This is a genomic window from Photorhabdus bodei, from assembly GCF_003287735.1.
Taxonomy (GTDB): domain Bacteria; phylum Pseudomonadota; class Gammaproteobacteria; order Enterobacterales; family Enterobacteriaceae; genus Photorhabdus; species Photorhabdus kayaii.
Window position 1 is genome coordinate 346,028 of record NZ_NSCM01000001.1, and the last position, 57,671, is coordinate 403,698.

Annotated in this window: 56 protein-coding genes, 1 pseudogene and 1 other annotated feature (2 of these 58 running past the window's edge); of the genes and pseudogenes, 21 read left to right on the top strand and 36 right to left on the bottom strand. The window is 41.8% G+C overall.

What is annotated here, in order from left to right:
- The 5 genes in view from CKY02_RS01525 to CKY02_RS01545 are tightly spaced (at most 30 nt apart) and all read left to right on the top strand, a layout consistent with a single transcriptional unit that may run on beyond the window.
- Positions 1–1,748: the 3' portion of a TonB-dependent hemoglobin/transferrin/lactoferrin family receptor gene (locus CKY02_RS01525; RefSeq protein ID WP_112893956.1), read on the top strand. It extends 274 nt beyond the left edge of the window; only the last 1,748 of its 2,022 coding nucleotides appear in the window; the start codon falls outside the window, past its left edge; the stop codon is at positions 1,746–1,748.
- A 30-nt stretch (positions 1,749–1,778) separates the two neighbouring features.
- Positions 1,779–2,852: a hemin-degrading factor gene (locus CKY02_RS01530; protein ID WP_112893957.1), complete on the top strand. Its 1,074-nt coding sequence runs from the start codon at positions 1,779–1,781 to the stop codon at positions 2,850–2,852.
- A complete protein-coding gene (locus CKY02_RS01535) occupies positions 2,849–3,667 on the top strand; it encodes a heme/hemin ABC transporter substrate-binding protein (RefSeq protein WP_112893958.1) in 819 nt (272 codons plus the stop codon). The genes CKY02_RS01530 and CKY02_RS01535 overlap by 4 nt, the downstream gene beginning before the upstream one ends.
- Entirely contained in the window at positions 3,664–4,671 is a 1,008-nt protein-coding gene (locus CKY02_RS01540; RefSeq protein ID WP_112893959.1) for a FecCD family ABC transporter permease, read from the top strand. Before CKY02_RS01535 ends, CKY02_RS01540 begins: the two co-directional genes overlap by 4 nt.
- On the top strand, positions 4,671–5,465 hold the full coding sequence (locus tag CKY02_RS01545; protein ID WP_112893960.1) for a heme ABC transporter ATP-binding protein: 795 nt from the start codon (positions 4,671–4,673) through the stop codon (positions 5,463–5,465). The genes CKY02_RS01540 and CKY02_RS01545 overlap by 1 nt, the downstream gene beginning before the upstream one ends.
- Positions 5,466–5,514: 49 nt before the next feature.
- On the opposite strand, the gene CKY02_RS01550 is transcribed toward CKY02_RS01545, so the two are convergent.
- Positions 5,515–6,129: a hypothetical protein gene (locus CKY02_RS01550; RefSeq protein WP_112893961.1), complete on the bottom strand. Its 615-nt coding sequence runs from the start codon at positions 6,127–6,129 to the stop codon at positions 5,515–5,517.
- Positions 6,130–6,392: 263 nt separating this feature from the next.
- On the opposite strand from CKY02_RS01550, the gene CKY02_RS01555 reads away from it, so the two are divergent.
- Positions 6,393–6,758 carry a helix-turn-helix domain-containing protein gene (locus CKY02_RS01555; RefSeq protein ID WP_112875747.1) on the top strand — a complete coding sequence of 122 codons (366 nt, stop codon included), beginning with the start codon at positions 6,393–6,395 and terminating at the stop codon, positions 6,756–6,758.
- 707 nt (positions 6,759–7,465) lie between these two features.
- On the opposite strand, the gene CKY02_RS25120 is transcribed toward CKY02_RS01555, so the two are convergent.
- The 3 genes from CKY02_RS25120 to CKY02_RS01570 form a co-directional block, all read right to left on the bottom strand.
- Positions 7,466–7,945, bottom strand: coding sequence for a hypothetical protein (locus CKY02_RS25120; protein WP_193493028.1), 480 nt, complete (start codon positions 7,943–7,945; stop codon positions 7,466–7,468).
- A gap of 917 nt (positions 7,946–8,862) precedes the next feature.
- Positions 8,863–9,318 (bottom strand): hypothetical protein, encoded by a 456-nt coding sequence (locus tag CKY02_RS01565; RefSeq protein ID WP_112893962.1) that lies wholly within the window; start codon positions 9,316–9,318, stop codon positions 8,863–8,865.
- A 172-nt stretch (positions 9,319–9,490) separates the two neighbouring features.
- Positions 9,491–10,378 (bottom strand): LysR family transcriptional regulator, encoded by an 888-nt coding sequence (locus tag CKY02_RS01570; protein WP_112893963.1) that lies wholly within the window; start codon positions 10,376–10,378, stop codon positions 9,491–9,493.
- 408 nt (positions 10,379–10,786) lie between these two features.
- Between CKY02_RS01570 and CKY02_RS01575 the strand changes: the two genes are divergently transcribed.
- The 3 genes from CKY02_RS01575 (at position 10,787) to CKY02_RS01585 (ending at position 16,705) form a co-directional block, all read left to right on the top strand.
- Positions 10,787–13,537: an amino acid adenylation domain-containing protein gene (locus tag CKY02_RS01575; protein ID WP_112893964.1), complete on the top strand. Its 2,751-nt coding sequence runs from the start codon at positions 10,787–10,789 to the stop codon at positions 13,535–13,537.
- 44 nt (positions 13,538–13,581) lie between these two features.
- On the top strand, positions 13,582–14,781 hold the full coding sequence (locus tag CKY02_RS01580) for an MFS transporter (RefSeq protein ID WP_112893965.1): 1,200 nt from the start codon (positions 13,582–13,584) through the stop codon (positions 14,779–14,781).
- A gap of 109 nt (positions 14,782–14,890) precedes the next feature.
- The gene (locus tag CKY02_RS01585) at positions 14,891–16,705 is read left to right on the top strand and encodes a formyltransferase family protein (protein ID WP_112893966.1); all 1,815 of its coding nucleotides are present in this window, start codon (positions 14,891–14,893) and stop codon (positions 16,703–16,705) included.
- An 84-nt stretch (positions 16,706–16,789) separates the two neighbouring features.
- On the opposite strand, the gene CKY02_RS01590 is transcribed toward CKY02_RS01585, so the two are convergent.
- The 4 genes from CKY02_RS01590 to CKY02_RS01605 are packed head-to-tail and all read right to left on the bottom strand — an operon-like array spanning position 16,790 to position 21,481.
- On the bottom strand, positions 16,790–18,076 hold the full coding sequence (locus CKY02_RS01590; RefSeq protein WP_112893967.1) for an HlyD family secretion protein: 1,287 nt from the start codon (positions 18,074–18,076) through the stop codon (positions 16,790–16,792).
- Positions 18,060–19,538, bottom strand: coding sequence for a TolC family protein (locus tag CKY02_RS01595; RefSeq protein WP_112893968.1), 1,479 nt, complete (start codon positions 19,536–19,538; stop codon positions 18,060–18,062). Before CKY02_RS01595 ends, CKY02_RS01590 begins: the two co-directional genes overlap by 17 nt.
- Entirely contained in the window at positions 19,531–20,745 is a 1,215-nt protein-coding gene (locus CKY02_RS01600) for an ABC transporter permease (RefSeq protein ID WP_167405252.1), read from the bottom strand. The genes CKY02_RS01595 and CKY02_RS01600 overlap by 8 nt, the downstream gene beginning before the upstream one ends.
- Positions 20,738–21,481 (bottom strand): ABC transporter ATP-binding protein, encoded by a 744-nt coding sequence (locus tag CKY02_RS01605; RefSeq protein WP_240001970.1) that lies wholly within the window; start codon positions 21,479–21,481, stop codon positions 20,738–20,740. The genes CKY02_RS01600 and CKY02_RS01605 overlap by 8 nt, the downstream gene beginning before the upstream one ends.
- A 315-nt stretch (positions 21,482–21,796) precedes the next feature.
- Here CKY02_RS01605 and CKY02_RS01610 point away from each other — a divergent pair, with 315 nt between their 5' ends.
- Positions 21,797–22,213: a flagellar protein FlhE gene (locus tag CKY02_RS01610; RefSeq protein ID WP_238399132.1), complete on the top strand. Its 417-nt coding sequence runs from the start codon at positions 21,797–21,799 to the stop codon at positions 22,211–22,213.
- 148 nt (positions 22,214–22,361) lie between these two features.
- A complete protein-coding gene (locus CKY02_RS26120) occupies positions 22,362–22,496 on the top strand; it encodes a hypothetical protein (protein ID WP_274382166.1) in 135 nt (44 codons plus the stop codon).
- Positions 22,497–22,661: 165 nt separating this feature from the next.
- On the opposite strand, the gene CKY02_RS25420 is transcribed toward CKY02_RS26120, so the two are convergent.
- The 22 genes from CKY02_RS25420 to CKY02_RS01720 all read right to left on the bottom strand — a co-directional run bounded on the left by CKY02_RS25420 (position 22,662) and on the right by CKY02_RS01720 (position 43,433).
- Positions 22,662–22,805, bottom strand: a complete 144-nt coding sequence (locus tag CKY02_RS25420) for a type II toxin-antitoxin system TacA family antitoxin (protein WP_338015662.1) — start codon at positions 22,803–22,805, stop codon at positions 22,662–22,664.
- Positions 22,806–23,028: 223 nt separating this feature from the next.
- A complete protein-coding gene (locus CKY02_RS01625) occupies positions 23,029–23,958 on the bottom strand; it encodes a hypothetical protein (RefSeq protein ID WP_112893970.1) in 930 nt (309 codons plus the stop codon).
- A 974-nt stretch (positions 23,959–24,932) separates the two neighbouring features.
- The gene (locus CKY02_RS01630) at positions 24,933–25,418 is read right to left on the bottom strand and encodes a C40 family peptidase (RefSeq protein WP_112893971.1); all 486 of its coding nucleotides are present in this window, start codon (positions 25,416–25,418) and stop codon (positions 24,933–24,935) included.
- A 105-nt stretch (positions 25,419–25,523) separates the two neighbouring features.
- Positions 25,524–25,904 (bottom strand): 4-amino-4-deoxy-L-arabinose-phosphoundecaprenol flippase subunit ArnF, encoded by a 381-nt coding sequence (arnF, locus tag CKY02_RS01635; protein ID WP_112893972.1) that lies wholly within the window; start codon positions 25,902–25,904, stop codon positions 25,524–25,526.
- Entirely contained in the window at positions 25,901–26,242 is a 342-nt protein-coding gene (gene arnE / locus CKY02_RS01640; protein WP_112875734.1) for a 4-amino-4-deoxy-L-arabinose-phosphoundecaprenol flippase subunit ArnE, read from the bottom strand. Before arnE ends, arnF begins: the two co-directional genes overlap by 4 nt.
- Positions 26,239–27,900 (bottom strand): lipid IV(A) 4-amino-4-deoxy-L-arabinosyltransferase, encoded by a 1,662-nt coding sequence (gene arnT / locus CKY02_RS01645; protein WP_112893973.1) that lies wholly within the window; start codon positions 27,898–27,900, stop codon positions 26,239–26,241. Before arnT ends, arnE begins: the two co-directional genes overlap by 4 nt.
- Before the next feature lie 7 nt (positions 27,901–27,907).
- Entirely contained in the window at positions 27,908–28,801 is an 894-nt protein-coding gene (gene arnD / locus CKY02_RS01650; RefSeq protein WP_112875732.1) for a 4-deoxy-4-formamido-L-arabinose-phosphoundecaprenol deformylase, read from the bottom strand.
- Positions 28,801–30,783, bottom strand: a complete 1,983-nt coding sequence (gene arnA, locus CKY02_RS01655; RefSeq protein ID WP_112893974.1) for a bifunctional UDP-4-amino-4-deoxy-L-arabinose formyltransferase/UDP-glucuronic acid oxidase ArnA — start codon at positions 30,781–30,783, stop codon at positions 28,801–28,803. Before arnA ends, arnD begins: the two co-directional genes overlap by 1 nt.
- On the bottom strand, positions 30,784–31,761 hold the full coding sequence (gene arnC / locus CKY02_RS01660; RefSeq protein WP_112893975.1) for an undecaprenyl-phosphate 4-deoxy-4-formamido-L-arabinose transferase: 978 nt from the start codon (positions 31,759–31,761) through the stop codon (positions 30,784–30,786). It abuts the gene before it with no gap.
- On the bottom strand, positions 31,762–32,907 hold the full coding sequence (gene arnB, locus CKY02_RS01665) for a UDP-4-amino-4-deoxy-L-arabinose aminotransferase (RefSeq protein ID WP_112893976.1): 1,146 nt from the start codon (positions 32,905–32,907) through the stop codon (positions 31,762–31,764).
- Positions 32,908–33,044: 137 nt separating this feature from the next.
- Positions 33,045–33,797, bottom strand: a complete 753-nt coding sequence (btuD, locus tag CKY02_RS01670) for a vitamin B12 ABC transporter ATP-binding protein BtuD (RefSeq protein ID WP_112894018.1) — start codon at positions 33,795–33,797, stop codon at positions 33,045–33,047.
- Positions 33,798–33,831: 34 nt separating this feature from the next.
- Positions 33,832–34,839 (bottom strand): vitamin B12 ABC transporter permease BtuC, encoded by a 1,008-nt coding sequence (btuC, locus tag CKY02_RS01675; protein WP_112893977.1) that lies wholly within the window; start codon positions 34,837–34,839, stop codon positions 33,832–33,834.
- 65 nt (positions 34,840–34,904) lie between these two features.
- Entirely contained in the window at positions 34,905–35,201 is a 297-nt protein-coding gene (gene ihfA / locus CKY02_RS01680) for an integration host factor subunit alpha (RefSeq protein ID WP_011146885.1), read from the bottom strand.
- A 4-nt stretch (positions 35,202–35,205) separates the two neighbouring features.
- On the bottom strand, positions 35,206–37,593 hold the full coding sequence (gene pheT, locus CKY02_RS01685) for a phenylalanine--tRNA ligase subunit beta (protein ID WP_112893978.1): 2,388 nt from the start codon (positions 37,591–37,593) through the stop codon (positions 35,206–35,208).
- Positions 37,594–37,608: 15 nt separating this feature from the next.
- The gene (gene pheS, locus CKY02_RS01690) at positions 37,609–38,592 is read right to left on the bottom strand and encodes a phenylalanine--tRNA ligase subunit alpha (protein WP_112893979.1); all 984 of its coding nucleotides are present in this window, start codon (positions 38,590–38,592) and stop codon (positions 37,609–37,611) included.
- A gap of 53 nt (positions 38,593–38,645) precedes the next feature.
- A complete protein-coding gene (locus CKY02_RS24220) occupies positions 38,646–38,801 on the bottom strand; it encodes a hypothetical protein (protein ID WP_162120272.1) in 156 nt (51 codons plus the stop codon).
- A 3-nt stretch (positions 38,802–38,804) separates the two neighbouring features.
- Positions 38,805–38,929: a sequence feature (Phe leader region), on the bottom strand.
- A 104-nt stretch (positions 38,930–39,033) separates the two neighbouring features.
- Positions 39,034–39,390, bottom strand: coding sequence for a 50S ribosomal protein L20 (rplT, locus tag CKY02_RS01695; RefSeq protein ID WP_112893980.1), 357 nt, complete (start codon positions 39,388–39,390; stop codon positions 39,034–39,036).
- A 41-nt stretch (positions 39,391–39,431) separates the two neighbouring features.
- Positions 39,432–39,629 (bottom strand): 50S ribosomal protein L35, encoded by a 198-nt coding sequence (gene rpmI, locus CKY02_RS01700; RefSeq protein WP_011146889.1) that lies wholly within the window; start codon positions 39,627–39,629, stop codon positions 39,432–39,434.
- 97 nt (positions 39,630–39,726) lie between these two features.
- Positions 39,727–40,266: a translation initiation factor IF-3 gene (infC, locus tag CKY02_RS01705; protein WP_112875725.1), complete on the bottom strand. Its 540-nt coding sequence runs from the start codon at positions 40,264–40,266 to the stop codon at positions 39,727–39,729.
- 3 nt (positions 40,267–40,269) lie between these two features.
- Positions 40,270–42,198 (bottom strand): threonine--tRNA ligase, encoded by a 1,929-nt coding sequence (thrS, locus tag CKY02_RS01710; RefSeq protein WP_112893981.1) that lies wholly within the window; start codon positions 42,196–42,198, stop codon positions 40,270–40,272.
- A 419-nt stretch (positions 42,199–42,617) separates the two neighbouring features.
- Positions 42,618–42,758 (bottom strand): AMP-binding protein, encoded by a 141-nt coding sequence (locus CKY02_RS26590; RefSeq protein ID WP_112893982.1) that lies wholly within the window; start codon positions 42,756–42,758, stop codon positions 42,618–42,620.
- A 21-nt stretch (positions 42,759–42,779) separates the two neighbouring features.
- Entirely contained in the window at positions 42,780–43,433 is a 654-nt protein-coding gene (locus tag CKY02_RS01720) for a transglycosylase SLT domain-containing protein (RefSeq protein ID WP_112893983.1), read from the bottom strand.
- A gap of 217 nt (positions 43,434–43,650) precedes the next feature.
- Here CKY02_RS01720 and CKY02_RS01725 point away from each other — a divergent pair, with 217 nt between their 5' ends.
- The 5 genes from CKY02_RS01725 to CKY02_RS01745 all read left to right on the top strand — a co-directional run bounded on the left by CKY02_RS01725 (position 43,651) and on the right by CKY02_RS01745 (position 48,211).
- Positions 43,651–44,571, top strand: coding sequence for a metal ABC transporter substrate-binding protein (locus CKY02_RS01725; protein WP_112893984.1), 921 nt, complete (start codon positions 43,651–43,653; stop codon positions 44,569–44,571).
- Complete coding sequence (locus CKY02_RS01730; RefSeq protein ID WP_112893985.1) at positions 44,568–45,464, top strand: manganese/iron ABC transporter ATP-binding protein; 897 nt, start codon at positions 44,568–44,570, stop codon at positions 45,462–45,464. Before CKY02_RS01725 ends, CKY02_RS01730 begins: the two co-directional genes overlap by 4 nt.
- Positions 45,461–46,339: a metal ABC transporter permease gene (locus CKY02_RS01735; protein WP_112875720.1), complete on the top strand. Its 879-nt coding sequence runs from the start codon at positions 45,461–45,463 to the stop codon at positions 46,337–46,339. The genes CKY02_RS01730 and CKY02_RS01735 overlap by 4 nt, the downstream gene beginning before the upstream one ends.
- Positions 46,336–47,223 carry a metal ABC transporter permease gene (locus CKY02_RS01740; protein WP_112893986.1) on the top strand — a complete coding sequence of 296 codons (888 nt, stop codon included), beginning with the start codon at positions 46,336–46,338 and terminating at the stop codon, positions 47,221–47,223. The genes CKY02_RS01735 and CKY02_RS01740 overlap by 4 nt, the downstream gene beginning before the upstream one ends.
- Before the next feature lie 118 nt (positions 47,224–47,341).
- Entirely contained in the window at positions 47,342–48,211 is an 870-nt protein-coding gene (locus CKY02_RS01745) for a fructosamine kinase family protein (RefSeq protein ID WP_112875718.1), read from the top strand.
- Positions 48,212–48,266: 55 nt separating this feature from the next.
- On the opposite strand, the gene CKY02_RS01750 is transcribed toward CKY02_RS01745, so the two are convergent.
- Positions 48,267–48,809, bottom strand: a complete 543-nt coding sequence (locus CKY02_RS01750; protein ID WP_112893987.1) for a YniB family protein — start codon at positions 48,807–48,809, stop codon at positions 48,267–48,269.
- Positions 48,810–49,017: 208 nt separating this feature from the next.
- Here CKY02_RS01750 and CKY02_RS25425 point away from each other — a divergent pair.
- The 3 genes and pseudogenes from CKY02_RS25425 to CKY02_RS01765 form a co-directional block, all read left to right on the top strand.
- A pseudogene (locus tag CKY02_RS25425) lies at positions 49,018–49,161 on the top strand (hexitol phosphatase HxpB); the annotation flags it as partial.
- 223 nt (positions 49,162–49,384) lie between these two features.
- The gene (locus CKY02_RS01760) at positions 49,385–49,933 is read left to right on the top strand and encodes a metal-dependent hydrolase (RefSeq protein WP_112875715.1); all 549 of its coding nucleotides are present in this window, start codon (positions 49,385–49,387) and stop codon (positions 49,931–49,933) included.
- A 187-nt stretch (positions 49,934–50,120) separates the two neighbouring features.
- A complete protein-coding gene (locus CKY02_RS01765) occupies positions 50,121–51,512 on the top strand; it encodes an L-cystine transporter (protein WP_162120274.1) in 1,392 nt (463 codons plus the stop codon).
- Between the two features lie 65 nt (positions 51,513–51,577).
- On the opposite strand, the gene htpX is transcribed toward CKY02_RS01765, so the two are convergent.
- The 4 genes from htpX to CKY02_RS01785 form a co-directional block, all read right to left on the bottom strand.
- A complete protein-coding gene (gene htpX / locus CKY02_RS01770; protein ID WP_112893989.1) occupies positions 51,578–52,465 on the bottom strand; it encodes a protease HtpX in 888 nt (295 codons plus the stop codon).
- Positions 52,466–52,807: 342 nt separating this feature from the next.
- A complete protein-coding gene (gene prc, locus CKY02_RS01775; protein ID WP_112893990.1) occupies positions 52,808–54,859 on the bottom strand; it encodes a carboxy terminal-processing peptidase in 2,052 nt (683 codons plus the stop codon).
- 19 nt (positions 54,860–54,878) lie between these two features.
- Positions 54,879–55,583 carry an RNA chaperone ProQ gene (proQ, locus tag CKY02_RS01780; RefSeq protein WP_112875711.1) on the bottom strand — a complete coding sequence of 235 codons (705 nt, stop codon included), beginning with the start codon at positions 55,581–55,583 and terminating at the stop codon, positions 54,879–54,881.
- A 95-nt stretch (positions 55,584–55,678) separates the two neighbouring features.
- The gene (locus tag CKY02_RS01785; RefSeq protein WP_112875710.1) at positions 55,679–56,176 is read right to left on the bottom strand and encodes a GAF domain-containing protein; all 498 of its coding nucleotides are present in this window, start codon (positions 56,174–56,176) and stop codon (positions 55,679–55,681) included.
- A gap of 609 nt (positions 56,177–56,785) precedes the next feature.
- On the opposite strand from CKY02_RS01785, the gene CKY02_RS24225 reads away from it, so the two are divergent.
- Together CKY02_RS24225 and CKY02_RS01790 are read left to right on the top strand one after the other, a co-directional pair.
- Entirely contained in the window at positions 56,786–56,923 is a 138-nt protein-coding gene (locus CKY02_RS24225) for a hypothetical protein (protein ID WP_167405253.1), read from the top strand.
- 45 nt (positions 56,924–56,968) lie between these two features.
- The gene (locus tag CKY02_RS01790; protein ID WP_112875709.1) at positions 56,969–57,211 is read left to right on the top strand and encodes a DUF1480 family protein; all 243 of its coding nucleotides are present in this window, start codon (positions 56,969–56,971) and stop codon (positions 57,209–57,211) included.
- 351 nt (positions 57,212–57,562) lie between these two features.
- On the opposite strand, the gene CKY02_RS01795 is transcribed toward CKY02_RS01790, so the two are convergent.
- Positions 57,563–57,671, bottom strand: partial view of a YebY family protein gene (locus CKY02_RS01795; protein WP_112893991.1) — the final stretch only. It continues 233 nt past the right edge of the window; the window shows 109 of its 342 coding nt (coding positions 234–342); the start codon falls outside the window, past its right edge; the stop codon is at positions 57,563–57,565.

Genomic DNA, 57,671 nt, shown 5'->3' on the forward strand with positions numbered 1-57,671 from the left:
GTACAAACCGTGCTAATGGGCAAGATGTTAGTCTGCGTGGTTATGGTCCAAAAGGTGTTTTGACGTTGATTGACGGTATTCGCCAAGGTACCGATACCGGTCATATCAATGGCACGTTTCTGGACCCAGCACTCATTAAACAAGTCGAAGTTGTACGCGGCCCTTCCGCCCTACTCTACGGCAGTGGTGCCTTAGGCGGTGTGATCGCTTATCAAACTGTCGATGCCGCGAATCTTCTGCAAGCTGGTCAAGATCACGGATTCCGCGTTTTTGCCCGCGGTGCAACAGGTGACCATAGTATGGGCTTTGGTGGTGCAACGTTCGAGAAATCGGAATCCTTGGATGGTGTATTTGCCTTCAGTACCCGTGATTCAGGTAACATCCGTCACGGTGGTGGTGTGGTTGCCGATAATGACGAATTTATCAGTAACCTGATGGCAAAAGGCAGTTGGAAAATTGATGACAACCAGTCCTTAAGCAGCCAATTACGCTATTACCGTAATGAGGCTAATCAGCCTAAAAATCCGCAATCTCTTACTAGTAAAAATAATAAACCTAAATCATGGACTGATCGCACGACAACTCAACGTGACGCCCAACTCAGCTACCAATTAAATCCAGCAGAGTATGATTGGTTAAATGCCAAAACTGACCTTTATTATTCCGATATCACTATTGATGCCCGTACTAAAGAGAAAGGTTTCGAAGGCCGTAAACAGAAAACCTATGGCGTAAAATTGGAAAACCGTTCCCGCCTGTGGACAGACAGCCCTCTGGCGCATCAATTTACTTACGGTGGTGAAACTTACAAACAGAAACAGACCCCAGGAGGTAACACGGATAGCTTCCCTGATGCTGATATACGCTTTTATTCCGGTTGGTTGCAAGATGAGATAACGCTGCGCGACCTGCCAGTCTCTATCGTCGCCGGTACTCGCTATGACAACTATAAAGGAACGAATTCTAAATATAAGGATGTCAGCGCTGATAAATGGTCTTCCAAAGGGGCTATTAGTATTACACCAACTGACTGGTCGATGCTGTTTACCTCTTATTCTCAAGCTTTCCGTGCACCGACGATGGGGGAAATGTACAGTGATTCTATGCACTATCCTGGAAACTTCTGGACCCCTAATCCAAATCTCCGTCCAGAAAGCAACGAAACGTGGGAGTCTGGTTTTGGATTACGTTTCAATGATCTACTAGCAGATAACGACGAGCTGGAATTTAAAGCGAGTTACTTTGATACTAAAGCCAAAGATTATATTAAGTCAGATGTAGTCAACCGAGGAAGAAACACAATATCTGTTAATATATCTAGCGCTAAGATCTGGGGATGGGATGCTTCCATAAACTATGAATCCAATCTGTTCTCTTGGGAATTGGCTTACAACCGCACAGAAGGTAAAGATGAAAAAAGCGGTGGATCTCTCGATAACCTCAGCCCAGAGACTATCACCAGCATACTGGAAATCCCTATTGCACAAACCGGTTTCTCTGTCGGCTGGGTAGGCCAATTCACTAAGCATACTGACTTCAAAGGTAAAGATGCTAGAGGTAGAGATCCTAAACAACAGGCAGGCTATGGCGTTAATGATTTCTATGTCAGCTATCAAGGTGAAGGAATGCTCAAAGGTGTGACTACTACAGCAGTTTTAGGCAATGCTTTTGATAAAGAATACTACTCACCACATGGAACACCTCAAGATGGCCGCAATGCCAAACTGTTAGTCAGTTACCAGTGGTAATTAAATAAATGTATTTCAAGGAGTTAAATTGTGAATTCTTCACTTTATGAACGTTATCTACAAGCCAAATCCGATAACAAAGCCAAATATGCCCGTGATCTGGCAGCCTATCTGAATGTCAGTGAAGGTGAATTATTACATAGCCGCGTTGGTATCGATGCCAAACGCCTTAATGTTGACGCCCCAACTTTACTGGAAGAGTTAGCTGTTGTTGGTGAAATTAAGGCGATCACCCGCAATGATTTCGCTGTTCATGAACACATTGGCCGGTATGAAAATACTCATTTCAGCAGCCACGCTGGGCTGGTCCTGAACCCTCGTGAACTCGACTTGCGGATATTCTTTGGACATTGGAGTAGTATATTTTATCTGGTTGAACCCGCAAAAAATGGTGTGCGCCACAGCATTCAATTTTTTGATCATCAGGGTGACGCATTGCATAAAGTTTATGCAACAGGTAATACTGATATGACAGCCTGGGAAGCATTGATAGAAAAATATCAGGTAGAAGACAACCCCGCACTGGTCATCAAACCTATAGAAGAAATCACCTATTCAACTCTAACAAATGAATTGAAAGCACAGCTTGATGAAGAATGGCGAGCAATGACTAACGTTCATCAATTCTTCACGTTACTTAAAAACCATAATCTGAGCCGGCAACAAGTTTTCAACGCAGTACAGGATGATCTGGCTTACAAGGTGGGAAATTCTGCACTGAATGAACTTATCAACGCCGCTTATAACGATCAGAATGAAATCATGATCTTCGTCAGTAATCATGGTTGCGTACAAATTTTCACCGGAAAGCTGGAACGTCTGATGCCACATCAGGAAGAAAACTCAGATCAGAAATGGATTAATATCTTTAACCGCAATTTCACACTACATTTAATAGAGAGTGCTATTGCTGAAAGCTGGGTAACCCGTAAACCAACAGAGGATGGTTTTGTCACCAGCCTTGAGCTATTTGATGCTAATGGCAATCAGATTGCTCAACTGTTTGGTCAGCGTACAGAAGGCACTCCTGAACAAACTCAGTGGCGTGAGCAAGTGGCTGCTCTGCCAAAACTGCAATCAATACAGGAAGAGCGTGTAGCATGAAACAATGGCTTCTGACATTTGTCCTTGCGGTATCGTTCAGTGCTTTTTCCACTGAACGGATCGTCACTATCGGTGGCGATGTATCTGAAATTGTTTTTGCACTTGGTGAAGGTGAAAAAGTTGTCGCCAGAGACAGCACCAGCCAGAAACCAACCGAATTGCTTGCCTTACCCGATGTCGGCTATATGAGAATGCTTAACCCTGAAGGTATTCTCTCTATGAATCCGACACTGGTGCTAACCAGTGAGTTGGCAAAACCTTCACTGGCACTTAAGCAGCTCCAGGATTCTGGTGTAAAAGTGATTCAGATAACCGGAAAAGCAGCGTTAGAAGCCGTTCCTGAAAAAATTAAGGCCGTCGCTAAGGCGGTCAATCAGACTGAACGCGGTGTACAACTGATTCAACAATATCAAAAAGCACTGGCAGAAATACCAACAACTACCTTGCCGACTCGTATTCTGTTTGTGATGAGTCACGGAGGTATCATGCCAATGGCTGCCGGCCAAAAAACCGCAGCGGACAAAATGATTCGCGCTGTTGGTGCCACTAATGCCATGCAAGGTTTCAACAATTACCGCCCACTTTCCCAGGAAGGTGTTATTGCCAGCGCACCAGATCTGTTATTAGTGACGGAAGATGGTATTAAATCAATGGGCGGTTTGGATAAAATCTGGCAATTACCCGGATTGAAACACACCCCTGCCGGTCAAAAACAACGGGTTTTAATTGTAGATGATATGGGGCTACTCGGTTTTGGCCTCGAAACCCCCTCAGTGATGAAACAACTCAGACAGGCGGCGGAGAAGACTCAATGAGCCGTATGAAGTCTCCGGGTTTAGGCTTGGCGTTTCTTTGTTTGTTACTGTCCGGGTTGGCTATTGGTTCTGCTAATATTGGCGCATTATCATTATCTTTCAAGACATTATGGGAATCTTCCATTAGTGAACCCCAGTGGCAAATCTGGCTGAATATCAGATTACCAAGAGTGCTATTAGCCATACTGGTTGGCTGTGCTTTAGCGACTTCCGGGGCTGTAATGCAAGGGTTATTTCGCAATCCACTCGCTGATCCTGGCCTACTAGGTATTAGCAGTGGAGCCGCGTTGATGGTTGCAATGGCAATTGTTCTGCCAGTTAGCCTGCCATCTGTCATCGCTGTGTACGGGCATATTATCGCCGCTTTTATTGGCAGCCTGTTAATTTCATTACTGATTTTTTCACTCAATAAATATAACTACGGAAATCTGGCCCGCTTATTACTCGCCGGGATTGCTATCAATGCCCTTTGTATGTCTGCTATTGGTGTCCTGAGCTATATCAGTGACGATCAACAGCTACGACAATTCTCTTTATGGATGATGGGTTCACTCAGCCAGATAGAGTGGCCGACGTTGGCAATTACGGCTTCTTTAATTATTCCCGCTATTATCCTAACATTCAGCCAGGCCCGTAAACTGAACCTGCTGCAATTAGGAGATGAAGAGGCCCACTATCTTGGTATAAATGTCCAACGCACTAAATTCCAGTTATTACTACTCAGCGCCCTGCTTATTGGTAGCGCCGTTGCATTAAGTGGTGTTATTGGATTTGTTGGGCTAGTTGTCCCACATTTGATCAGAATGCGATTTGGTAGTGATCATAATTGGCTACTTCCCGGTGCTGCTTTAGGCGGAGCTTCTCTTCTGCTTACCGCAGATACACTGGCAAGAACATTAGTCTCACCAGCAGAAATACCCGTTGGCCTAATTACTGGTTTAATCGGCGGCCCATATTTTCTATGGTTGATACTCAAACAACCAGGGCCAGGGAGCCGCACATAATGGATGCCATAAAAAATAATATTTCTCTGCAAGCACAGAATTTAAGCTATTCAATTGGCAACCAGAAAATTATTGATAATGTTTCGCTCTCGGTAAATAAAGGCGAGATTGTCGCCATCATTGGGCCAAATGGCGCGGGGAAATCCACATTATTGCGGCTATTAACGGGATATATAAAACCTGAGCGTGGGCAATGTTATTTACACGGAATCCCTATTGAGCAATGGCCGGCTGAACAATTAGCCCGCACTCGTGCCGTCATGCGTCAACATAGCTCACTCTCCTTCCCTTTCAGTGTGGAAGAAGTGGTCGCTATGGGGCGCTCTCCTCATGGTATTCATCATAAACAGACAGCAATTGATACCGTTATTGAACAAACGGATTGCCAGGAGTTACGTCACCGCGACTACCGGCAACTCTCTGGTGGTGAGCAGCAAAGAGTACAACTCGCTCGTGTCCTTGCCCAACTTTGGCATCCAACACCAATAGAATGCTGTTTGTTTCTTGACGAACCAACATCAGCCTTGGATCTCTACCATCAGCAACACACTTTGCGTCTGCTTTACCGACTGACACGGGAACAACCTATGGCTATGTGCTGTGTTCTACATGATTTAAATCTTGCCGCTCTCTATGCAGACAAAATCTTTCTATTACATAAAGGGAAGTTAGTCGCTGCGGGTACACCAGAAGAAGTATTGAATGATCATACTCTGAGAAAATGGTATCAAGCAGATCTTGGCATTACCCGCCATCCTGAGACTCAACAACCTCAGATTTATTTGAGGCAGTAACAGTAAATTCGACAGACAAATTATTTCAATCATTTGCCTGTCTTACTCTTTACTTCCGAAATTTTATTGCATCAGGCAAATACCAAAAAGTTGAAATCAAGCACAAACAATAACCCAGAAGTTCACACCCTTCCTCAACCATATTTTTTGCTGTTCGATCAAAATGTTCGAGCATTAAACCTTTCCATAATTCTCCCATACCAAACAAACGGGAAAAAACGAGTACACACAAAATACCTGCAACCATCATGCTGTAACTTTGATGACGCGTAAAATGAACAAGCCCAGCCAACGTATCCCTACCTTTATAAGCAGAGTAAAAAATACAAATTAGCGCTAACGGAATAGCAATCCACGCCCAGGCACCATGAAATATTTCATCAAATATAGCATCCAGCTCTCTTATCAATAAACAAGCAAAAAAACCTGATATCAAGACTAATGCAGGACGTAATTGACTATTCTTTTTTGCTTCCAGCAGAAATACAGCAGAAATAACAAACAGTATACTTTCCTGAGCAATTTCAGTTAATGAGTTCTCCTTCACTGCATTCTGCAAATAGATAACATCAATAAAGAGTAAGCCTATGACCATGGCTAAAATCAGAGCATAAAGAACAAAAAACGCCAACTTTTTAGTTAAAAAAGCCAAGTCCGATTGCATTACAACCTCCATTAAATTAAATGACGAACGATGATACTGTTTTGAATAAATTAGTGAAGATCATTTGATGCTACTTATTATTAAAACAAAGGAAATTTGCATAAATGATAATAATTATCAATTATAAATAGCATTTTTTGCCTATAGATATCCCGGATTTATTTTAAAATACACTCATTAATAACTATAGTTATTATCCTTATAGAAATAACTAACTAAATCTAATATTTTAGCAACTAGCCCACTATCAGTGGGAGGTGAAAATGTCAGAAAGTGTAGTGAATGATATTGTCAGATGGCTCGAAACTCAGCTCCAACGTAACGAAGGTATAAAAATAGCGACCATTGCTGACAGAAGCGGTTATTCAAAGTGGCATCTACAAAGAGTGTTTAAAGAAGTGAAAGGCTATACCCTGGGTGAATATGTTCGTAAGCGGCGTTTACACGAAGCAGCAAGATCTCTGCGTGAAGAAAACCTACCAATCCTTGATATCGCCTTACAATATGGTTTCAGTTCTCAGGCAACATTTACTCGGATCTTCAAAAAGCACTTTAATACCACTCCTGCTAGATTTAGAGAAAATGGTAATCTACCTGAATTAAAGTACTTCTTAGGTCATAAGCAATAACCGAAAGCTCCTAATAACCTTATTGATGGCATTCCCTAATGGTCAATATTTTATTGACCATTTAACTCTTATACTATTTTAATTCGCTAACACCCTAATAGATCAAAAAATCAAATAAGGATTTTACAGATAACTATTGGCTAGCCTCGTTTTATTCACTAAAAATGAAGAACAAATTCCCATAAGTCTTCTAGAACAATTACCACATATACCAGCATAATTAATTTCGGATAATAACTTTATTAAATGACAATAAAACCAATTCAATTATATTAATCCACCCACGATAAATAAACTGATTAATATAATTAAAAAACAAAAATATTTTCATACAAATCATAACTATAATATACAGTACTTTTTATTCGATCAGCCGGATCATTTTTACTGTCAACAAGCAGATAAAAAACACTAAAAAATCCGATCAGAAACATTAAAATACTGTTCCTAAAATTTTTAGTGTATGTTCAATTATTAAAAAGTAAAAACCCTGAAGACTAAACATCAGGGTTTTTATTTATAATTAATTCCAATTCACTATTTACCTAATAGACGCTATTTTGCAAAAAGCTTGAACACTACCCAAATTTAAAATAGCAAATAAAATAACATAATGGGATAGGCTTTTAATGCCTTTAACGTAAATAATAGCGAATAATATTTTCTATAAGAATTCTCACTCCTATCATTCCTAATTTCTACCGTCCTTATTGTCCCCCGGTTCCGCCTCCTGTACCACCACCTGTACTACCGCCTGTACCACCTCCTGTTCCACCGCCTGTTCCACCTCCTGTACCACCGCCTGTTCCGCCTCCTGTACCACCGCCTGTACCACCGCCTGTACCACCGCCTGTTCCACCTCCTGTACCACCTCCTGTTCCCTTATCCTCCTTAATTAATACTCCGTTGATATATCCATGTTTCTTATATTCATACCCGGTAGCTCTAATAGTAACTTTTTTCGAAGTAAGGTGTGCAAGAATCAAAGCTATTAAACTACCACTCCCTTGATAACCACCATCAGAGTTATCTAGAAGAAAATCCTGTGAAATACCTTTATCATCAACAATGACTACATGAACATTGTTTCTGGCTATTTCCGGAGCAATTTGAATAGAAGACACAATTACATCAGAAATCGTTACATTAGGTTCAACTATATTATTAGAATTGTTTTGATCAATCATAATATATTATTCCTTATAAGATTAAATGCATACCAAGTTATAAATATACCCGTCATCTTTCAAGTTGCCTCTTTGTTGGCTGCACTCACTCACCCCGGTCACATAGTTACCTATGTTCCCGGGGATTCACTCCCTTGCCGTCGCGATGCATCTTGAAATCCATAGGGTATATAGAAGTTCATATTACACCTAAAAACTCAACTAATTTACTGAACATCCATATTCAACTATCATAATCCATAAACTTATAAAAAATTAAAACACTTTCCAACTTTAAAAATAGTGTAGAACCAATAGTACGTCAATAAAAGAACAAAGAAAATAAAAACTAAAATAAATAAACATTCAACATTAATTTATAATAACAAATTAAATTGCTGTATGTTTTTTTGTTTTTAACCTGGTGCTAACATGTCACATATATTGTGTTATTTACACCAAACATGCAATAAATAAAAAACCAGCCTAATAGTAGTGGTTAGTAATTATATAATCAACAGGAAATTCAAGATAAAAAATATAACGGACAGATAATCTAAAATTCATATAGGTCATAGCAGTAGAGCGAGATCCTACTATGCATATATCCGTCATCTTTCAAGTTGCCTCTTTGTTGGCTGCACTCGCTCACCCCGGTCACATAGTTACCTATGCTCCCGGGGATTCACTCCCTTGCCGTCGCGATCCATCTTGAAATCCATAGGGTATATATGTTCACTTCAAAGAAAATTAATATCTGCGATTATATGGCCGATATAATAGATAACGAGGGAACGCTGTTTCGTATTGAAATCCGATCGGCCATTAAAAATCACAATAGCCAGTTGAATAGCAATCATTACATCAGAAAAAAATGATAAAAAACAAGATGAGCCAGATCTATCTCTTATAACATGAATAATCTGACTCACTGTTCACTACTTCATAGTAAATTCAACTGACCATTCGTAGGTCAAAAAATTAATAGAGGTTATAGTTGCATTACAAACAGCCCCACCACTCGGCGTTGCTCCCTTATTCCACTTTGGAACTTTAACACCATTGACGTATGTGTTAACGAAAGTAGTCGAAAAAACACAAGACTTATTCCCAATTTTATATCGCACTATCGCATAATTTCCATCAGGTGAAATCGGGCTTTGAACCTGATAACTATTGACTCCTCCTGGCCCTACTCTTGAACTAGGTTTGGGTGTTGCATTGACATAGGTACTGGATTCATTGTTAGTAATGATGGTATAAACAGCATCCGCGCTACCAGACGCGCCAAGATGCTTAAATGTAACCGTTACAGACGGACCTGCATAAGCGACACCTGCGGCAGTTAGGGAAGTAGTTGCAAACAGGGCCAACAACGATTTACGTACTAACATGTTAGATACTCTCCTTTATGTTGTTTAAAATGGCTTACTGCGTTTTAATACAACTTTCTCTTCTATCTTTCTCTTCTATAACGTTATTGGAGCGCACGATATATGCGCCAATCCCATAAAGTAAATTTTCACTTTACGTATCTATAATACTAGACCACTTTGCAGAACTTATTTAAAAAGGTAAGAGGTTCTCCGCCATAAAATCTACAAATACTCTGACCTTAGGGGACAAATGACGGCTTGATGGCCAAAGTATACGAAAAACTGTGGAACTTTCGTTATATTTATCCAAAACAGTGACCAAAGAGCCTTCTTTCAACTGTCGGTAAACGGCGATATTCGGCACACAAGCTATCCCAAGACCATGCTCGGCAAAACAGACTTGCGGTTCTAAACTATCCGTCACCATATTGCACGGTAAGTTAAGCTCAATTTTTTTACCATCACGATTCAAAGGCCATACGTTTAATTTCCCATTTGTTGGAAAACGATATAATAAGCACTGATGGCTAACAAGATCTTCGGGTTCTTCTGGAAAACCTGCGGCCGCAAAATAGGCAGGAGAGCCGACAATAACCTGACGGTAAGAACCTAGCATCCTAGACATTAATCTGGAATCACGTGGATCACCGGTTCGGAGTACAGCATCAAATCCCTCTTCAATAACATCCACTATTCGATCAGAGCAACTTATATCAAGTTTAATCTCTGGATAAAGGCGATTAAAAGCAGCAAATTTCGGCATAAACAGCATACCCACTGACGGTAGGCTAATCTTTAACTTTCCACTTGGCATTTTCTGCATCTGAGATAGTTCAGTTTCAGCAGCCTCAACCTCATCAAGAATTCGCTTGCACCGTTCAAAGAATAATGTCCCTTCAGGCGTTAATGTGACGGTTCGCGTAGATCGATGGAAAAGGCGTATTCCCAGACGCTCTTCTAACCGAACAATAGCCTTACTAACCGCCGACGAAGAGATGCCAAGTTGTTGACCTGCGACTGTGAAGCTACGGGCATCAGCAGCCCGAACGAACACGTTCAATGACCCCAAACTATCCATATTTCCCCCATTGCTGACAGATTGGTCATAAGTGTTTTGAACATCATCCTACTGTTCACTGGTCTATGGTAGCAAGTAGTATAGGCGTTAGGAGAAATTATCTTATATCTACATATTTATTAATAAAAAAATAGATAACTCAGGTTTGCTAAATACAAGAATCATCAAGTCGATAAAGATAATTTATCCCAAGTATTTAATAAATAAACGTCAGAGTGGAAAAAGAACAAACATGATAGTTAATAATATTGAATAGCCCCTTCTTAAAGGAAGGATTTATAAGACCAGGAAATGATTTTCCTAAGTTGGAATATTTTAATTTTATTCCACAGGAATATCAGATAGTTAAAGAAGAAGCCGATACGCTCTCCTTTTGGCTTCTCTCCTTAAATAAAGGTATAAAATAAGATGCAATCAACTCTCCCAATAATCAAATGGCGCAATATATTAAAAACAGGACAGTATCGAAAATATGATATCTCCAGCGCTCAACCGGCAAATGAAAATTGGACAACGTTAAATAACATTAAGTTACCAGCGAGTTTTCAACGAAAAGAGTGCCTACCGGGATTACTCTTTTCACACGTCAGATCAACTCCCTGGGCTACAGCAATCATTCACGGTGAAGAGCGACTCAGTTATTTGGAAATGGCAATTGGCAGTGTGTATCTGGCCTGCTATCTGCAAAACCTGGGATGTTTAGCGGGTGATTGCGTCGGTATATTTGTTGAACCGTCGATTGAGCAGATGATCGGAGTTTGGGGAACTCTTTTTGCCGGTGGTGCGTATCTGCCATTGTCTCATGATTATCCAGAGGAACGACTTCGTTACATGATCCACGATAGCAATCTGAAAATGATATTTACCCAAGAAAAATTAAAGGAAAAATTAGTCAGGTTGGTTGCAGAAAATATCCATATCGTGACTCTTGAAGACGTAGAGAAATCATTAGAATCCAGTGCCATTACCAGCAACATCCTCCATGACTACCTTAGCCCAGATAGCTTGGCTTATGTCATTTATACCTCTGGAAGTACAGGGAAACCGAAAGGTGTAATGATTGAACACCGCAGTATCGTTAACCAAATGTGTTGGTTAAATGAAAAATGCGATTTAAACATTGAAAAAACAATTATTCAGAAAACGCCCATCAGCTTTGATGCAGCTCAATGGGAAATATTATCAGTCAGTTGTGGTAGTCGGGTTGTTATTAGCTCATCTGGAACACACAGGAATATTCCCCAACTCATTGACCTGATTATTCGCCACAATGTGACCACGTTACAATGTGTTCCCACGCTATTACAAGCACTGATCGATAATCACAAATTCCGGGAATGCCACACCCTTCGGCAAATATTCATCGGAGCAGAGAGCTTATCAAGAAAACTCGCCACTCAATGTATCCATACACTACCAAACTGTCTACTGATTAATATGTATGGCCCGGCGGAATGTACAATTAATGCTTCAGTTTTCTTTGTTAATCACTACCCAATATCTGACGAAGTTAATTCAGTCCCTATTGGTAAACCGGTATCCAATACGGAATTTTTTATTCTCGATCACCACTATCAGCTCGCCTCAGAATATGAAATTGGAGAGATTTATATTGCAGGTACTCAAGTCGCAAGAGGATATCTGAATCGTCAGGATCTCACAGAAGAACACTTTCTTGAAATTGCGATACCACCAAATACGCAAAAAATCCGGCTTTATAGAACCGGAGATCTGGCCTATTGGGATAAAGAGGGTAATGCCCACTTTGCTGGCCGGAAAGATAATCAAATTAAAGTGAGAGGGATGCGGGTCGAATTAGAAGAAATAAAAAATGCAATGGAAGTTATCGATCAAGTGAAACACGCTGCAATTTTGGCGGAAAAAGACCCTCAACACCGTTCGATACAATTAACCGCCTGTATTGAATTAGCCGATGAAACAATACGCCAGCAAGCAAAGTATGACATTACTTCAATTCTGCGGAGTGAACTTAGCAAAACATTACCGGACTATATGTTACCTGACAGATTTTTGTTCCTGGATACCATGCCGCTAACTTCCAGTGGAAAAATCGATTTCGACACATTACAAGTACTGGTCAGCACAGTATCACACAGTCCACAGGTACTCCCAAGCACCTCGACAGAAACACAGATCGTAAAGATATGGGAAGAAGTGCTAACGCGAGAAAGCATATCTACCGAAGATGACTTCTTTGCTTTAGGTGGCAATTCTCTGATAGCCGTCCATCTGATACAACGTTTAAATGAAGAATTTGCGTTATCGCTACCTCTCCATACTCTATTTGAGGCCGCAACGGTTAAACAATTGGCAAAAATCGTTGAAGGTGAAGTGACCAGATTATCTTCACGATTGGCCTGTTTACAGGAAAAAGATGCTGGATTACCTGTCTTTTGCTGGCCAGGATTGGGGGGATACCCAATGAATTTACACCTGCTGGCTACACAGATCTGCACTGATCGATCATTTTATGGCATCCAAGCTTACGGAATTAATGAAGGAGAGGTTCCATACTCCACCATAGCCGAAATGGTGATTCAAGACATAACAGAAATCAAAAAATTACAACCTACTGGCCCATACACGCTATGGGGATACTCTTTTGGCTCTGTATTGGCTTTCGAAGCGGCTTACCAATTAGAACGAGCCGGAGAACGTGTCGAAAAGGTGGTTCTAATCGCGCCAGGACTCTCGAAGATAAAATATCACGTTAATTCCACGGGAACAGAAAATGGATCTACTTACCAGAACAGTGAGTTGATATCACTATTATTCTCTGTATTTGCAGGCACTTCTCACAGTTCAGCGTTGAATGAATGCCTGGCTAACGTTATCGATGAGCAAAGCTTTGTCTCTTTTGTTCATAAGCACTACCCAAATCTGGCCCCTACGTTAATTGTTCGAATTGCCAGGATAGTTATTCAAACCTACGGACAGAAATATTCAGCAACAGAACTGCAAGAACGAATAATCAAGGCACCAATTACGGTGTTTAATGCACGTGACGATGCCGTTTCTTTTATCGAAGAAGCAACACCATACCTAAAACATCCCCCAGAAAATATCAATCTTAACGTTGATCATTTCGAGGTACTTAAGGAATCAGGTGTTAACGAATTAGCTCGATTCTTGAGTTGATTACTTCTGCAAACAACACAATGAAAATTATTTAAGGGGGTTCCATGATTAAAGAAAAAACTGCCACTCATGCGAGCAGTACCAACTTTCCTCTCGTTGCTCTACTCGCGTTAGCAATGACGGGATTCCTTGCACTTCTCACAGAGACATTCCCGGCGGGCATTCTATCCCAAATAAGTGACAGCTTGGCCGTTTCTGAAGCATTAGCTGGTCAATTCGTTACACTCTACGCAATTGGCTCACTTGTCGCTGCGATTCCACTGACGACAGCAACACAAGGTTGGCGCCGTCGCCGATTACTCTTGATGGCACTTACGGGTTTGTTAGTCTTTAATACGCTCACCGCGTTAACATCTAACTATATAGTGGCACTTGCGGCCAGACTTCTTTCAGGCATGGCAGGCGGCTTAATCTGGGGAATGTTGGTCGGCTATGCCCGACGGATGGTACCCGATCATTTAAAAGGACGCGCATTGGCTGTAGCCGGTGTCGGGGCACCACTGGCACTCTCTCTTGGCGTGCCATTAGGAACATTCATTGGTGGAATTGTTGGCTGGCGTACAACTTTTGGTTTGATGTCTATTCTAACATTGGTCGTTATCGCATGGGTCATGTTGAAAGTCCCTGACTACCCAGGACGGGCTGCCGAAAAACGTATACCGATCAAAAAAGTTATCATGATTCCAGGAGTACGACCGGTATTAAGCGTTCTTGTTTGTTGGGTACTGGCTCACAGTATTCTTTATACCTATGTATTGCCTTTTGTGACACAGGCGGGGCTTGCTACCAGGATTGATCTTGTGTTGTTAGCCTTTGGTGTGGCGTCGTTGCTTGGAATATGGATAACAGGGCTGTTAATTGACAAAATGTTACGTTCGTTGGTGCTGATAAGTCTTGCCCTATTTACATTCGCCTCTCTCATACTTGGTGTTATCGGTACTCTTCCTGTCTTTGTTTTTCTTGCCGTGATCTTATGGGGGCTAACCTTCGGCGGTGCCGCCGCCCTACTTCAAACTGCATTGGCCGAATCTGCCGGGGAAGGTGCAGACGTTGCTCAGTCGATTCTTGTTACCTTATGGAATTTAGCCATTGCAGCCGGGGGCATTATTGGCGGGATATTACTTGAAACACTTGGTGCCAGCTCGTTCCCGTGGACCTTACTTGTTCTGTTAGTGCTAGCTTTGTTGATCGTCTGGAATTCAGGCAACTATGGCTTCCCTCATAAAGGAATCAAAGGTAAGTGAACAATATCGGGGTTTGTCTGTGTTTAAACGCAGTTCAAGGCAATTAAGCCTATGAACTTTACTTACTCTCAAACAAATCCCTTCACTCAATAACGATAAAGGGGATAACATGCCCGGCGAATTCACATCTTCAACGCAAGAGAAAAAAAATAGCACCGATAACACACTAACCGATAACATACTAACCAATAACACACTAGAAGTTGAAAAGTGCAAAATTGTAAACCACTCCACTGGAGAAGCTCGATCTTGTGTCGTCATCGGTGGTACAACACTTGCGATACGTTGTACCCAACAACTTCAAGCGGCCGGATACATAATTGTGGCTATTTTTCCCACGGAATCTCTGTTTTCCGAATGGGCAACTTCTCAAAATATACACTGTGTTGAAGCACTAGAAGATCTCTTGACGCTCTCCAAAACTGAGTCAATATGCTGGCTTTTTTCCATAGTCAATCCAGTTATTCTCCCTACTCTATTAATCAATCAGCTCTCTCAAGGTGCTTTCAACTACCACGACGCCCCTCTACCACGCTATGCCGGCACACATGCCACTTCTTGGGCTATCCTTGCTGGTGAGTCTCAGTATGCTATTACCTGGCATTTAATCGGATCTATGGTCGACAGTGGCGATATTGTTGTGCAGCATCATGTTGATATTAAAAATACCGACACCGCACTTTCACTGAATCTTAAATGTTATCAGGCTGCTATCGAAGGATTTACCGAACTATTAAACAACCTAGAGAACGGTGATATACCCCGCCGACAGCAAGATCCCGATAACCGCAGTTTTTTCTCAAGACGTCGCCGTCCAGACGCCGCGGGTTGTCTATTGTGGAATAAAAAAGCTCAGGAATTGTCATCTTTGGTCAGATCTTTAACTTTCGGAGTTTACTATCCTAATCCACTAACATTACCAAAAGTTCTGCTGAGAGATCGCCTGGTATCGATAGGTACATTACAGGTGATGTATACACGTTCCGATCATAAACCAGGTACATTGTTGGGTATTAGCGAGGACCATTGGCTAATGACCACAAGTAGTGAAGATATACGTATTTCGTTTGTTAATAGCCGTGGCAACCCAATAAATGCTCTCACCTTAGCCAATCAATGCAAACTTGACATTGGTGATCAACTCCCCACAATTGAAAGATCAGATATTAAGACGTTAACAGATATACATGAACAACTTACCGAACAAGAGCTATTTTGGCAAAAAAGACTAGAGCGTTTTTCAACACCAATGCTGCCTTTTAAATTGCGGGCAACGATAGATAAAATACCGGATTGGCATGTGTCTGAATGGAAAACAGTACTCAATCATAGCTCTCTTATTTCAACTGAGCTCGTTCAACATATTATATGCGCTTGGTTTATCTATTTGGCTCACACATCAAATGATACTCAATTTCAAGTCGGATGGGCGCAAGCAGGAGATGTTGTTCATTCTTCAAAATGGTCCTCCTTTTTCGCCATGATCGTCCCAATGGAGGTCCATATCAATTTACAACAACGTCTTACAGAGATTTTAAATTCAATATCGTCTGAACAGCAATTGCTTGAACAACATAGAGTTTATCCCTGCGATATGGTCTCCAGACAGCCAGTATTACGCGCAATCAATCTATTACATAACAACCGCCCGTGGCCGATTGGTATTTCTGTCATCTCTGGTTACAGTAAAGATCCAACGAACAAAAATGCCATACAGGAACATGCAATTATCGGAGAAATAATGACATTACAGATTGATCAAAATAAAGGAAATTTCCGCTTCATATATAACAGCAAATTAGTTGCAGTAAATAATATTGAACATGTGGCATCTGATCTGGCGCTATTTTCGAATGTCATTGCAGACTCGAAAAATTTAAATATTACTGCAAATGAGCTTCCAATATACGAATTTTCACGGTGAGATATTGCCCCAAAATTAGCAAAAACCGCGGTAAACCCTCGCTCAATGCGAGGGTATCGCAAAAGATCAATGAGGTTGAATCAGCTATTTCCGCGCAGGAACTTCAACATAGCCTGCCTCCAACCCGATCACCTCCACACCTTGAGGAACGGCCTGCCCCGGTGTCACGACAATCTGCTGGGTTTGTGCGTTTAATTCACGGCGATAAGTGACGAAAGTTCGTCCATCTGGGCCGGTATGTAATGCCTCGGCTGGCAAGGCCAATCCACGTTCATTGCGATAGGTGACAATAGCCAGTTTCGCACTCATACTCAGCCGGATACGCTGCCGCTGTTCGGGAGTGAGAGGATCAATAGCCACTAATAGATCATAGGTTACACCCGCTCCCTGCATCTCCTTTGAACTCCCTTGTACACCAATTGTCTTAATTTGCCCTCGTAGAGATAGCCCAGCAAAACCATCACCGGTGATCTCAACCGGCATTCCTTCATACACCTGATAAAGGTCAGCCTCTTCAATACGCGCTACCGCCTGGATTTGCTCCAAATTGATTACCCCTAACAGAGGCGTTCCTTGAGTGACACGTTTCCCCTTTTGAATAAATAACTCCTTATCTGATTCCGATACCTGTGGGCGAATAACAATGCCATCAAAAGGAGAAACCAATTCACGTTGGGCTTGCTGGACCTGAAGCGCCTGATAACGCGATTGAGCATTAGCTAATTCCATATCAGCAATCTGGCGATTCTCCCCAGTGCCTTTATCGAGAGCAACACTCAGTTCCGCCTTAGCGGCGGCAAGATCGAGCTGTTGAACTCTGACCTGCTGCTCCAGTGTATCAACCTCCATACGGGGAACAATGCCACGCTCGAACAAAGCCCGGGTATCGGTTAGCTTACGTTCTGTATCACTCAGACTTAACTGAGCATTCGTTAAAGCTCTACGTACCCTAGCGACATCCTGACCGTTCTCCCACCCCACCAAATCTTGTACGGTTTTTTGGGCTTTCAACAGTTCCGTGAGCGCCTGCCGCAACTGAATGTCCAACTGTGTCGTATCAAGGCTCAACAGGGGTTGCCCTCGCTTAACGCGCTGGCCTTCAGTTACCATCACTTCAGCAATAACACCATCAAATGGCGCGGCAATCGTCAAACTGGTTGCAGCCTGAATACGGCCAACTAACCCAAGACGATTTTCCAGTCGTTGAGGTTCAACATGCACCCACCGTTGCGGTGATGATGTATCAGTTGAAGAAGAAAGGAAAACATAAGCAATGGTAGCCCCAATGACTAATACAACAGCAAGTGTCACGAGCCAACGAGTCTTATATTTGGAACGGGCAAGTTCCCTGATCTTAGTCGTTAAGTGCAATATCCCAACTCCCTAACGTAGTACCCAATGTTTCGTCCAACTCCGCTTGTGCATTTAAGTAGGTGATCAACGCATTGAGACGAACATTCTCTGCATTACGCAAATCGGTTTCAAAGCTCAAGACTTGAAAGTTACTGGAGCGGCCCACCGTCAATTTTTCACGTTCAATCTCCAGCTTGCGCAGGGATAGATCCCTGGCACGTTGTGCTATCTCATATTGACGCCAACGCGTACCAATATCGCGTACCGCATTACCCACATTACGTTCCAGTGACTGTTTTGCCTCAGCAAGACGAATATCCTGGTTCTGAACATCAACCCGCGCCCGTACTTCCGCCTGACGCTGACTCAAATCACCAATGGGTATCTCTACCTGAACACCGGCGTAATTTTCCCAATTACGAGAACGGTTTGACCCTGTTCGATCACGTACCTGACTGGCACCCCCCACTAAAGAGACATCCCATAAGCGTTCGTTACGGGCAACGGTCAGGTTAATTGCAGCCTGCTCCGCGGTAAGCAATTGCGTGAGATACGATGGCTGTTGCTCTTGTGCCAAATGTTGGGCTTGGAGCAGGTTAATGTCTACACGTTTAGCTTCCAATCTATCAGTCGCTTTCACCTGAGTTTGTAAGTCTAAGGCGAGCAATCGCAGCAATTCTAAACGACTGGTATCCAATTGATTAGCTGCTTCCTCCGCGGACAGTTCTTGCATTGCAACATCAGCCTCTGTCTGGACAATCTCAAAAGCAGCCATTCTGCCTGCGGAAATCATGGCTTTGTTAACTTCCAGCAATTGACGCGAACGTTCAAGGGCATCACGTGCGATTTGTAATTGTTCTTGAGCACGCAACAATTCACGATAAGCCATAATAACTTGCGTGATAGTCTGGGATACCGTCGCTTTTAAGTTCAAACGATTTGTCTGCTCCATCAATTGAGCAAGACGCACAGGTGCTGTAGCCACATCTTTACCGGCACCACGCAACAAAGGCTGAATAACTGAGAATGAAACACCATCATTACGGCTACGACCTGCATTGTCTGCCCATGTCGTCCGATTCGTCCAAGACAGACTGAAACGAGTACCATATTCTCCAAGCAGCGTAGATGTGGGTGTAATCTCGCTTTGGCGATAGCGATCGCTTTGATTACGAGCGGTAATATAACGGCTATTAATCAGTAACTTGGGCGTAAAACGATCTTCAGCAACGCGTAAATCGAATTTCTGTGCAATTCGATCCAGATAAGCACTGCGAATCGAACGATTGTTTCGTAACCCTAAATAGATTGCATCGCTGAGTGTCAGACCAATAGTTTGCTGATTAAGCGAAATTGTATCCGTCGCAGGCATGGTTGCCTGTGATGGATTCAACGGCTCCGCTAACGCTGGTTTGACAGATACGGCTATTATCAGGGCAATGATGATGCCAATAGCACGTTGAAAAACTTGGCTAATCATCACGAAGTGCCTCTACAGGTTGTAATCTGGCCGCCGCTAATGCCGGATTGATACCGAAAAACAGACCAATCACTAATGAACTGGCGATACCCAAAGGCAAAGAGAATAGGGATAACGTAAATACCCAGCCCGAAAATTTTACAAATAGGTACCCTGCCGCAACCCCCAGCAATGAACCAACCATTGCACCGGCAATGGACAGAATGGCAGCCTCCAACATAAACAACATACCAATATCAACAGGCCGAGCTCCCAAAGCCATACGAACACCAATTTCACGCCTGCGTTCCGAAACATTCATCAGCATGACATTCATCACGCCCACTCCTCCCACCAGCAACGAAATTCCCCCTAAGCCCGCTAGCAAATAGGAAAATGTTCTTGCCTGACGCGTCAATCCATCAAGTAATTGTTTCGGGATTTCAACTTCGACACGACGACCTTTTGATAATGAGACAAGGTAGTCACGTAACGACACCGCGTCACTGCTTAACGTTGTTGTGTCACGTGCTCTGGCAATGACGCTCCCAATTTCTGGCGCAGGCCGCAACCGGCGCATTGCTTCAATGGGCAGTATGATGGAATGATCAATAGAGCCGGGGAGTAAAGGGTTCGGCCCCTGAGCAGCGAGAATTCCAATCACTTCAAACAGATATTCCCCAATTTGCAATTGACTGCCTATTCGAATAGGTTGATTGGCTACTTTTAATTGTTTGGCAATATCCGCTCCAAGCACAGCATAGGTCGTTTGGCGATCATAGTCCGATAGAAAACGTCCTTGCTCGATCTGTAAATCCAACACCGCAGCCAGATCAGAGGATGTACCGGTAATATTCGTATCGATTCCTTTCCCGTGAAAACGTACACGAGTCGAATATAACGTGATGGGCGCAGCATGTGTGATAGTCGGTATTGTACGAGTCAGCGCCTGAGTATCCAGCGTAGATGGCGCGGGTTTGACATCAACGCCGGGAATGAAAGCAAAATGAGCAACCAAGATATTGCTTCCCATACTTTTAAAAGTGCTGATAGCTTCATTAACAGCGTTATGACCGATGTTTAAAAGTGCAATGACCGAAGCACATCCGACTGCAATACCAAGTAAAGCAAGCAAGGAGCGCCTTCCTAGCAGACGCAGGCTACCCAGTGATTCTCGCAGTGCTTGCGTGAAGGAAAAACCGTAGCGACCAGAATTCACATTAAGCATCGAGGCTATCCAACCACAGATCGGTTTCGGAAAGCCGCCCGTTGTTAACATATAGACAGCGCTGCATGTTTTTGGCTATGGCTTCATCATGCGTAACCATGACAAGCGTAACGCCTTGCTCGCGGTTCAACGACAGAAGAAGTGCCATGATATCTCGTGCCGTCGCACTATCGAGATTGCCTGTCGGCTCATCTGCCAGAATCAGAGAAGGCTTACCAACCAAGGCCCTGGCAATGGCAACACGTTGCCGCTGTCCCCCGGAAAGATCAGCCGGACGATGGTAAATACGCCCAGCCAGACCAACCAACTCAAGCTGGTATTTCGCTTCCTGCCGAGCTAGAGAACGAGAATATCCACGATATAACAATGGTAGTGCCACATTATCCAACGCCTGCATTCTGGGAAGTAAATTAAAACTCTGAAACACGAAACCAATTTCCTGATTTCTTATTTTCGCCCGTTCATTAGGAGTAACATTTGTTATATTAACGTCCCTAAATTGAAAATATCCAGAAGAGGGTTGATCCAGTAAACCAAGAATATTAAGTAAAGTACTTTTACCCGAGCCGGAAGCGCCGACAATCGCACAACTTTGTCCGCGCATGATGGTGAATGATATTTTATCAAGTACTGGGTAATATTTTTCCCCCATACGATAAGATCGACAAACATTTTCCATGTAAATCAAGGCTTCCTGACATGGGGAAGTTGTGATTGTCATGTCTAATTTATTCATCGTTTTTGACATCCATTAAACGTATCACTGACTCCACTTGATTGTTTAGCCGATTTTATATCATGGGAAAATCCTGTTGTAAAAGATTATGGTCTAAGTGACTGGCAAAAGCATCGAACAGCAAAATATATTAGATTAACTTAACATAAATTCAAATTCCCCATTGATTTTTGGTGTTAATCCACCCAAATTACTCCTGCCTACTTTGGCATTGCGTACATGCTTTTATAAAAATTCAGGAGATACAGGGCGCGAGATCAAAATGTATATCTAAGTTCTCGCAATAGAAAATTATCAGATATTGGGGTAATGGCTATGAAATTAAAAAAAATCTTTGGCATTGGTAGTGCTCTATTGTTAGCCATATTTTCACAAACAGTACCTGCGGCAAGTGGCAGCTATCACTCTTCAGTTGTTTTGCCCACACTATATTCTAAAAATTTCTTAGAAACTGTTAACGTTCCTATTGTCGGTTTTCCTCCTGCAACAGGAAAAATTACCAATGTATCTTGGACTTGGAATGTTGTTGGATGGCCTCAGAATTTATCGGTTCATCTTTGTCAGGGAGATATCAACAATTGCATAGATATATCACGCACACGAAGAATGTCGACAGACGCATTTAATCAGAGAAGCCCAGCACAACAGTTCCTTTTCGCCTTAAAGGTTGGAAACGGTAACGTTATGCCGATAGCAGGTCAAACCGGAGAAATTACTGTCAGTTGGAAATAACACTTCAATAACTCGCCAAAGATTGCCGTCAGCATTATAGGCGGCAATTCTGACTTATTTTGAAGGTACTCGTGACTTCTATACTCTATGGATTTCAAGATGCATCGCGACGGCAAGGGAGCGAATCCCCGGGAGCATAGATAACTATGTGACCGGGGTGAGTGAGTGCAGCCAACAAAGAGGCAACTTGAAAGATGACGGGTATATACAAGTTTTGATGGGTAGCCACATTTCAAGGCGTGAATTATCGTTAGGATCGGCTGGCAAAAATCCATATTGCTGATAAAACGGAATAACTTCTGAGGTCATAGGATCAACAAACAGCCCAATCGCTGAAACTTGCTGTGCGACCAACACTATCCAATAAATGGCATCAATCAATAGCTGTTCACCTATCCTTTACCCCTGATATGAACAATCCACAGCGAGTCGGGCCAATTTTACCGCACTAAGTGGATGAGGGTATTAGATGTAAGGTTTCAGTTCGTTCAATCACGTTACGCGCTCTCTCCATTGCCGATTCAATAAGAAACTGTGAAAGTGTTGCGCCGGAGTAATCAGCCGCCCTTTGTATGATCTCTTGAATCTCTATCGAAGTTCTTGCAACTAAACGGGTCTCTTTACGTTATGTATTAGTAGCCATGATTTCATCTGCATCTTTAATCCATATAAACATGGTGCCATTATGGAATACAAAATAGACGTTTATCAATATGTATGCCGAAAAGGCATACATAGATACTCAAAGATATATTATTCCTACCGATAAGATGACGGCCCTAACCGCCATCTAGGCATCTCTCAGATAATTAACCCTATGGTAGTTCGACCCCTTTATAACCAGATAAAATCAATTCCCACTCCTGTTGGGCAAACCATGTCTGAGTTTTGTCATCATAATGAATACTATCAGGCAGAAAAACACCAAACTCAGTCGCTTTTCCGGTATAGTCAGGAGAATTCCGCGCATCAATTAGCGTTCGGTATTGGGGATCATCAGCGATAACATTATTGATAGCCTTAAGCACATAGCTGGTGTTGATGGGATCAAACGCAACCGAAAGTGGATAATACAATCTCCACGGTATACAGCGAGAACCCAAAGCATCACTGATACCAGTAATGATGCGGGTAAAATTCTGCTCTGATGCCTGTGCCACCAATAAACTTCCGGTTTCTGCTTCCCACTGGTTCCAATGAACAGCCAAAATACGAGGATTTTTGCCTAGTTTACGCAGTGATTCGACCGCCATGCGCAAGGTTCTGATCGCACGCGGATAGAGCGATTCCACATCACAGGGATCTCGCTCAGGAGCCCAACGGTTATGCGGCGGATTATCCAAATACATTCCCTGGCCGCCCCACCCCATCAAAATGACATAAAGATCAGGCAAATTAAGCGCATTACCCCGGTTAATGTGGTCTTGCCAATGTTTAGCAAAACAGTTGGCAGCATTAACTGGGTGATCCTGATTGCCAAGAGGTAAACCGATAGGAGTACCAATATTGGCATTACCAAAGCTAGTCAGTCCTGTCCAGTTAATTGCGGGAAAGTCAATGCCGTAAACTTCTGGCTGAAATAATGTAAATACGTTTTTTAAACCTTGTGTAATTTTTTCATCTTGCGGTAATTGTGTTCCATGACCATAACTGTTGGATTGCCCAAGTATGATAAATAATGGCGCATCATTGGGTGCCCACGGAGAATATTTTATTTCAGGTAAATAAGGTTGTTTATTTGTCATCAGTTTTCCTCTTGAGATGATTTAAGTTATTAGATCTATTCTCTTCGCTAAAGTATAATTAATTTCTGAAAGATAAAAATTATTTGGCTAATTAATCATATTTATGGTTCGAAAATGTAAAACTGTTTCAAATATTGATTTTCTGTTTTTTTACTCTACGTAAGATAAATAACCCCCTGATTAGCCATTATTGATATCAGATTATTATGTTCTTATTTTTTTCTTTAAAATATAAATCTAATATTTTTCTTAATAGGTTAATTATTAATATTTCACAATGTATTCCTCTTTGGCAAAAAAGATGTTGAAATATAGCAACTGACCTACGCCTCATGAAAATACACCTATTAGTCTAATCTGGCAAATGAAAATACAACTCATAAAAACAAGTCAACTTAATAAATAATGTTTAAGTTTTCCGTCATAAAATAAAAATTTTATTGCATTTGGTATTGATAGGATTTTATTTCTGAACACAAAATTTATTGAAAATATGTAAATAATATATTGCTACATTTAAAAATATAGTTATAAACTATAAAAATATTAATCCGGAAATTCATACAATAAATAAATAAATAAATAAATAAATAAATAAATAAATAAATAAATAAATAAATAAATAAATAAATAAATAACGAAATAACGAAATAACGAAATAACGAAATAACGAAATAACGAAATAACGAAATAACGAAATAACGAAATAATAAACATTCTAACTAGTTCCCTGTATATTAAGGAACTGGTTATTTATTTTTAAACTTTTTTAACTAATATACCTTAAATTAAAATCAGGTATTCCCTGACCAAGTTAAATGCAATATGGATAATTTATTTACTGTCATAAAATAATTATTTTTAGATGGTTAAAATTCAATTAATAAAATTAAAATTACTGATATTAATTACTGAGGTTTAAATAAAATTGCCATCTTAATAATAATTTTTACAATTTGCGGATAAACGCGGATTTAAATTCTCCGAGCTTGCCAAAAAGCTTTTTTCCAGTAAACATTATTCATAGATGAACGAGTAACACCTTTATGGGTTGACGCATGAATAAACTGGTTATTGGCATCATAAATGCCAACATGTAACCCATGTTCGCCACTACCTGTTCTGAAAAAGACCAAATCACCCGGCATTAAATCGCTTTTATCAATACGGGTCCCTAATTTTATTTGTCCACCGGTAGTACGAGGTAATTGAATATCAAACCGATCACTGAAAGTACGGTAAACAAAACCAGAACAATCTACCCCCCGACGATCCATTCCACCATAATGATATGGTGTACCACGCCATTGATTAAGCTGCTCCTTAAGCTGAGCAATCACCATGATTGGATCAGAAAGCGCCGTCTTTAACACCGGAGCCGGAGTCCTGGGGGCATGACTGGAACAGCCAATAAGTAACAGACTGAACAATAAGAGTAACTCTTTTATTCTTATTATCATTACCCCCTCCTCATAAAATCAGCAAAACAAGGTGACTCTATCCGGAACTCAATAAAAAAACAAGTCTGTACTTTAAGTAAAACAGTTAAATAGTTTTTCCCTTCTTCATTCTGGACGGCTAATCAACCAGACACCATACAAAATAAAAATCACGCCCGCGGTTTTCAATAATGTGATGGTTTCATTAAACCAAGGCAATAAAGCCACCATTAAATAGACAAAGACATAACTTAAGCTTATTAACGGATAGGCTTTATTTAATGGTAAATATTTTAGCGTAAATAACCAACACAACATAGATAATAGATATCCAACCAGACCAGCCATTACCGCCACCAGAGAATGGTGATGACTCCATAGCCACTCAATATCAAACCAATGCAAACCAAGATTCAACGCTGGCAAATTGACAACACCCCATTTCAGTAATAACTGGGCTATTGTCACCAGTAATACACTAACCAATCCCCAAATATAACCTTTCATTCATTCAAACTCATCAGCAAAATTCCCAACATGATAAACACAACCCCACTCCAATGTTTTATGCCCGCTTTTTCCTGATAAAAAAATTTCCCCGCCAAAGTGACCAGAATAAAATTTATACTCAACATTGGATAAGCAATTCCTAACGGCAATATCTGCAATAGACGAAGCCAAAATAACATGCCAACAGCCAATAGAATCACAGCCCCTATTAACCATTTCAGCGCAGATGCCCGCTGATAAACATCACTGCGCCAACACATCACAGCCTGTTTCTGACATAACTGACCAGCACATGTCAGTAAGCTAATCAGCAACAATAAAGTGAAACTTATCATGGTCGCTTCTCATAAACCAAAATAGCAAAGCGATAATTGCGACTAATTTGATCTGCCTTTGGCAAATCAGGTAATTTTTCATTTTTATATAAATGAAAGAGTACTGATACCCGCCCTTCTTTACGCGCTTTCGCTAACCATTGCGGAAAATCTTTATAGCTGATATATCGATATTGGCTATCTGAATAATTCAACCCATATTCCAGCTCTCCCCAACGTTCAAACATATAAATATCACTACGCTTCATCTCCCAAGCGACACTGGTCGCAAGACCAACACTTTCCGACAGGATATAGCGACTGTCTGCAAGTTCCTGATGGTGTAACTTAATAAAGTTCTGAGGTAATTTGGAATTAACGGTATTTTCAGGCAAAGCATTACCTATCACTAAACTGACAACAATGGAGCAAAATGCCGCCCATAACCAGTATTTCCCATTCAACGCAAAACACAGATAACCGATAATTCCCCAAATACCAAAAGCAACAATCGCTAAAACCCATTTAAGCCATTCTGATGGCTGATATAAAGAGTGTTTTGTCACTACTTCCATAGCAAACAGAACTATTACCGCCAGCAGACCAAGAAATACGTTAACCATTCCATTGATCTTAAGTAACTCCATCTTGCCATTTTTAACGCAATCGACACCAAATTTAGCCATCATCATTGCCAATGGCGCCATACAGGGCAGGATATAAGTTGGCAATTTTCCCTTCGCAATACTGAAAAATAACAATGGCACGACAAACCAGCAAAGTAGAAAAAACATTTCAGGATTGGATTTTCTTTCTTTCCAACTTTTCATCACCGCCCCAGGTAATAATCCCAACCACGGGATCACACCAAGAATAAGAATGGGTATGTAATACCAGAACGGTGCAATATGCTGTGCATCATCGGAAGAAAAACGCTTAATATGTTCAACCCAGAAGAAATAGTGCCAGTAATCAGGCTCACGTAGGGCAATTGCAATCACCCACGGTAAACTGATTGCTATCGCCGAAATAATGGCAAGTGGGCCAAAGCAGACTATTTGCAGGACCCGCTTCTGATAAATGACAATGGGCAACATCACAATGACCGGAACAGCCAATGCCAGAAACCCTTTAGTCATAAAACCCATACCACAGCACAAACCAAGCACCAAATATGCCATTATTCGCCGTCTGGTACAGTCTGTTTTTAGCCCCCAGAAGCTACACATCATGGCAGCCGTTACCCACAAAGAAAACATCGGATCGAGTACGCTATAAGTGCCAATGGCAAATACCAGAAACATTGAGATGTAGATAAGGCTAGTGGCAAAAGCAATATGCCGGTTATGCCACATCATCATAGCAAGTCGATATAATAAAATTGCGCTGATAAAAATACAGAAAACCGATCCAAAACGGACAGCAAAATTATTATCACCAAAAATCCATTGGCTAATATTATTAATCCAATAACCCGCTACAGGCTTTTCAAAATAACGAATATCCAGCAAATACGGAACAATCCAGTCTCCTCGTTGCAGCATTTCACGACTGATTTCTGCATAACGGGTTTCATCAGGCTGCCATAATAGGCGGCCATTCAGGGGTAATAAATAGGTAAGGATAAAAAAAAGAGCCATCAAAAAGGCCCCAACCTTACACGCCCGGTTATTTAACATAGATAAGTTAAGCCTCTTGTTGGCATCCTAACCACCCTTCTCTACCGGGAAATTCAGAACGAACAATTCTCCCAACAGGAAGTCGCTGTATGTTTTCAGGCAGCAGATGACTCAATGCACAAAATTGTATGTTTTCCTGATGAACCATTTCCAACAGCGTTGCAAATTCTGTGGACTTGGACATCCCTTCAACTTCCGTATGGATGGTATATACCGGAACTCCCTGGCTGTTTTTCATTTTATCAAAGATAAACTGGTTAAAATCTTCATCTTTAACCTGAATTCCTATCACTTCGTCATAAGTTGGCAACGTCACCGGAATTTGTACGGTACCAAGAGTACCATCAGGCAAGATGGGCCTGAATGGATGAGTTCCCCGACAATCGCTGTTGTAGTCAAAACCAAACTGTTGCTTTACCGCGAGTACGCGTTCATCAGCCCGCCAACCCGCGACAGCAGAACACGTTACCCGTTGGCCAATTGCCTGTACCAATGCATCCACTCCCAATTTAACCTGCTCTGTTAACTGAGCTTCAGACCAACGGCCAACTTTCGCCTGCCAACGCTGATGATCCCAGGCATGCAGACCCACTTCATGGCCTGCATTCAGCGTTTGTTTCATCAAGTAGCCTAAATCTTTAGCAATCTTCTTACCCGGCCATGCAGTCCCCGCCAGTAAAATATCAAGACCATACAGAGATGCTGCATTTGACCTCAACATTTTCCATAAGAATTTTGGCCGTAAAAGACGCCACAAATGGCGCCCCATATTATCCGGCCCAACACTAAAGAAAAAACTGGCCTGAATCTGATGTTTTGCCAAAATTTTGAGCAGTTTCGGTACTCCTTCAACGGTTCCTCGATAAGTATCCACATCAACTCTCAAGCCAATTTGTTTCATTAATTTTTCCCTAATTCTTCCACTTCACCACGCAAGAAGAAATCCAGTGTTTCATTTATCGTCTGTTTCATGTCAATGGTTGGTTTCCAACCTAGTAACCGCTCCGCATTTTTAATACTTGGCTTACGGTGTTCAACATCCTGATAACCTTTACCGTAGTAACTGCCACTTTCAATCTTTTTAAATCCAGCAAACGGAGGAAAATGATCTCTCAATTCATGGTTTTCAAAGCTATCAAGTAATATTTCTGCCAATTGGCGAATACTGGCTTCATTAGTTGGATTACCAATATTGATAATTTGACCGTCACATAGCCCATCTCGGTTTTCAATAATACGGAACAGCGCCTCGATACCATCATTAATATCAGTAAAACAGCGTTTCTGTTCGCCACCATCTACTAGTTTGATCGGTGAGCCTTCAACTAAGTTCAATATTAATTGTGTGATCGCTCTGGAACTGCCAATACGTGCGGAGTTTAAATTATCCAAACGTGGCCCCATCCAGTTAAATGGACGAAATAGTGTGAATTTGAGCCCCTCTTTCTCACCATATGCCCAGATAACACGATCCAGCAATTGTTTTGATACAGAATAGATCCAACGTTGTTTATTGATTGGACCAACAATCAGACGAGAGTCATCTTCATCAAATTCTTTATCATCACACATTCCATAAACTTCTGATGTGGACGGGAATATAATTCGTTTATTGTATTTAACGCAATAACGGACAATCTTTAAATTCTCTTCAAAATCCAATTCAAATACTCGCAGCGGATTACGGGTATATTCAATTGGAGTCGCAATGGCTACCAATGGCAAAACGACATCACACTTTTTAATGTGATATTCAATCCATTCAGTATGGATATTGATATCACCTTCAATGAAGTGAAAACGCGGATTACCAATAAAACGCTCGATGGCGGAAGAACCGATATCCATACCATAAATATCATAGTTGCCATCACGTAATAGACGTTCTGTTAGATGATTACCGATGAAGCCATTCACACCGAGAATTAATACACGTTTCCGATGGTTAATTTGAGTGGTTGCCTTTGGGCCAACACGGATATCAGTCACCATGCTCATCTCTGCCGCCAAATTGTGGCCCTGAACATACAAACCTGATTCACTTTGCCCATTGATAATTTCTAACGCGCCTTTTCCACAGGCAATAATTAACGGATCTACCGATAATACTGTTCCCGGCTGTTTGTCATGCGTCTCATTCAACGGGCAGGCACGCCAGATAGTAATCTTACGCTCACCTAAGAAAGTAAATGCCCCAGGATATGGCTCAGTTACTGCCCTGACAAGATTGTTAATTTCAGTGGCTGATTTGCGCCAGTCAATCTCACCATCCGCGGCAGTACGACGCCCAAAGTAAGTTGCCTGACTTTCATCTTGTGGTATGGCAGGATAAATTCCCGCTTTGATCTGAGGTAATACTTGATTAAGCAGTTTTTCCGCTGCTTCACGAATTTTACCGTGCAAAGTCAACGCGGTATCTGTCTCTGCAATAGCAACCTTATGCTGAGCAATAATATCCCCTGCATCAGGTTTCAACACCATTTTATGCAGGGTTACACCCGTTTCCACTTCACCATTCAAAATCGCCCAGTTAATCGGGGCACGGCCACGGTATTTTGGCAACAGTGAACCGTGGAGATTGAATGCACCCGTGCTCGCCAGCGATAAAATATCTTCACTCAACATATCTCGGTAATAAAAAGAGAAAATCACATCAGGTTTCAGTTCCCGGATACGTTCAATCCAAAGAGGATGGTTAACATTCTCTGGCGCAAACACCGGCAGCGCCAAATCTGCACTTAAACGGGCAACAGAAGAGAAAAAATGGTTTTCATTAGGATCATCTGTATGGGTAAATACCGCCTGAATATCAAAACCAGCTTTAGTTAAAGCATTGATCCCGACACAGCCGATATCATGATAGGCAAATACAATTGCTTTCATTTAGTACTCTTCCTGGTTGTCGTTGGTCTTTTTATCTCCGACCACTTTTTGAATAAAATAACGTGGGCGTGCACGAACATCGTTATAGATACGGCCTATATATTCACCTAATAAGCCCATCGCGACGAACTGTGCGCCAATAAATATGAAAAGGAGGGCAAACAGAGTAAATACCCCTTCTGCTGCCCATATGGCACCGAAAATCAGACGTAAAACCATCAATAATACAGCCAGCAAAAAACCAGAAACTGCAATCACACTTCCTACCACACTCAGTAAACGCAAAGGTGCTGTTGTCAGGCAGGTTAGCAAGTCATACATCAGATTAATCAGCTTCATGAAGCTATATTTGGAATCACCAAATTCACGCTCTGCATGAGCGACATCAATCTCAATGGTTTTACGGGCAAAAGTGTTTGCCAGAATAGGAATAAAGGTGCTGCGCTCATGGCACTGCAACATGGCTTCAACAATATGGCGACGATAGGCACGGAGCATACAGCCATAATCGCCCATAGAACGGCCTGTTGCCTTGGTAATCATCGCATTGATGATTTTTGAAGCTGTTTTACGGAACAGAGAATCCTGCCGATTAGCTCGGCGAGTACCCACAACGTCATAACCTTGTTCAGCTGTTTTAACAAGACGGGGGATCTCTTCTGGCGGATTCTGTAAATCAGCATCAAGCGTAATAACTAAATCGCCATTGACCTGATTAAACCCCGCCATAATCGCTGAATGCTGACCATAATTACGATTAAGTAAAATTGCGATAATATGATTTTCAGGTTGTTCCGCGGCCTGAATCAGAATTTCCGCAGATTTATCACTACTGCCATCATCGACAAGAATAAGCTCATATTCCTGAGTCAATTGTTTACAGGCTGCTAAGGTTCTTTCCAATAAAAGAGGCAAACTTTCTTCTTCGTTATAAATTGGAATAACAACAGAAACTTTTTTAATTTGTTCAAATGACACTTATCTGTGCTCCGAAATAATTTCTTGTAAAGCATCAATGACACGATCTACATCCTCATCACTCATATCAGGAAAGAGTGGCAATGAACAGAGTGTTACTGAATTCCATTCTGATTCAGGTAATGACAACTGCGGATACCGATCCCGATAATATTTTTGTGTATGTGCAGCTCTGAAATGCAAGCCTGTGCCAATATTCTTGTTTTTCAAACATTCCATTAATGTGTCGCGATCAATGCCACAAACATCCTTATTAACCCGCACCATAAATAGATGATGTGCATGAATATGCTCATAATCGGGCACACTTAACATCTGCAAAGGCGAATCTTTTAATGCCGCTGAATAACGGGCGACAATTTGCCGACGGCGAATATTCATTGATTCCAATTTACTTAATTGCACAACAGCAATCGCAGCGTGAATATCAGATAAATTATATTTGTAACCCGGTTCTACAACTTCCGCCTGTGGTCTCCTGCCTTGAATCCGACGATCAAAAGCATCAATACCCAATCCATGAAACTTTAGACATCGAATTCGTTCAACAAGTTCATTGTTATCAGTAGCAATTAACCCCCCTTCTGCACAAGTGGCATTTTTTATGGCATGAAAAGAGAAAATCGCGGTGCCATGCTCACCAATCCATTCATTCTTATAACGGGTTCCTAATGCATGAGCGGCGTCTTCAATCAATGGAATCCCCGCCTCCTGAGCAATTCCACGCAATATATCTAAATCACAAGGCGCACCGGCATAGTGAACCGGAATAATCGCTTTGGTTCTGGAAGTAATCGCCTTTTTCACTGTCTGCGCGTCAACCATTAAAGTATGACGATCAACATCAATCATAATTGGTTCAGCACCAAGCAAACAGATCATATTTATTGTGGAAACCCAAGTTTGAGACGGTGTAATCACTTCATCACCAGGGCCAATTCCCAGTGCCATTAGTGTCAGATGCATACCCGCCGTCGCCGAGGTCAAAGCAATCGCATGTTTGCAACCAAACATGCGGCAAAAGTCCTGTTCCAATTGATGATTTTGCGGGCCTGTTGTAATCCACCCCGAACGAAGAACCTTCTCTACTGCCTGAATTTCTTCATCACCCATCGCAGGACGAGAAAATGGAAGAAAACTATCCATAAAACACAGTCCAATTCATTCATAATATAACGATATATTAGATGACTATATTTGAACGAATCGTAAACACAGGTATGATTTAGCAAATTAAGTGGAAATTACAATAGATTCACGGCAGGTACGTACATAAGGCTGGACTATAATTCAGGCAAAAAAACCCGCCAATATTTATCTGTCTTTTCTGGCACACATTTGATATCAGCGGCAAAAACTCTGGAGAGCGTATTTTCTTTCATTACCTCATCCGGCTTTCCATTCGCAACCAGTGATCCATTAGCAAGCAACCAGATCCGATCAGCTTTATCATAGCTATGATTGAGATCATGACCACTCATGACTACGGTTCCACCGAGTTCACAGAATTTCTTTATCAACAGATCAAGTGCCGCTACCTGAGTGATATCAAGATTATTCGTAGGCTCATCCAAGAGCAATAATTTGCCTTCCAAATTGATTGATGGCCAGACTTGTAAAAAAACTCCGGTTAATCGCACCCTTTGCCATTCACCACCAGATAGATTGCCTACAGGTGTCTCTAGAAACTTTCCCAACTTAAAAAAGGAACAGAGTTCTGACAACACACCGTCACAATTAACAAGATGGGCTGCTAAATGCAGTTGCAAATATTGAAAAACCGGCATTATTGGCACAGAAGAAATTTGCTGGCTAAGCCATGCTCTGTAGCGTGCTAATTGGTAGTGACTATATTGACTAAGGCACTTTTGTTGCAAATCAATTGCACCACTATAGGGTAAAATACCGGCCATACAGGCCAATAGTGTACTTTTTCCTGAACCATTCGGCCCAATGATATGTATCTGTTCACCTTGTCGTACCAACGCTGTCAGCGGCATTAATCGGTTTCGTACTGATACCTGATTGAGAGCCATCAATTGATTAGTCACTTGCACATTATCCACTTTTTTAACTCCAGTCTCTGACCCTCAATAATAACCAAATGAAGACTGGCGCACCCAATGTTGCAGTCACAACGCCAATCGGTACTTCTGCATTATTCAAGCTAAGACGAGATAGCAGATCAGCCAGCAATAATCCATAACCGCCGGATAGAACACAGGCAGGCAGTAGAGTTTTATAATCTGTTAGGCCGCATAAACGCAAAATATGTGGAATAACCAAACCAATAAAGCTAATTGTTCCAGCAAGTGCAACACTTAACCCTACCAACAACCCAACAGCAAAGACAAATAAATTACGCCAATAATAAAGTGAGATACCTAGCTGTTGGGCCTGTGTTTCTCCCAGTGAAAGAAAATTAAGTACTTTTCCTTGTCTGCTCAACCAAATAATCAAAGGAAACAAAGCGACTACCAACCATTGCTGCCGCCAGTCTATTCCACTGAAACTCCCCATCATCCAATACATTAGCTGACGCAAATCCAGGCTAGTACTAAAATAAACCATCCAGGTCATTAACGCACCAGAGACAACACCAAAAGCAACCCCTACCAACAACAAACGGGCATTATTCAGATAACGATTTCTTGAAAAGGTCAGCAATATCATTGTGACGGTCAGCGCACCGAGCACAGCGCCAATACTTAATAACCAGAACGGCGCAATGCCATGAAACATCAACACCAAAAACACCACCACCACGCCAGCACCATTACTGACCCCCAATAGCCCAGGTTCCGCCAACGGATTTTCAAACAGTGCCTGCATTACTGCACCCGCCATAGTCAGGCTCGCACCTACAGCAACGACAGCTAATACACGAGGAAAACGTAACTGCCACACAAACAATTGACCTGTTTCAGAAAACCATTTATTAGGCCAGATCCAATTTTCCCCAGCACAAAGCGAGAGAAAAAAAACGAGTAAAAATAAACACGTGAGAATTGCCAGAAAACGATAATCATGTCTTTTCTGACGAGTCACTAATTCAGTGATGGAATGAGTGGATTGCATGGTAAATCAAGCTCATGAGGGAGGATCATTTAAGAAAAAGGCCGCTATTGATGCGGCCTTTTTGATTATTCTTTAGGTGTGGCTTTCTCAACCCTGCTTTTTAACTTCTGACCAGGACGGAATGTCACTACTCGGCGAGCTGTAATCGGAATGTCCTCACCAGTCTTAGGGTTACGTCCCGGACGTTGGTTTTTATCCCGTAAATCAAAGTTGCCAAATCCAGACAATTTTACCTGCTCACCATTCTCCAAAGAACGACGCACTTCTTCAAAGAATAATTCAACCAGATCTTTAGCATCACGCTTGCTAATTCCCAGTTTCTCAAACAGATTTTCTGACATTTCAGCTTTAGTAAGCGCCATAAGTTCAGTCCCTCAAGGATGCTTGGAATCGCTGTTTCAGCACTGCGACACATTTATTAATCGTCGCAGCAATCTCTTCTTCTTCCAGTGTACGCGCGGTATCCTGCAAGATAAAACTTATAGCAAGGCTCTTATGACCCTCTGCTACACCTTTACCACAATACACGTCAAACAAGTTTATGCCAACTATATGATTTACGCCAACTTTCTTGCATTCAGCCAAAACATCTTCTACAGCAACATTTTCAGGTACCACGATCGCAATATCACGACGGTTTGACGGGAAACGTGAAATCTCTTTCGCATCAGGAACCACGCGGCTTGCCAGCTTGTTCCAGAGTACTTCGAATACCACGGTGCAGCCATTTAAGTCAAGTTTGCGTTCCAATTCTGGGTGAACCACACCAATATATCCGATGTATTCATTTTCCAAATAAATCCCGGCGCTTTGACCTGGGTGCAACGCCGGATTTACATCTGCTCTAAAAGAAATCTTAGATAATTCTCCAGTTAACTCTAGAACAGCTTCCAAATCGCCTTTCATATCGAAGAAATCAACGGACTGTTTTTCCAGTGACCAATGCTCTTCAAAGCGATTTCCTGTAATAACCCCCCCTAGCATCAGCTCCTGACGAATACCCTGATCAGCATTTTCATCAGGAACAAAACGCAAGCCAGTTTCAAACAAGCGCACACGGTTTTGCTGGCGGTTCTGGTTATATACCACCGTTGTTAACAAACCAGTCAACAGAGATAAACGCATTGCTGACATATCCGCTGAAATTGGGTTAGGCAGCATCAACGCTTGTTGCTGTGGATGTAACAGTGCCTGAGTTTTGGGATCAACAAAGCTATAAGTAATCGCTTCTTGATAACCTCTATCAACGAGCATCGTTTTAACACGTTGCAGGGAAAGATCCGTTTCACGATGTTTTTTCATGATAAGATCTGCGCGCATCGGTACATCTGGAATATTGTTGTAACCGTAGATACGGGCAACCTCTTCCACCAGATCTTCTTCAATCTCCACATCAAAACGCCAGCTTGGTGCAACCGCTTGCCAACAATTTTCCTGAATAGTGACTTTGCAACCTAAGTGGGTCAGGATGTCACCAACCTGTTCATCAGGTATATAGTGACCAATCAAACGATCCAGTTTTTCACGACGCAATGTGATTGTCGCAGATTGAGGCAATTGAGATTCATCAGTAACATCAATAATCGGGCCGGCTTCACCACCACAAATATCAATCAACAATTGAGTTGTTCTCTCTATTGCTTTGTGTTGTAACTGAGGATCAACTCCACGTTCATAACGGTGAGAAGCATCAGTGTGTAAACCATAACGACGAGCACGGCCAGCAATCGCTAAAGGAGCAAAAAATGCGCACTCAAGTAAAATATTTTGCGTTTCTTCATTCACACCTGAATGTTCACCGCCAAAAATACCTGCCATTGCAACAGCTTGTTTTTCATCAGAAATGACTAGGGTATCAGTAGAAAGATTGGCTTCCGTACCATCCAGCAGCACCAATTTTTCATCCTGCTTCGCCATGCGCACAGTGATTGAGCCATTCAAGCGCTCCAAATCAAACGCATGCAATGGTTGGCCTAATTCAAGCAATACATAGTTAGTCACATCGACAATCGGGTCGATGGAACGGATACCACCACGACGTAATTTTTCACGCATCCATTGTGGTGTTGCCGCTTTCACATTAATGTTTTTAATTACCCGTCCCAGGTAACGTGGACAAGCTTCTGTTGCTTCAACACGAATAGGGAAAATAGCATCTGTTGTCGGTTTTACTGCCTCAATTTGTGGCTCAGATAGTGGCATTTTATTAGCAACCGCCACATCACGCGCAACCCCTATAATACTTAGGCAGTCAGCGCGATTAGGAGTAACACTAATTTCAATGACCTTATCATCCAGCTTTAGATATTCACGCAGATCAACACCCAAAGGAGCATCAATTGGCAATTCAATAATACCATCGTGATCCTCAGAAATACCCAGTTCAGAAAAAGAACATAGCATCCCTTCAGAAGGCTCACCTCGCAGTTTTGCCGCCTTGATTTTGAAATCACCCGGTAATACAGCACCCACGGTTGCTACTGCAACTTTCAACCCCAAGCGGCAATTTGGTGCACCACAAACAATGTCCAGCAGTCGTTCACCGCCTACATTCACTTTTGTTACCCGTAGCTTATCTGCATTTGGATGCTGAGCACATTGAACAACTTCACCGACAACCACACCATGAAATTGACCGGCAACGGCTTCAACGCCATCAACTTCCAGACCTATCATGGTAATTTGATCAGATAATGTTTCACTGCTAATGGCTGGATTTACCCATTCGCGTAACCAGAGTTCACTGAATTTCATGAGATATTCCCGCCCTTATTTAAACTGTTTGAGAAAACGCAGATCATTTTCGAAGAACGCGCGCAAATCAGTTACACCGTAACGTAACATTGTCAGACGCTCCACTCCCATGCCAAAAGCAAAACCAGAATAAATTTCAGGATCAAGGCCAACATTATGCAATACATTAGGATGAACCATACCGCAACCCAACACTTCCAGCCATTTGCCGTTTTTACCCATTACATCAACTTCCGCCGAAGGTTCTGTAAATGGAAAGTAAGAAGGTCGGAAACGAACTTGCAAATCTTCTTCAAAAAAGTTAGTCAGGAAATCGTGCAACGTTCCTTTCAGGTTGGTAAAACTGATATCACGATCAATAATCAAACCTTCCACCTGATGAAACATGGGCGTGTGTGTCTGATCGTAGTCATTACGATACACGCGCCCCGGAGCAATGACGCGAATTGGTGGCTGTTGACTGTGCATAGTTCTAACCTGAACACCTGAAGTCTGAGTACGCAAAAGACGCTTGGCATCAAACCAGAAAGTATCATGATCAGCTCGTGCAGGATGGTGAGCAGGAATATTCAGCGCATCGAAATTATGATAATCATCTTCAATCTCAGGGCCTGATTCTACAGAAAACCCTAATTCACCAAAGAAAGTCTCAATACGCTCTATTGTGCGGTTAACCGGATGTAGTCCACCATTTTCCATACGGCGACCCGGCAATGATACATCAATCTTTTCCGCTGCTAAACGGAAGTTCAGAAGGTCAGTCTCCAATTTTTCTTTACGGATATTTAGAGCTTCCTGGACTTCTTGCTTAGCCTGATTAATAACCGCCCCTGCTGCTGGGCGCTCTTCGACCGGCAGATCACGCAGCGATGACATTTGGAGAGTTAAATGGCCTTTTTTGCCTAAATATTCAACACGCACCAAATCCAACGCAGCAACATCCTGGGCATCTTCTATGGCTGCTCTTGCGTTTGCAACCAGTTCAGCGAGATGTGGCATCGTTTTCCTCTTCCTTCGGCCTAACGGCCTGCTAGTAATGATCGTTAATGACCTTATATATACCCGTTATCTTTCAAGTTGCCTCTTTGTTGGCTGCACTCGCTCACCCCGGTCACATAGTTACCTATGCTCCCGGGGATTCGCTCCCTTGCCGTCGCGATGCACCTTGAAATCCATAGGGTATACCTATTTCTGTTTTTTACTGTCATAAAAACAAAAAAGCCTCCACAACGGAGGCTCAGGCGCTACTTTTCGTTTCTTTTCTTACGCGCAAAGCCCCCTGAATTCAGGTGCTAAAGTAAAAAAAGATGCGAAAAAAAGCTAAAGACATAATGTTAGTTCTCTCAGAGTAAAACTCTTTTTTGGCAACGACTCTCTCTCGTAAGCTACATCTGACAACAAAGTAAAAGAGGGAGCATGCCCCCCTCTTACTACTCTAACTTATGCCAGAGTGCTCTTCGCTTTTTCAACTAAAGCAGCAAATGCCACTTTGTCAAACACAGCGATGTCAGCCAGGATCTTACGGTCAATTTCAATAGAGGCTTTTTTCAGACCATCGATGAAACGGCTGTAAGACAAACCATTCTGACGTGCAGCAGCGTTGATACGTGCAATCCACAGTTGACGGAACTGACGTTTACGCTGACGACGGTCACGGTAAGCGTACTGCCCTGCTTTAATTACTGCCTGAAAGGCAACACGGTAAACGCGCGAACGGGCACCGTAGTAACCTTTCGCTTGCTTTAAAATTTTCTTGTGACGTGCACGGGCGACAACACCACGTTTTACGCGAGCCATATACTTCTCCTATCGTCTCTGAGTTCTAATCTAAAAATTGCTTATGCGTACGGCAAGCAAGCAACAACCAGGCCCAGATCACCTTTGGAGACCATGCCCTTTGGACGTAAATGACGTTTACGCTTGGTTGATTTCTTAGTCAGAATGTGACGAAGGTTAGCGCGCTTACGCTTAAAACCGCCACTTGCAGTTTTTTTAAAACGTTTAGCGGCACCGCGTACTGTTTTAATCTTTGGCATTTTAATTTCCACTTCGCATTGTGAATTACAACGAATTAATCAGGCGAACAAGCCCCAACCAGATGAACCGACTGGAGCTTATTACTTGATTGCCTAACTATTTCTTCTTAGGAGCGAGCACCATTATCATCTGACGGCCTTCAATCTTCGAAGGGAAGGATTCGACTACCGCCAATTCATCCAGATCGTCGCGAATGCGGTTAAGCATTTCGATACCAATCTGTTGGTGTGCCATTTCACGCCCACGGAAACGCAGGGTGATTTTGGCTTTATCGCCATCTTCCAGAAAACGAACCAGGTTGCGTAGTTTGACCTGATAGTCGCCTTCATCTGTACCAGGACGGAATTTAATTTCCTTAACCTGAATAACTTTTTGTTTTTTCTTCTGCTCTTTGATCGACTTACTCTTCTCATAGAGGAACTTGCCGTAATCCATAATACGGCAAACCGGCGGCTCGGCATTCGGGCTGATTTCAACTAAATCAACACCCGCTTCCTCAGCTTTTTCAAGAGCTTCCCTCAGACTGACAATGCCAATCTGTTCGCCATCTAAACCTGTTAAACGAACTTCAGAAGCGCGAATTTCTCCATTAATGCGATTAGGACGCGCTGTTTGAATTCTTTTTCCGCCTTTAATACCTTATTCCTCCAATTGATGAAGATTACGACTGCGTATTTCTATAAGCAGTTTTTCGATGAACTCGTTAACATCAATGCTACCCAAATCTTTACCACGGCGGGTACGAACGGAAACTTTCCCTGATTCGACCTCTTTTTCACCACAGACAAGCATGTAGGGAACACGACGTAGAGTGTGTTCACGGATTTTAAAGCCAATCTTCTCGTTTCTCAAGTCTGCTTTTGCACGAATGCCAGCATCTTGAAACTTTTTTACTAATTCCTGTACATAATCAGCCTGGCTATCGGTGATATTCATCACCACTACCTGCTGTGGAGCAATCCATGTTGGGAAGAAACCCGCATACTCCTCAGTTAGGATACCGATAAACCGTTCCAGCGAACCCAAAACCGCACGGTGAATCATTACAGGAACCTTACGTTCATTATTTTCACCTACATAGGACGCATTCAAACGACCAGGTAATGAAAAGTCGAGCTGCACAGTACCACATTGCCACGCACGATCCAAACAATCATGCAAAGTAAATTCAATTTTCGGTCCGTAGAAGGCACCTTCACCTGGTTGATATTCAAATTGAACACCATTTTCTTGTAGTGCTGCCGCCAAAGCTTCTTCCGCTTGATTCCATTGTTCTTCAGTACCAATGCGCTTTTCCGGGCGGGTTGACAGCTTAACTATGATCTTTTCAAAACCAAAAGTGCTGTAAACGTCATACACCATCTTAATGCAATTGCTGACTTCCCGGTGAATTTGCTCTTCTGTACAGAAGATATGAGCATCATCCTGGGTAAAACCACGAACCCGCATCAAACCATGTAATGCCCCTGATGGTTCATTACGGTGACAACTACCGAATTCAGCCATACGTAACGGTAAATCACGGTAAGATTTTAAGCCTTGGTTAAAAATCTGAATATGCCCTGGGCAGTTCATCGGCTTAACGCAATATTCACGGTTCTCTGAAGAAGTGGTAAACATGTGTTCACCGTAGTTTTCCCAGTGACCCGTTCTTTCCCACATGACACGGTCCATCATAAACGGACCTTTAACTTCCTGATATTGATATTCTTTCAGTTTGGTCCGGACAAAAGTTTCCAGCTCACGGAAAATAGTCCAACCATCATTATGCCAGAATGCCATACCTGGAGCTTCTTCCTGCATGTGGTATAGATCTAATTGTTTACCAATCTTACGATGGTCACGCTTGGCTGCTTCTTCCAAACGTTGCAGATAAGTATTGAGCTGTTTCTTATCAGCCCACGCGGTACCGTATATTCGTTGCAACATTTTATTGTTGCTATCCCCACGCCAATATGCCCCTGCGACTTTCTGCAATTTAAAATGATGGCAGAAACGCATATTTGGCACATGTGGGCCACGGCACATGTCAATATATTCTTCATGATTATAGAGACCAGGACGATCATCTCGACTGATGTTTTCATCCAAAATTTGTACTTTATAATCCTCACCACGAGCAACGAAGGTATCACGAGCTTCTTGCCAGTTCACTTTTTTCTTGATGACGTCATAGTCTTTTTTGGCAAGTTCCAACATCCGCTTTTCAAGCAGTTCAATATCTTCCTGCGTCAGAGCACGGCCAAGATCAACATCATAGTAAAAACCATTATCAATAATTGGACCGATAGCCATTTTAGTATCTGGCCATAATTGTTTAATTGCATGGCCTAACAGATGAGCGCATGAATGGCGGATAATTTCCAGCCCTGCATCATCTTTACTGGTGATGATGGCAAGATTGGCATCTGAATCGATTAATTCACAAGTATCCACTAGCTCACCATTTACGCGGCCAGCAATACATGCTTTCGCTAAACCCGGACCAATATCACAGGCAACATCCATTACAGAAACGGCACGGTCAAACTGGCGTTGGCTACCGTCAGGAAGAGTAACAACAGGCATTTAAAATCCTTATCTACAGTGGTGACCCACACGAAAGGTCACTTGAAGGAGTTTGATATTCAACTAAAATAACGATTTAAATTATTATCTCGTCAATCCATTAAAGTTTGGTACTAAAATTGGTACACAATGTAAAAAGTGATTACCTTCAATACCGAAACACCGCGAAAATATACCACCAACAACCAGTCAGGTCACGGCGATGTTTAGTATGGGTAAAATCATTTGCATTTATTAGTCGAATCCATCTGATCAAGACATATATAGAAAAAACCCGGCATAAGTTATATATGCTAGATTATCATACGGATACAGGATCGTTTTAGTCTCTTTAAGCCATTACTGAACCTCTTCGTTACAACCCTCTGCCAACACCATATTTAAAGCCTGAACTAAAACGACTTTATCCTCATTATTCTCTAACAGACTAAAATATATTCGACCATCACCCCCTTTGGTATGCCGGTCGAGCCGGAGGTATAAATCACATACGCCAGATGGCGTGGGGTTAATGCCGGTACTTGCGAGTTGCTATCCGCTCTGGCGAACTCGCGACGCAAATTGCCACGGGCGGCTTGTTGTTAACGATAAGCCTTTTTCACCTTCCACAAATAGCGTGGAGCCTGAGGTGCTGGATGATTATCCTGAACATACCGATAAAACTCATCCGGTGTCATGCTGTTTATTTTATTGACGGCTAATTGACGATCTGCATTAAAAGTACGCAAAAGAGCACCCGCACCATTTACGTAGGCAACAATAGTGGCATAGTGGAGAGTCTCAGGGTTATCAATACCTGCCAGATGTTGCTCCTTCAAGATACTGATATAAGCAGTGCCAAGATCAATATTAGTTTTAGGATCTTTCAACTCACGAGTTGTTGGCTGACCAGAACGCCCTTTCTGTCGATACACATCCCGCCCTGCTGTCGATGCTTTAATTTGCATAAGACCAATTGCATTCGATTTACTGACTGCATTAGGACGAAAACCGGATTCAACTTGAATAATCGCTCTGATCAGAGTTTCATCAACGCCGTACCGATTGGATGCCTGTTGAATAAAGGTATCAAAAGGCGTCGGCGGGAAAGAAGAAATTCTAGCTGCGTTGGCAGTATTGCTAAGCATACGTTGCTGACCGGACTGTTTACCAACATTTGTTTGCTGAACATTTCTCTCAGCACAACCGACGACTAACAGCACGACCAGTGCCACAAAGCTCAGTCTTAATTTCACCCTATAATCCTCTGGATCAAATTTTGCTACAGCGCAGCATATACAATTTCGTTTACAATCTAAAAATATTTTTACTTAACTTTTCACTGTATTCGTGTTCATATCATATGGAATGACTATTGCAACAATCGCTGTTTCCAAATTTTATCATCTTGACTTTACTTAAATGATATTGATAATCGTTATCATATACTTATAACAAGTAAGGTTTGAATTTATGAAGAAAAAACTTTCTCTGCTTTTACTTTCTCCTCCTGTTCTGGGAATTATGTTGATTCTCTTATCTGTAATTCTATTTAGTCATCAGGTATCCGCCGCCAAACAATTTAAAGTTGTCACGACCTTTACTATTATCCAAGATATTGCACAAAACGTAGCAGGTGATGCGGCGATTGTTGAATCAATTACTAAACCTGGTGCCGAAATCCATGATTACCAACCCACCCCCAAAGATATTATAAAATCTCAACATGCTGATTTGATCCTTTGGAATGGGCTAAATCTAGAACGCTGGTTTGAACGCTTCTTTGAAAACCTTAAAGATGTACCTGCCGTTGTCATTACTGACGGCATTGAACCACTACCTATCCGTGAAGGGCCTTACAACGGGAACCCTAATCCTCACGCTTGGATGTCACCCACAAATGCTTTAATCTATATTGAGAATATTCGCCAAGCATTTGTGAAATACGATCCTGAAAATACAGAAATTTATAATAAGAATGCCAAAGCCTATGCTGAAAAAATCGCACAACTGGATTCTCCACTGAGAAAACGTCTTTCCCGTATTCCACAGGATCAACGTTGGTTAGTCACCAGTGAAGGGGCTTTTAGCTATTTAGCTAAAGATTACCAATTCAAGGAAGTTTATCTATGGCCAATTAATGCGGAAGAACAAGGTTCACCACAACAAGTTCGTCATGTCATTGATACTGTAAGAGCAAACAAAATCCCAGTTGTATTTAGCGAAAGTACAATTTCAGATAAACCCGCTAAACAAGTCAGTAAAGAAACAGACGCCCGTTATGGTGGCGTTCTTTATGTAGATTCACTCTCCGCCAGTACTGGCCCGGTACCAACTTACATTGATTTACTGAACAAAACTGTAGATACAATCGCAAAAGGATTTAATCAATGAATAGCAATATACTGTTTGAACGTCCTCATTTAGTCGTTGATGACGCCACTGTGACTTATAACAACGGTCACACAGCTATTTATGATGCAAGTTTTTCTATCACCGGTGGAACTATTTGTGCGTTGGTGGGCATTAACGGTAGTGGTAAATCCACATTGTTTAAGACTATCATGGGACTGGTAAGCCCATCTCAGGGAAAAGTAACTCTGAGTGATATGCCAGTCAAAAATGCGTTGAAGAAAAATATTATTGCATATGTCCCTCAAACAGAAGAAGTCGACTGGAACTTTCCAGTATTGGTTTCTGATGTCGTTATGATGGGCCGCTATGGGAAAATGGGATTCCTGAGAATCCCAAGTAAAAGAGATCACCAAGCTGTTGATAAAGCACTTGAACGTGTCGGCTTAACGGCCCTACGCAACCGACAGATTGGCGAACTCTCAGGCGGACAGAAAAAACGGGTTTTTCTTGCAAGGGCTCTAGCTCAGGAAGGTAAAGTTCTATTACTAGATGAACCTTTTACTGGTGTTGATGTAAAAACAGAGAATGCCATCATTGACCTGTTGTGTGATTTACGTGATGAGGGCCATCTGGTTCTGGTTTCTACACATAACCTCGGTAGCGTGCCTGAATTCTGCGATCATGTTATCCTAATCAACCGAACGGTTCTAGCAAGTGGCCCAACAGAAACAACGTTCACCCAAAAAAATTTAGAGATGACTTTTGGTGGAGTACTTCGTCATATTAATCTATCCGGTCCGGAATTACATGATGATGATGATCCACGCTCCTTGACTGTTATTACTGATGATGAACGCGCAGCCGTATTTTATGGTCATGATCATCATGTTCCGCCAAGGCAGGGTCAGCATAAGGAGAAGCGTCAATCATGACAGAGCTTTTGCTGCAACCTTTTCACTACAATTACATGGTAAAAGCCATCTGGGTTAGTGCCATCGTCGGTGCCGTCTGTGCCTTCCTTTCTTCCTACCTGATGTTAAAAGGCTGGTCATTGATGGGAGACGCGCTCTCTCACTCAGTTGTGCCTGGCGTCGCTGGTGCTTACGCGCTAGGTCTTCCTTATGCAGGTGGTGCTTTTTTTACCGGAATGCTGGCAGCTCTGTCTATGACTTTAGTTCGTCATATCACTCGCTTACGTGAAGATGCAGTAATCGGGTTCATTTTTTCCACTTTCTTTGCGGTCGGCTTATTAATCGTTTCCCTCAATCCCACATCGGTTAACGTACAAACCATTATTTTCGGCAATATCCTTGGCATCGCTGATGAAGATGTTCTCCAAGTTGAAATCATTATTGCGATTTCATTTATCGTGCTCATGTTTATCTGGAAAGATTTGCTAATTGTATTTTTTGATGAAACGCATGCTCGCTCTATCGGTTTATCTCCCTTGCGGATGAAAATCATTTTTTTTACTTTGTTGAGTGCTTGTACTGTCGCAGCCTTACAAACTGTCGGCGCTATTCTGGTGATTGCAATGGTTGTCACTCCAGGCGCAACAGCTTACTTATTAACAGATCGTTTTAAGCACCTGCTGATCATTGCCGTTACTATTGGTTCCCTGACCAGTGCATTTGGCGCTTACCTAAGCTTTTTCCTTAACGGCGCTACTGGTGGTGTCATTGTCACGCTGCAAACCGTTATTTTCCTACTCGCATTCTTCTTTGCACCAAAGCATGGGCTATTCGCTTCACGTATACGTGCCAGAAAAGAATCCTCAGCCTTAGCTCAGGAGACAACACAATTATGAATGAGTTGACACAGTTACTCACTGAGCCGTTTATGTTTCCATTTATGCAACGGGCGGTATTTGCTGCTATTGTAACAGGTGCAGTATGTGCAATACTCTCTTGTTATCTGGTTCTTAAAGGCTGGTCGTTAATGGGTGATGCCATCTCTCACGCTGTATTACCAGGCATTGTACTAGCTTTCGCTGCTGGTATACCGCTGGCTATTGGCGCATTCCTTTCCGGTATTTTTTGTGCTTTTGCAACAGGATATCTGAAAGAACATAGCCGGATAAAAGAAGATACTGTCATGGGAATTGTCTTTTCAGGCATGTTTGCCTTTGGTTTAGTTCTTTTTGCCCGAATAGACACTGACCAACATCTCACTCATATTCTGTTCGGAAATATTCTAGGGATCACTAAAGATGAGTTGAATCAAACATTATGGATTACCTGTATCACTATGGCAGTAGTACTGCTAAAGCGCAAAGACTTCATGCTTTACTGCTTCGATCCGAACCAAGCACGCGTAGTGGGATTACCTGTTAAGCTTTTGCATTACGGTTTACTTTGTCTATTGTCAATGACCATTGTCGCTTCCCTGCAAGCCGTGGGAATGATTTTGGTTATCGCAATGTTGATATCACCGGGAATCATCGCTTTCATGTTATGCCGCAGTTTTGACCGAATGTTAATTGTCGCTATCATTGCATCAGTCAGTTCCTGTGTCCTGGGTACTCTGGTCAGTTTCCACATTGATGGTGCAACGGGGCCATGCATTGTTATTGTTCAGGCTATCTTCTTTACACTAGCACTGACTTACAGTCAGATAAAACTTGTAAGAACAAAATCCAAACGTAAAACGTATCAAGCAGCCCTACAAATCTCTAACGAACCCAATCAATAACAAAAAGGGTTATATCTGTTTTGAGATATAACCCTGTTAATCATCTTTTTTACCTGATCATATGTTTTCTCTGACTATAATTGTTCATAAAGTAATTGACGACATAGAGAGGTGAACCATGTGGCAGACAGTAAATCGTTTGTTAAACGAACATTTCGGTGTTGCTGAAATTCACGATAAAACTGAGTTAGCCGGAGGGGACATCCACCAAGCTTGGCGAGTCACACATGGAAAACGACAAGTTTTTGTCAAATCAAATCTGCGCGAGATGCTCCCTGTCTTCAAAGCAGAATCAGAACAGCTTGAACTCCTGGCACGCAGCCAAACTATCCGTGTTCCAACTGTTTATGGTATTGGCAACACCCGTGACCATAGCTTTCTATTGCTTGAATTTCTGCCTTTAAAATCTTTTGACCCTCACAGTGCCTATTGCTTCGGTCAACAACTGGCAAAACTTCATCAATGGAGTGAGCAACCTCAATTCGGCTTTGACTTTGACAATATGCTGGCAACAACTCCACAACCTAATGGCTGGCAACGACGTTGGCACCAATTTTATGCGGAAAAGCGGGTTGGTTGGCAATTACAAATCGCAGCAGAAAAAAACATGATCTTTGGTGATATTGATAATATCGTTCAAGCTATAAGTAACAAACTTCAACACCATCAGCCACAACCCTCTCTGTTACATGGCGATCTCTGGCCAGCTAATTGTGCTTCACTAGATGACCAAGCCGTTGCCTTCGACCCAGCCTGTTATTGGGGAGATCGTGAATGTGATTTCGCTATGTTACCGTTATACCCTGACTTACCAATGCAAATTTTTGATGGCTATCAGAGCATATGGCCACTCCCTGCCAACTTTATTGAACGGCAACCTGTGTATCAGCTCTATTATTTGCTTAACCGGAGTAATCTATTTGGTGGTGATAATCTTATTGCGGTTCAAAATATTCTCGATAATATTTTGACTGAAAATAGCCAATAGATGGGTAATCAGGCTGCGAAAATACTTATTCCGCAGCTATAGCCAACCGGAGAATCTACCAGCCTAAGATTTTCAATAGAAAATAAAAAATTGCACCGATAATTACCGGTGAAATATATAAGATATAAATCTGACTGAACAGTGTATGACGAGGAAGTTTAATTTTTAATTCAATCTGTTCTCTCGTCAGGCCATCATTGCCTTTAGCTTTTTCAATAATAAGCTGATCTTCAATGTTTTCTCGTATAAACTTCACTTGTCTGTATATCCGTTGACCTGACGCACTCATAGCAAGGCCGAAAAAAATAAGAAAATAGATAATCAGGAAACCAAGCGTTGATCCGGTAAAACCAGCCAGACGATCAGGTGTTGGTGAGTTTTTCCAGAAGAAATCCAGAAATGGGGTATTAAAACGCACCATTTCAGCCATCATTTTCAGGAAATCATCCAAAACAGCATTGATACCATCACCTTTAATACCGTTCAGCCAGGCAAGGTTAATCACAGAAACAATGGTCGATAAAAGTGCCGGAACAAAAATCACCCAACCTAAAACTCGCTTAATAATAGCGATGTATCCGGCTTTTTGGTAAGTCATCGATACCCCTCATAACAATAAGCAGATTTTATTTTTGGCTAATCATAGCCCATCAATCACCAAATTTAACTTTATATTTAATTAACTAAGCATTTCTTACCATGTTCCCGATCAGGAAAAGATTTCACCTACTGAGATTGTTACAATCAGCTTTCGCTAACTGTCTGACCAGAGAGAGATACTTAAATGTCTTTTCATTTACCAATAATTCAATGGAATGATAGCAACAAAAGCTGCAAGAATGCGTTCAATCGTTGTGCCATCCGCTCATCACTTTGATGACCCAAGTTGGGTTCTCGCAGATATTAAACTACATTCTCTCGAGCAACTCACTGTCATGAACATCACCTGATTATAACTTTAGCTGCCATCATTTATGCCGATGGCAGCTTCTTATTGTTCACATAGTAGTCGTAGCGCTTATGTCTTATTCTGTCAAACAAAAATCTAATTAAATATTAACGTCATATATTAATAAATAAGATATTTTTGCTTTTCACCCTCTATCTTACCCACATAAAACCCTCTATACTTCGCCAACTGTATGGATAGACAGTTATTAGTCAGAGGAATTTATGACCGCAGAAGGGCATCTTTTATTTTCAGTTGCCAGCATCATCTTGGCACATAAGCTAGAGATAACACCAGAGATAGCTTATGGAGACTGGTTGCATATGCTACCAGGGGTACTGCTTACTGCCTTGTTACCCGATATCGATCACCCTAATTCAACCCTGGGTAGATTATTCAGATTTATCTCCATTCCTATTGCCAAACTCTGCGGTCATAGAGGCTTTACTCACAGTTTACTTGCTCTCATATTAGGGATTACTTTATTTTGGCTAAAAATACCCGAAGAGTGGCTAATTCCAACTGATTTTTTCCATGCCATGATTGTTGGCTATTTGAGCCATCTGGTTGCAGATATGCTAACACCTGCTGGTGTGCCGTTATTATGGCCAATCAAAATACGTTTCTGTCTACCTGTGCTTGGCAAGCAAGGAAATAAGAAAGCAGAAAGGTTTATTTCTGCCTTATTAATTGTCATTGCCATTTTTCTACCAGAAGATATTGAATATTCTATACTTTTTTATATAAATCGCATCAAAGATCTCTATTTCTAATGCTCTAATTGACTAAAAATAAATCTTAAAAGTCACATTAATTATATTAAATTCTATATAGTTATAAATGAGAATAGTTTAAGCTGGTACTATATTCCCCAACTGCTTGTTGTAATGTGTTCGTTTGCAAACCTACACGATTCGATACAGCTTATGACTTAACTAAATTGAATTATGGAGTTTGGGGATGAATTTACCACTCATTTCGAATGTGCTCGTCTTCGTAGCACTGCTTTTGCTATTGTCAAAAGCCAGTTCACGGCAATGGAACCTGTCGAAAAAGGTTTTTGCGGGCCTTGCCATTGGCATTACTTTTGGCTTAGCACTGCAACTGGTTTATGGTTCTGATAATACCATAGTGAAGGAATCCATATCATGGTTCAACATTGTAGGTAATGGCTACGTACAACTTCTACAAATGGTCATTATGCCTCTGATATTTGCCTCTATTTTGAGTGCAGTCGCCAAACTACACAAAGCATCTTCTCTGGGAAAAATCAGCTTTCTGACTATCGGAACGTTGTTATTCACTACAATGATTGCAGCGCTTATCGGTATCATGATTATCAACCTGTTCGGCCTGACTGCTGAAGGTCTGATCCAAGGTCCCCAAGAAACAACACGTCTGTCTGCTATCGAAAACAACTATGTCAGCAAAGTCTCTGATTTATCTGTACCACAATTGATTTTATCTTTTATTCCTAAAAATCCGTTCGCAGATTTAACCGGCGCTAACCCAACTTCTGTTATCAGCGTTGTTATTTTCGCAACCTTCTTAGGTATCGCGGCCCTGCAAATGTTGAAAGATGATCATGAGAAGGGTGAACGCATATTAGTCGCTATCGACACTATACAGGCATGGGTAATGAAACTGGTTCGTCTGGTTATGCGCTTAACGCCGTATGGTGTTATGGCCCTGATGACCAAAGTTGTCGCCAATTCTAATATCCATGAAATTGCAAAACTGGGAACCTTTGTTATCGCATCCTACATTGCACTAGCACTAGTATTTGTTGCTCATGGGTTTCTACTTTCTCTCTTCGGCATCAACCCACTTAGATTTTTCAAAAAAACTTGGCCAGTGTTGACTTTTGCATTCACCAGCCGTTCCAGTGCTGCCAGTATTCCACTGAATGTCGAAACCCAGACACTCCGTATTGGCGTACCAGAATCAATCGCCAGCTTTTCAGCATCTTTTGGAGCAACAATTGGTCAGAATGGCTGTGCCGGAATTTATCCCGCCATGTTGGCCGCAATGGTTGCTCCAACAGTAGGCATAAACCCACTCGACCCGATGTGGATTGCAACACTCGTTGGCATTGTCACTATCAGCTCTGCTGGCGTTGCTGGTGTGGGCGGCGGTGCTACGTTTGCAGCACTGATTGTCTTACCCGCAATGGGACTACCTGTAACGTTGATTGCTTTATTGATTTCTGTTGAACCTCTCATTGATATGGGCCGTACGGCACTGAATGTAAATGGTTCAATGACTGCTGGCACTATTACCAGCCAACTGATGGGACAAACTGATAAAACTATCTTCGATCAGGAAGAACACGTTGAATTAAGTCAGCTATAATTTAAACTTCAAAAACTGTAAAAAAGCCGGAATTGATTCCCCGGCTTTTTATTTTATTCACCATATTATTTATTCAGGTACTGTCCACTACGCAGTGCTTCAATACGTTTGTCCAATGGTGGGTGAGACATGAACAGCTCACTGAATGTTTTTGACTTACCATTAATACAGAACGCCATCATACTGCCTTCTTCCTGCGGTTCATAACTGGTTTTCAGGCGCTGTAAAGCAGCGATCATTTTCTCACGACCGACCAACTTGGCAGAACCTGCATCCGCATGGAATTCGCGATAACGTGAGAACCACATTGTGATAATGCTCGCCAGAATACCAAATACTATTTCCAACACCATTGAAACAACCATGTAAACAATAGGATTGCCCGAGGGGTTACTCTCTTCCTCATCACTGTTGCCAGACAGGAAACTTGATACAGCTTGAGCCAGTAGACGGGAAATAAAGATAACGAAAGTATTTACTATTCCTTGCAACAAGGTCATCGTCACCATATCACCATTAGCAATATGACTAATCTCATGAGCAATAACAGCTTCTGCTTCTGCCCTACTCATGTTATCCAATAGACCGGTGCTGACAGCAACCAGAGAAGCATTACGACGCGCTCCGGTAGCGAATGCGTTAATATCAGGCGCGGCATAAATCGCAACCTGGGGCATGGCAATATTGACTTGTTCCGCTTGACGGCGAACAGTTTCAACTAACCAATGTTCAACTTCATTTGCTGGCTGTTCTATGACCTGGGCACCCACAGAACGCAGCGCCATCCATTTGGACATCAACAGGGAAACAAACGCCCCACCGAATCCGAACAGGCCAGCCATAATCATCAAACCTTGTACACTACTCCCCTGAATTCCTGTCAAAGAAAGTATTATCCCGAACACCAACATAACAGCGAGGTTAGTGAGGAGGAACAAAACAATTCGCATCATAAAAACCGGCTTCCTTTATTAATAATCAATGCACTTTCAGAACTACTCTATAAATAAGGCTGTTCTTACTATATTCAAGGCTTTTAGCCTGTTAAGCGATAAAACCAACATAACTTTACAAAATCATGAAAAAAACCACATTAGCCTAACACCAATTGGTTAAACAAAATACGCCAATACCTGGTAATACTGAGAAAATGTGAAATAATTCATCCTTCCTGAAAAGAAAAAACACCTTCAAAAGACTGTTTATATTACTGATAGCCCAATATACCATTCACTCAAAACATCCCAAGCGAACGATATTGGGCATTAATCATTAACAGGCTTTAACCCATTATTTTACTTAGACTTAGCCAACATTTTCTCAGCAGGTTGGTGCGCTAAATCAAGTGCAATCTTCACTGACTCATCAAGATAGGGATCTGGCCCCTGATAATCTTTAGGCAAATCATCCAGTGAAGTTAACGGTTTTTTACCCTCGCGTTTAAAGCGATCATTTATGCGATTCAACTTCAGAGCATCCGCTTCTTTATTCTCTTTCTCTCTTTGTGCATAGTTCAGAGAAACAATATTTTTATGCTCTTTCAGCGCCTCATAGTGAGCAATATCCTCATTGATATACTTGAATTCTGGATCAGTTGTAATGCGGGCATTGTGAGCAACATTCAACTGAGGAACCAATGCAGCAATCATTTTAGACCCTGTATAACGGGCAGGAGGAATGCTATCCCAAGGCAAAGCATTATCTTCGAAACTTTCCCCGGTTTCTGCCGGATCAACCCCCGTAGGCATTACGATATCAGGAGTAACCCCTTTACGCTGAGTACTACCGCCATTGACACGATAGAACTTCTGAATCGTATATTGGACAGACCCCAGTGATGGCCAATCAGGACGCATCATTTGATCGTAAATACGACTCAAAGAACGATATTGCTGAACTGTACCTTTACCAAAAGTCGGTTCACCAACAATCAACGCTCGCCCATAATCCTGCATTGCTGCAGCAAAAATTTCAGAAGCAGAAGCACTAAAATGGTCTACCAGAACAACCAAAGGTCCTTTATAGTACACCACTTCATCAGTATCAAAATCCTGACGAATTTTCCCATTATTATCTCTAACCTGGACAACCGGGCCACTTGGGAGAAACAAGCCTGATAAAGAAACCGCTTCTGTCAGCGCACCACCACCATTGCCACGCAAATCAATGACAATAGCACTGACATGCTGTTTGGTCAGTTTTTGTAATTGAGTTTTAACATTATCAGTCAAACCAACATAAAAACCGGGGATATCAAGCACGCCCACTTTTTCCTGACCCATGGTCTTAACTGACATCTTCACAGCCCGATCTTCCAAACGGATCTGTTCGCGAGTTAAAATAACAGTACGCGGTTTTGCCCCTTTGGTATCAGAAATAACCTCAAGCCGCACTTTACTCCCTTTAGGACCTTTAATCAGCGCAACCACATCATCCAGACGCCAGCCAATAATATCCACCATAGACTTTCCTGACTGGGCAACACCGATAATCTTATCACCCACGTTTAATGCTTTGCTTTTGGCGGCAGGTCCACCAGCAACCAAAGAATTTATAACCGTGTAGTCATCATCTATTTGCAAAACAGCACCAATCCCTTCCAGGGAAAGACTCATTTCTGAGTTAAACTGTTCAGTATTGCGTGGTGAAAGATAATTAGTATGAGGATCAATTTCACGGGCAAACGCAGTCATAATCAATTGGAAAACATCTTCACTCTGGCTTTGTGTCAGACGTTTTAACGCAGATTGATAGCGTTTGGTGAGCATCTCTTTGATTTTCTTGTCCTCTTTGCCGCTGAGCTTGAGGTTGAGCCAATCATATTTAACTTTAGCATCCCAAAGTTTATTTAGCTCTTCCACACTCTGTGGCCAAGGGGCTTTGGAACGATCAACATCAATTGTATCGTTACCATCAAAATTCATTGGCTGTTCAAGACGCGATAAAGCGTACTGATAGCGCTCAAAGCGACGTTTCTGTAACAAATTAAACAAGTCATACGGAATTTCCAGATTTCCATTTTCCAATTCCTTGCCTAACAACTTTTTCTTATCGGCATACTGAGCAACATCTGACGCCAATAATATGTTATGGCTGTAATCCAGTATATTAAGGTAGCGGTCAAATATTTTTGCCGAAAAATCACCATCTAAATCAAATTGGCGATAATGAGAACGAGTGAAGCGGGATGTTACCCGCTCGCTAACTGTTGAATGCTGAGGCTCTTGCTTCAATATAGGTAATTGTTCAATACCAACAGGAACAGCCACTGGACTGTTTGTATTTGCATAACAAGTACCAAAAATTGAAACACCTAAGACAAAAGCCAGTCTGACGAATTTGTTCATGCCCAGGTCGGCCTCCGTATCAGAACTGTAAATGTTCTGCGCGTACAATCATTGCCAAACCGGAAGGCAATTGTACCCGTACACCATCTTTGGCGACTTCAAGCACAGAAGCATCCACTGAACTTTTACCCACTCTTACTTTAATTTCCTGACCAATTTTCAGCGATGAAACATCGACAATCTGAATCGGTACAGGTTGAACAGGTTTAGCAACGGGTTTACGTGCTTGCTGAGGGCGCTTTTGCTGGCGTGGTGGCTGCCGTTTTTCCCCCTCAGTATTATTAGCACGGCGACGAGGAGCTGGTTTCTTGGCTGTGGGCCGTTCATTTTTTTCACCAGCAGCCACATTTTCAGCTTCACGTTTTTTAGCTCTTTGCTCTGCACGCTGTGCCTGAACCCGTGCTTTAGCTTCAGTCAGTTGCTGAAGAGCGTGTTCAATGTGTTCCGCTTCCAATTCACCGCATGAATTACCATCAAGGTCAACACGCTGCGCACCTTCTTTCACACCATACAGGTAACGCCAACTTGATGTGTACAGACGCAAGGCGGAGCGCAGTTGTGTTTTACTTAAACACTCTTCGTCCTGAATACGTTCAACGATATCTTGAAAAATACCGATCTTTAAAGGACGAGCTTCACCTTCGGCTACGAAACAGAGCGGGAAACGCTCAGCTAAAAAAGCAATAATCTCTTTACTACTATTCAACTTAGGTTGATTTTCCATGAAATTTCCTGATTACAACGGTTTTGCCAACCAGCATAGGCATGAACTGGCGTCATTATAATAGCGTTGCTGATAAATGCCACGTTATCCATATGTTAAGTTACATTCAATTCAACATATTTCGGCACAACGCACTGTTCTAAATGAGCACAAAGCCCATCAATAAGGGCTTGTAAGCCAAATTCGTCTTTCTCGTCGAACCTATTAAAGACCGTACTATCAATATCCAATACACCAATAATTCTATCGCTTACGATCAACGGCAACACAATTTCAGCGTTACTAGCAACATCACAGGCGATATGACCAGGGAACGCATGAACATCATCAACACGCTGGATACGCTTTTTCAATACAGCCGTTCCGCATACCCCCTTGCCAACAGGTATTCTGACACAAGCAACTTTTCCCTGAAATGGCCCTAACACCAACGTATTACCATCAATCAGGTAAAAGCCAACCCAGTTAACGTCATGCAAACGTTCATACAACAATGCACTGGTATTAGCCAGCGTCGCTATTAAGTCATACTCACCAGACAACAGAGCTTTTAGGTCTCCCGTAAGCTCCCGATAGAACTCATTTTTATTCATAATTGACCTATCCGATGAAATTCACAAAACGCATCTCTATTTTTATATCAAAAAAACATCAAGTGCCCATGACAATAAGGTTAACAGTCTGTCACACTGACGTAAATTTTTTACTGTCTTTAATAAGATATTCTTTAATTATATTTATTGAATACTTGCAAAGGCTAGTGAGATATCACACTACTTCACCAAAACATTATCAGAGGTACAACCAGTATGAATATGATTCACTGTTAGTGCCTCTATGCCCTCATACAATAAAATCAAATTGAGTTTTTACACAATTATAAAGATCAATTATCTGATAACAGTATCACTCATTAGCCCCTTTCATTTGAGAATTGACTAGTGGTGTAGTAAAAAAACCAAACATTCAAACAAGTTATCCATAGAATTATTGCATTTACCACACCATCACCAACACTTTGAGTCCTTATTACCACACCAAATAAATATTTCCTACTGAATGTATAAAAGGTCAAAGAATAACAGAGATAAAAAAAGCAATATGACAAGAGTAAGTTTTAGAACAGATCATTATATACCCTATGGATTTCAAGATGCATCGCGGCGGCAAGGGAGCGAATCCCCGGGAGCATAGATAACTATGTGACCGGGGTGAGTGAGTGCAGCCAACAAAGAAGCAACTTGAAAGATGACGGGTATAACAGCAATATCATCTACCGATTATCCAGCACAGAAAATATTATTACTGGAAATCTCAGCTATTTGATCTATTCTCAATGATGGCCATACTGGTCTTACCTGTTATCTAAAAGTTAAGGAGCGATCATGAACCAGACAAAATTAAGAATTTCCAGCTACGAAATTGATGATGCTATTCTCTCTTCACCTTCCCAAGAGGACGATATCACCATTAGTATTCCTTGTAATTCCGACCACGAACTTTGTATGCAGTTGGATGGATGGGATGAACATACCAGTATTCCCGCCTTACTAAACGATAAACACATTCTTCTCTACCGAAAGCATTATGATAGACAAAAACATGCATGGGTTATGAGGGTGGTCTGATGTCCACAAAAATTGTGACAAAAAGAGGCCGAGTTGACTCCTCTACTCGGCCTAGGGAAAATGGCTCTTAAGAGCCGTGCGCTAAAAGTGTCATTGAGACGAAAAACAACTTACAATTTAAAGAGTAGCTGACATACTTGCATTTTACCAACTTTTTGGATAATAAATAATCAAAAACAACATCTTCCATTAAGCCAAAATAGACGCTATACCCTACGGATTTCAAGATGCATCGCGACGGCAAGAGAGTGAATCCCCGGGAGCATAGCAAACTATGTGACCGGGGTGAGCGAGCGCAGCCAACAAAGAGGCAACTTGAAAGATAACGGGTATATTGCTTACTCAATGACATTATCTCTTATCGCACAATGCTAAAGCTGCTTGTTGGAATGGCTCTATACTCATTTTTTGAGTCGGATTTTTGCTATCAGCCAATAGAATAATATCCAAAGACTTAGCA

What these genes read in the sequence shown, in the direction of transcription:
- CKY02_RS01535 (WP_112893958.1), top strand. Translation starts at nt 2,849, where the DNA reads ATGAAACAATGGCTTCTGACATTTGTCCTTGCGGTATCGTTCAGTGCT.
- CKY02_RS01540 (WP_112893959.1), top strand. Translation starts at nt 3,664, where the DNA reads ATGAGCCGTATGAAGTCTCCGGGTTTAGGCTTGGCGTTTCTTTGTTTG.
- CKY02_RS01545 (WP_112893960.1), top strand. Translation starts at nt 4,671, where the DNA reads ATGGATGCCATAAAAAATAATATTTCTCTGCAAGCACAGAATTTAAGC.
- CKY02_RS01550 (WP_112893961.1), bottom strand. Translation starts at nt 6,129, where the DNA reads ATGCAATCGGACTTGGCTTTTTTAACTAAAAAGTTGGCGTTTTTTGTT.
- CKY02_RS01555 (WP_112875747.1), top strand. Translation starts at nt 6,393, where the DNA reads ATGTCAGAAAGTGTAGTGAATGATATTGTCAGATGGCTCGAAACTCAG.
- CKY02_RS25120 (WP_193493028.1), bottom strand. Translation starts at nt 7,945, where the DNA reads ATGATTGATCAAAACAATTCTAATAATATAGTTGAACCTAATGTAACG.
- CKY02_RS01565 (WP_112893962.1), bottom strand. Translation starts at nt 9,318, where the DNA reads ATGTTAGTACGTAAATCGTTGTTGGCCCTGTTTGCAACTACTTCCCTA.
- CKY02_RS01570 (WP_112893963.1), bottom strand. Translation starts at nt 10,378, where the DNA reads ATGGATAGTTTGGGGTCATTGAACGTGTTCGTTCGGGCTGCTGATGCC.
- CKY02_RS01575 (WP_112893964.1), top strand. Translation starts at nt 10,787, where the DNA reads ATGCAATCAACTCTCCCAATAATCAAATGGCGCAATATATTAAAAACA.
- CKY02_RS01580 (WP_112893965.1), top strand. Translation starts at nt 13,582, where the DNA reads ATGATTAAAGAAAAAACTGCCACTCATGCGAGCAGTACCAACTTTCCT.
- CKY02_RS01585 (WP_112893966.1), top strand. Translation starts at nt 14,891, where the DNA reads ATGCCCGGCGAATTCACATCTTCAACGCAAGAGAAAAAAAATAGCACC.
- CKY02_RS01595 (WP_112893968.1), bottom strand. Translation starts at nt 19,538, where the DNA reads ATGATTAGCCAAGTTTTTCAACGTGCTATTGGCATCATCATTGCCCTG.
- CKY02_RS01600 (WP_167405252.1), bottom strand. Translation starts at nt 20,745, where the DNA reads ATGCTTAATGTGAATTCTGGTCGCTACGGTTTTTCCTTCACGCAAGCA.
- CKY02_RS01605 (WP_240001970.1), bottom strand. Translation starts at nt 21,481, where the DNA reads ATGAATAAATTAGACATGACAATCACAACTTCCCCATGTCAGGAAGCC.
- CKY02_RS01610 (WP_238399132.1), top strand. Translation starts at nt 21,797, where the DNA reads ATGAAATTAAAAAAAATCTTTGGCATTGGTAGTGCTCTATTGTTAGCC.
- CKY02_RS01625 (WP_112893970.1), bottom strand. Translation starts at nt 23,958, where the DNA reads ATGACAAATAAACAACCTTATTTACCTGAAATAAAATATTCTCCGTGG.
- CKY02_RS01630 (WP_112893971.1), bottom strand. Translation starts at nt 25,418, where the DNA reads ATGATAATAAGAATAAAAGAGTTACTCTTATTGTTCAGTCTGTTACTT.
- arnF (WP_112893972.1), bottom strand. Translation starts at nt 25,904, where the DNA reads ATGAAAGGTTATATTTGGGGATTGGTTAGTGTATTACTGGTGACAATA.
- arnE (WP_112875734.1), bottom strand. Translation starts at nt 26,242, where the DNA reads ATGATAAGTTTCACTTTATTGTTGCTGATTAGCTTACTGACATGTGCT.
- arnT (WP_112893973.1), bottom strand. Translation starts at nt 27,900, where the DNA reads ATGTTAAATAACCGGGCGTGTAAGGTTGGGGCCTTTTTGATGGCTCTT.
- arnD (WP_112875732.1), bottom strand. Translation starts at nt 28,801, where the DNA reads ATGAAACAAATTGGCTTGAGAGTTGATGTGGATACTTATCGAGGAACC.
- arnA (WP_112893974.1), bottom strand. Translation starts at nt 30,783, where the DNA reads ATGAAAGCAATTGTATTTGCCTATCATGATATCGGCTGTGTCGGGATC.
- arnB (WP_112893976.1), bottom strand. Translation starts at nt 32,907, where the DNA reads ATGGATAGTTTTCTTCCATTTTCTCGTCCTGCGATGGGTGATGAAGAA.
- btuD (WP_112894018.1), bottom strand. Translation starts at nt 33,797, where the DNA reads ATGGCTCTCAATCAGGTATCAGTACGAAACCGATTAATGCCGCTGACA.
- btuC (WP_112893977.1), bottom strand. Translation starts at nt 34,839, where the DNA reads ATGCAATCCACTCATTCCATCACTGAATTAGTGACTCGTCAGAAAAGA.
- ihfA (WP_011146885.1), bottom strand. Translation starts at nt 35,201, where the DNA reads ATGGCGCTTACTAAAGCTGAAATGTCAGAAAATCTGTTTGAGAAACTG.
- pheT (WP_112893978.1), bottom strand. Translation starts at nt 37,593, where the DNA reads ATGAAATTCAGTGAACTCTGGTTACGCGAATGGGTAAATCCAGCCATT.
- pheS (WP_112893979.1), bottom strand. Translation starts at nt 38,592, where the DNA reads ATGCCACATCTCGCTGAACTGGTTGCAAACGCAAGAGCAGCCATAGAA.
- CKY02_RS24220 (WP_162120272.1), bottom strand. Translation starts at nt 38,801, where the DNA reads ATGACAGTAAAAAACAGAAATAGGTATACCCTATGGATTTCAAGGTGC.
- rplT (WP_112893980.1), bottom strand. Translation starts at nt 39,390, where the DNA reads ATGGCTCGCGTAAAACGTGGTGTTGTCGCCCGTGCACGTCACAAGAAA.
- rpmI (WP_011146889.1), bottom strand. Translation starts at nt 39,629, where the DNA reads ATGCCAAAGATTAAAACAGTACGCGGTGCCGCTAAACGTTTTAAAAAA.
- thrS (WP_112893981.1), bottom strand. Translation starts at nt 42,198, where the DNA reads ATGCCTGTTGTTACTCTTCCTGACGGTAGCCAACGCCAGTTTGACCGT.
- CKY02_RS01725 (WP_112893984.1), top strand. Translation starts at nt 43,651, where the DNA reads ATGAAGAAAAAACTTTCTCTGCTTTTACTTTCTCCTCCTGTTCTGGGA.
- CKY02_RS01730 (WP_112893985.1), top strand. Translation starts at nt 44,568, where the DNA reads ATGAATAGCAATATACTGTTTGAACGTCCTCATTTAGTCGTTGATGAC.
- CKY02_RS01735 (WP_112875720.1), top strand. Translation starts at nt 45,461, where the DNA reads ATGACAGAGCTTTTGCTGCAACCTTTTCACTACAATTACATGGTAAAA.
- CKY02_RS01740 (WP_112893986.1), top strand. Translation starts at nt 46,336, where the DNA reads ATGAATGAGTTGACACAGTTACTCACTGAGCCGTTTATGTTTCCATTT.
- CKY02_RS01745 (WP_112875718.1), top strand. Translation starts at nt 47,342, where the DNA reads ATGTGGCAGACAGTAAATCGTTTGTTAAACGAACATTTCGGTGTTGCT.
- CKY02_RS01750 (WP_112893987.1), bottom strand. Translation starts at nt 48,809, where the DNA reads ATGACTTACCAAAAAGCCGGATACATCGCTATTATTAAGCGAGTTTTA.
- CKY02_RS01760 (WP_112875715.1), top strand. Translation starts at nt 49,385, where the DNA reads ATGACCGCAGAAGGGCATCTTTTATTTTCAGTTGCCAGCATCATCTTG.
- CKY02_RS01765 (WP_162120274.1), top strand. Translation starts at nt 50,121, where the DNA reads ATGAATTTACCACTCATTTCGAATGTGCTCGTCTTCGTAGCACTGCTT.
- htpX (WP_112893989.1), bottom strand. Translation starts at nt 52,465, where the DNA reads ATGATGCGAATTGTTTTGTTCCTCCTCACTAACCTCGCTGTTATGTTG.
- prc (WP_112893990.1), bottom strand. Translation starts at nt 54,859, where the DNA reads ATGAACAAATTCGTCAGACTGGCTTTTGTCTTAGGTGTTTCAATTTTT.
- proQ (WP_112875711.1), bottom strand. Translation starts at nt 55,583, where the DNA reads ATGGAAAATCAACCTAAGTTGAATAGTAGTAAAGAGATTATTGCTTTT.
- CKY02_RS01785 (WP_112875710.1), bottom strand. Translation starts at nt 56,176, where the DNA reads ATGAATAAAAATGAGTTCTATCGGGAGCTTACGGGAGACCTAAAAGCT.
- CKY02_RS01790 (WP_112875709.1), top strand. Translation starts at nt 56,969, where the DNA reads ATGAACCAGACAAAATTAAGAATTTCCAGCTACGAAATTGATGATGCT.